Annotated in this window: 50 protein-coding genes, 1 tRNA gene and 1 riboswitch (2 of these 52 running past the window's edge); of the genes, 28 read left to right on the top strand and 23 right to left on the bottom strand. The window is 62.4% G+C overall.

Annotated elements, in window-relative coordinates:
- Nucleotides 1–336, bottom strand: partial view of a DUF7507 domain-containing protein gene (locus JYP46_RS18280; protein ID WP_206548905.1) — the start only. Its footprint begins 5,229 nt before the window's first position; 336 of the gene's 5,565 nt are visible here — the first part of the coding sequence; it begins with the start codon at nt 334–336; its stop codon lies off the left edge, out of view.
- A 367-nt stretch (nt 337–703) separates the two neighbouring features.
- On the opposite strand from JYP46_RS18280, the gene rpmG reads away from it, so the two are divergent.
- Entirely contained in the window at nt 704–871 is a 168-nt protein-coding gene (rpmG, locus tag JYP46_RS18275; RefSeq protein WP_007008183.1) for a 50S ribosomal protein L33, read from the top strand.
- A 575-nt stretch (nt 872–1,446) separates the two neighbouring features.
- On the opposite strand, the gene JYP46_RS18270 is transcribed toward rpmG, so the two are convergent.
- The 3 genes from JYP46_RS18270 to JYP46_RS18260 all read right to left on the bottom strand — a co-directional run bounded on the left by JYP46_RS18270 (nt 1,447) and on the right by JYP46_RS18260 (nt 5,673).
- Complete coding sequence (locus JYP46_RS18270) at nt 1,447–3,522, bottom strand: TonB-dependent receptor domain-containing protein (protein ID WP_206548904.1); 2,076 nt, start codon at nt 3,520–3,522, stop codon at nt 1,447–1,449.
- A gap of 372 nt (nt 3,523–3,894) precedes the next feature.
- The gene (locus JYP46_RS18265; RefSeq protein ID WP_206548903.1) at nt 3,895–5,259 is read right to left on the bottom strand and encodes a PleD family two-component system response regulator; all 1,365 of its coding nucleotides are present in this window, start codon (nt 5,257–5,259) and stop codon (nt 3,895–3,897) included.
- Nucleotides 5,260–5,301: 42 nt separating this feature from the next.
- A complete protein-coding gene (locus tag JYP46_RS18260; RefSeq protein WP_113155424.1) occupies nt 5,302–5,673 on the bottom strand; it encodes a response regulator in 372 nt (123 codons plus the stop codon).
- Between the two features lie 225 nt (nt 5,674–5,898).
- Here JYP46_RS18260 and JYP46_RS18255 point away from each other — a divergent pair, with 225 nt between their 5' ends.
- The gene (locus JYP46_RS18255) at nt 5,899–6,183 is read left to right on the top strand and encodes a DUF3572 domain-containing protein (RefSeq protein WP_113155425.1); all 285 of its coding nucleotides are present in this window, start codon (nt 5,899–5,901) and stop codon (nt 6,181–6,183) included.
- A 21-nt stretch (nt 6,184–6,204) separates the two neighbouring features.
- Nucleotides 6,205–6,858 (top strand): hypothetical protein, encoded by a 654-nt coding sequence (locus JYP46_RS18250; protein ID WP_206548902.1) that lies wholly within the window; start codon nt 6,205–6,207, stop codon nt 6,856–6,858.
- 184 nt (nt 6,859–7,042) lie between these two features.
- On the opposite strand, the gene JYP46_RS18245 is transcribed toward JYP46_RS18250, so the two are convergent.
- The gene (locus tag JYP46_RS18245) at nt 7,043–7,618 is read right to left on the bottom strand and encodes a GNAT family N-acetyltransferase (RefSeq protein ID WP_206548916.1); all 576 of its coding nucleotides are present in this window, start codon (nt 7,616–7,618) and stop codon (nt 7,043–7,045) included.
- 112 nt (nt 7,619–7,730) lie between these two features.
- On the opposite strand from JYP46_RS18245, the gene JYP46_RS18240 reads away from it, so the two are divergent.
- Nucleotides 7,731–9,041: a DNA polymerase IV gene (locus JYP46_RS18240; protein WP_206548901.1), complete on the top strand. Its 1,311-nt coding sequence runs from the start codon at nt 7,731–7,733 to the stop codon at nt 9,039–9,041.
- Between the two features lie 21 nt (nt 9,042–9,062).
- Here JYP46_RS18240 and JYP46_RS18235 read toward each other — a convergent pair whose 3' ends face one another.
- From JYP46_RS18235 to JYP46_RS18215, 5 genes are all read right to left on the bottom strand, one after another.
- Nucleotides 9,063–10,085, bottom strand: coding sequence for a M48 family metallopeptidase (locus JYP46_RS18235; RefSeq protein ID WP_206548900.1), 1,023 nt, complete (start codon nt 10,083–10,085; stop codon nt 9,063–9,065).
- Between the two features lie 57 nt (nt 10,086–10,142).
- On the bottom strand, nt 10,143–11,246 hold the full coding sequence (locus JYP46_RS18230; RefSeq protein ID WP_206548899.1) for a YjgN family protein: 1,104 nt from the start codon (nt 11,244–11,246) through the stop codon (nt 10,143–10,145).
- A 100-nt stretch (nt 11,247–11,346) separates the two neighbouring features.
- Nucleotides 11,347–14,871 carry a DNA polymerase III subunit alpha gene (dnaE, locus tag JYP46_RS18225; protein ID WP_222474237.1) on the bottom strand — a complete coding sequence of 1,175 codons (3,525 nt, stop codon included), beginning with the start codon at nt 14,869–14,871 and terminating at the stop codon, nt 11,347–11,349.
- 103 nt (nt 14,872–14,974) lie between these two features.
- Nucleotides 14,975–15,658, bottom strand: a complete 684-nt coding sequence (locus JYP46_RS18220; RefSeq protein ID WP_206546337.1) for an HAD hydrolase-like protein — start codon at nt 15,656–15,658, stop codon at nt 14,975–14,977.
- A 13-nt stretch (nt 15,659–15,671) separates the two neighbouring features.
- Complete coding sequence (locus JYP46_RS18215) at nt 15,672–17,684, bottom strand: acetyl-CoA carboxylase biotin carboxylase subunit (RefSeq protein WP_206548898.1); 2,013 nt, start codon at nt 17,682–17,684, stop codon at nt 15,672–15,674.
- A gap of 196 nt (nt 17,685–17,880) precedes the next feature.
- On the opposite strand from JYP46_RS18215, the gene JYP46_RS18210 reads away from it, so the two are divergent.
- The 8 genes from JYP46_RS18210 (at nt 17,881) to parE (ending at nt 27,855) form a co-directional block, all read left to right on the top strand.
- Nucleotides 17,881–19,008 (top strand): S-(hydroxymethyl)glutathione dehydrogenase/class III alcohol dehydrogenase, encoded by a 1,128-nt coding sequence (locus tag JYP46_RS18210; RefSeq protein WP_113155433.1) that lies wholly within the window; start codon nt 17,881–17,883, stop codon nt 19,006–19,008.
- Nucleotides 19,009–19,012: 4 nt separating this feature from the next.
- A complete protein-coding gene (locus JYP46_RS18205) occupies nt 19,013–19,477 on the top strand; it encodes a YaiI/YqxD family protein (RefSeq protein ID WP_204360909.1) in 465 nt (154 codons plus the stop codon).
- A gap of 4 nt (nt 19,478–19,481) precedes the next feature.
- Nucleotides 19,482–20,321, top strand: a complete 840-nt coding sequence (gene fghA / locus JYP46_RS18200; protein ID WP_206548897.1) for an S-formylglutathione hydrolase — start codon at nt 19,482–19,484, stop codon at nt 20,319–20,321.
- A 221-nt stretch (nt 20,322–20,542) separates the two neighbouring features.
- Complete coding sequence (locus tag JYP46_RS18195) at nt 20,543–20,926, top strand: helix-turn-helix domain-containing protein (protein ID WP_206548896.1); 384 nt, start codon at nt 20,543–20,545, stop codon at nt 20,924–20,926.
- A 125-nt stretch (nt 20,927–21,051) separates the two neighbouring features.
- A riboswitch (glycine riboswitch) is annotated at nt 21,052–21,150 on the top strand.
- 148 nt (nt 21,151–21,298) lie between these two features.
- Nucleotides 21,299–22,402: a glycine cleavage system aminomethyltransferase GcvT gene (gene gcvT / locus JYP46_RS18190; RefSeq protein WP_206548895.1), complete on the top strand. Its 1,104-nt coding sequence runs from the start codon at nt 21,299–21,301 to the stop codon at nt 22,400–22,402.
- 7 nt (nt 22,403–22,409) lie between these two features.
- Nucleotides 22,410–22,778: a glycine cleavage system protein GcvH gene (gene gcvH, locus JYP46_RS18185; protein ID WP_113155437.1), complete on the top strand. Its 369-nt coding sequence runs from the start codon at nt 22,410–22,412 to the stop codon at nt 22,776–22,778.
- Nucleotides 22,779–22,787: 9 nt separating this feature from the next.
- On the top strand, nt 22,788–25,589 hold the full coding sequence (gene gcvP / locus JYP46_RS18180; protein WP_206548894.1) for an aminomethyl-transferring glycine dehydrogenase: 2,802 nt from the start codon (nt 22,788–22,790) through the stop codon (nt 25,587–25,589).
- 193 nt (nt 25,590–25,782) lie between these two features.
- Nucleotides 25,783–27,855: a DNA topoisomerase IV subunit B gene (gene parE / locus JYP46_RS18175; protein WP_206546342.1), complete on the top strand. Its 2,073-nt coding sequence runs from the start codon at nt 25,783–25,785 to the stop codon at nt 27,853–27,855.
- Nucleotides 27,856–27,899: 44 nt separating this feature from the next.
- Here the strand turns inward: parE and JYP46_RS18170 are convergent, their stop codons facing one another.
- A complete protein-coding gene (locus tag JYP46_RS18170; RefSeq protein WP_206548893.1) occupies nt 27,900–29,015 on the bottom strand; it encodes a DUF2336 domain-containing protein in 1,116 nt (371 codons plus the stop codon).
- Between the two features lie 177 nt (nt 29,016–29,192).
- Between JYP46_RS18170 and JYP46_RS18165 the strand changes: the two genes are divergently transcribed.
- The gene (locus JYP46_RS18165; RefSeq protein WP_113155440.1) at nt 29,193–29,648 is read left to right on the top strand and encodes a MaoC family dehydratase; all 456 of its coding nucleotides are present in this window, start codon (nt 29,193–29,195) and stop codon (nt 29,646–29,648) included.
- Nucleotides 29,649–29,650: 2 nt separating this feature from the next.
- On the top strand, nt 29,651–30,529 hold the full coding sequence (locus JYP46_RS18160; RefSeq protein WP_206548892.1) for an HpcH/HpaI aldolase/citrate lyase family protein: 879 nt from the start codon (nt 29,651–29,653) through the stop codon (nt 30,527–30,529).
- A gap of 58 nt (nt 30,530–30,587) precedes the next feature.
- Here JYP46_RS18160 and JYP46_RS18155 read toward each other — a convergent pair whose 3' ends face one another.
- Nucleotides 30,588–31,196 (bottom strand): flavin reductase family protein, encoded by a 609-nt coding sequence (locus JYP46_RS18155; protein WP_206548891.1) that lies wholly within the window; start codon nt 31,194–31,196, stop codon nt 30,588–30,590.
- The gene (locus tag JYP46_RS18150; RefSeq protein WP_210343945.1) at nt 31,196–31,756 is read right to left on the bottom strand and encodes a nitroreductase family protein; all 561 of its coding nucleotides are present in this window, start codon (nt 31,754–31,756) and stop codon (nt 31,196–31,198) included. The genes JYP46_RS18155 and JYP46_RS18150 overlap by 1 nt, the downstream gene beginning before the upstream one ends.
- A gap of 222 nt (nt 31,757–31,978) precedes the next feature.
- Between JYP46_RS18150 and JYP46_RS18145 the strand changes: the two genes are divergently transcribed.
- Complete coding sequence (locus JYP46_RS18145; RefSeq protein ID WP_113155444.1) at nt 31,979–32,872, top strand: hypothetical protein; 894 nt, start codon at nt 31,979–31,981, stop codon at nt 32,870–32,872.
- A gap of 77 nt (nt 32,873–32,949) precedes the next feature.
- Here JYP46_RS18145 and thrS read toward each other — a convergent pair whose 3' ends face one another.
- From thrS to JYP46_RS18125, 4 genes are all read right to left on the bottom strand, one after another.
- On the bottom strand, nt 32,950–34,926 hold the full coding sequence (gene thrS, locus JYP46_RS18140) for a threonine--tRNA ligase (RefSeq protein WP_206546344.1): 1,977 nt from the start codon (nt 34,924–34,926) through the stop codon (nt 32,950–32,952).
- A gap of 124 nt (nt 34,927–35,050) precedes the next feature.
- The gene (locus JYP46_RS18135) at nt 35,051–35,470 is read right to left on the bottom strand and encodes a DUF2267 domain-containing protein (protein WP_113155446.1); all 420 of its coding nucleotides are present in this window, start codon (nt 35,468–35,470) and stop codon (nt 35,051–35,053) included.
- Complete coding sequence (gene yidD, locus JYP46_RS18130; RefSeq protein WP_113155447.1) at nt 35,467–35,808, bottom strand: membrane protein insertion efficiency factor YidD; 342 nt, start codon at nt 35,806–35,808, stop codon at nt 35,467–35,469. The genes JYP46_RS18135 and yidD overlap by 4 nt, the downstream gene beginning before the upstream one ends.
- Nucleotides 35,809–35,810: 2 nt before the next feature.
- Nucleotides 35,811–36,257, bottom strand: coding sequence for an iron-sulfur cluster assembly scaffold protein (locus JYP46_RS18125; protein ID WP_113155448.1), 447 nt, complete (start codon nt 36,255–36,257; stop codon nt 35,811–35,813).
- Nucleotides 36,258–36,500: 243 nt separating this feature from the next.
- On the opposite strand from JYP46_RS18125, the gene folE reads away from it, so the two are divergent.
- The 3 genes from folE to JYP46_RS18110 all read left to right on the top strand — a co-directional run bounded on the left by folE (nt 36,501) and on the right by JYP46_RS18110 (nt 38,784).
- Nucleotides 36,501–37,166, top strand: a complete 666-nt coding sequence (gene folE, locus JYP46_RS18120; RefSeq protein WP_113155449.1) for a GTP cyclohydrolase I FolE — start codon at nt 36,501–36,503, stop codon at nt 37,164–37,166.
- Nucleotides 37,166–37,612 carry a phosphoribosyl-AMP cyclohydrolase gene (hisI, locus tag JYP46_RS18115; protein WP_113155450.1) on the top strand — a complete coding sequence of 149 codons (447 nt, stop codon included), beginning with the start codon at nt 37,166–37,168 and terminating at the stop codon, nt 37,610–37,612. Before folE ends, hisI begins: the two co-directional genes overlap by 1 nt.
- Before the next feature lie 188 nt (nt 37,613–37,800).
- The gene (locus tag JYP46_RS18110) at nt 37,801–38,784 is read left to right on the top strand and encodes a patatin-like phospholipase family protein (protein ID WP_371685904.1); all 984 of its coding nucleotides are present in this window, start codon (nt 37,801–37,803) and stop codon (nt 38,782–38,784) included.
- A 9-nt stretch (nt 38,785–38,793) separates the two neighbouring features.
- Here the strand turns inward: JYP46_RS18110 and recJ are convergent, their stop codons facing one another.
- The 5 genes from recJ to JYP46_RS18085 all read right to left on the bottom strand — a co-directional run bounded on the left by recJ (nt 38,794) and on the right by JYP46_RS18085 (nt 44,969).
- Nucleotides 38,794–40,575: a single-stranded-DNA-specific exonuclease RecJ gene (gene recJ, locus JYP46_RS18105; protein WP_206548890.1), complete on the bottom strand. Its 1,782-nt coding sequence runs from the start codon at nt 40,573–40,575 to the stop codon at nt 38,794–38,796.
- 260 nt (nt 40,576–40,835) lie between these two features.
- Entirely contained in the window at nt 40,836–41,813 is a 978-nt protein-coding gene (gene glpX, locus JYP46_RS18100) for a class II fructose-bisphosphatase (RefSeq protein ID WP_113155452.1), read from the bottom strand.
- A 140-nt stretch (nt 41,814–41,953) separates the two neighbouring features.
- Entirely contained in the window at nt 41,954–43,267 is a 1,314-nt protein-coding gene (locus tag JYP46_RS18095) for a homoserine dehydrogenase (protein WP_113155453.1), read from the bottom strand.
- Between the two features lie 40 nt (nt 43,268–43,307).
- Nucleotides 43,308–44,528 carry an LL-diaminopimelate aminotransferase gene (locus JYP46_RS18090; protein ID WP_206546348.1) on the bottom strand — a complete coding sequence of 407 codons (1,221 nt, stop codon included), beginning with the start codon at nt 44,526–44,528 and terminating at the stop codon, nt 43,308–43,310.
- Nucleotides 44,529–44,612: 84 nt separating this feature from the next.
- Nucleotides 44,613–44,969: a hypothetical protein gene (locus tag JYP46_RS18085; RefSeq protein WP_206548889.1), complete on the bottom strand. Its 357-nt coding sequence runs from the start codon at nt 44,967–44,969 to the stop codon at nt 44,613–44,615.
- Between the two features lie 200 nt (nt 44,970–45,169).
- On the opposite strand from JYP46_RS18085, the gene JYP46_RS18080 reads away from it, so the two are divergent.
- The 10 genes from JYP46_RS18080 to JYP46_RS18035 all read left to right on the top strand — a co-directional run bounded on the left by JYP46_RS18080 (nt 45,170) and on the right by JYP46_RS18035 (nt 57,526).
- Complete coding sequence (locus tag JYP46_RS18080; protein ID WP_206546350.1) at nt 45,170–46,999, top strand: PHA/PHB synthase family protein; 1,830 nt, start codon at nt 45,170–45,172, stop codon at nt 46,997–46,999.
- A 280-nt stretch (nt 47,000–47,279) separates the two neighbouring features.
- The gene (locus tag JYP46_RS18075) at nt 47,280–48,428 is read left to right on the top strand and encodes a YcbK family protein (protein WP_206548888.1); all 1,149 of its coding nucleotides are present in this window, start codon (nt 47,280–47,282) and stop codon (nt 48,426–48,428) included.
- 81 nt (nt 48,429–48,509) lie between these two features.
- Nucleotides 48,510–48,585: transfer RNA gene (locus JYP46_RS18070), tRNA-Glu, on the top strand.
- 148 nt (nt 48,586–48,733) lie between these two features.
- Entirely contained in the window at nt 48,734–49,708 is a 975-nt protein-coding gene (locus JYP46_RS18065) for a hypothetical protein (RefSeq protein ID WP_210346632.1), read from the top strand.
- Between the two features lie 61 nt (nt 49,709–49,769).
- Complete coding sequence (gene sfsA / locus JYP46_RS18060) at nt 49,770–50,471, top strand: DNA/RNA nuclease SfsA (RefSeq protein ID WP_206548887.1); 702 nt, start codon at nt 49,770–49,772, stop codon at nt 50,469–50,471.
- A 57-nt stretch (nt 50,472–50,528) separates the two neighbouring features.
- Nucleotides 50,529–51,356: a type I methionyl aminopeptidase gene (map, locus tag JYP46_RS18055; RefSeq protein WP_113155458.1), complete on the top strand. Its 828-nt coding sequence runs from the start codon at nt 50,529–50,531 to the stop codon at nt 51,354–51,356.
- Nucleotides 51,357–51,426: 70 nt separating this feature from the next.
- On the top strand, nt 51,427–52,182 hold the full coding sequence (radC, locus tag JYP46_RS18050; protein ID WP_206546353.1) for a RadC family protein: 756 nt from the start codon (nt 51,427–51,429) through the stop codon (nt 52,180–52,182).
- A gap of 347 nt (nt 52,183–52,529) precedes the next feature.
- A complete protein-coding gene (gene dsrO / locus JYP46_RS18045) occupies nt 52,530–53,309 on the top strand; it encodes a sulfate reduction electron transfer complex DsrMKJOP subunit DsrO (protein WP_113155460.1) in 780 nt (259 codons plus the stop codon).
- Nucleotides 53,290–54,447, top strand: a complete 1,158-nt coding sequence (nrfD, locus tag JYP46_RS18040; RefSeq protein ID WP_206548886.1) for an NrfD/PsrC family molybdoenzyme membrane anchor subunit — start codon at nt 53,290–53,292, stop codon at nt 54,445–54,447. The genes dsrO and nrfD overlap by 20 nt, the downstream gene beginning before the upstream one ends.
- Nucleotides 54,440–57,526, top strand: coding sequence for a molybdopterin dinucleotide binding domain-containing protein (locus JYP46_RS18035; RefSeq protein WP_206548885.1), 3,087 nt, complete (start codon nt 54,440–54,442; stop codon nt 57,524–57,526). Before nrfD ends, JYP46_RS18035 begins: the two co-directional genes overlap by 8 nt.
- Nucleotides 57,527–57,658: 132 nt before the next feature.
- Here JYP46_RS18035 and JYP46_RS18030 read toward each other — a convergent pair whose 3' ends face one another.
- Nucleotides 57,659–57,671, bottom strand: the final stretch of a protein-coding gene (locus tag JYP46_RS18030; protein WP_206546356.1) for a GNAT family N-acetyltransferase. 485 nt of this gene lie beyond the right edge of the window; only the last 13 of its 498 coding nucleotides appear in the window; its start codon lies off the right edge, out of view; its stop codon occupies nt 57,659–57,661.

Raw genomic sequence — 57,671 nt, 5'->3', positions numbered from 1 at the left:
TGTAGAAAATGTCTCATCGCCAGTCGGAAGCGCTGGAAGGGGGCCATCAATCCACCGATTCCCCCAGCCCCACTTTTCAAGGTTGGAACAGTCCGGTGACCCTGCCGCCTTAAACCAACCAGCCGGCGTCGTGTCCTCCCCAAAGACGCAGGGTGCCGTGGGCGGAATGTGCTGCGCATAGCCCGGCAAGGAAAATGAACTGCCCCCCGCCACAACGAGAAGGAAGAGCAACAGGAGAGACAGCCCTCCCTCACGACTGGCCAGCCGCAACCAAAACCGGCCTGCCACAGCAAAAGAAGCAGCAAACCTTTGCACATTCATCAGCAGCACGTTCATTGAGGTCACCTGGAATGGCGCAGCGTTCATGTACCCCTAAAAAGACCTGAAACTCGCGACTATCGAAACAAGGCCGAACACTGCGAAAGCGGGATTGAGAGTTAGTCCCGCGCACTCTAGTGAGGATCGCGCCGCGACATGAGTTGCCGTGCCGTATCTTTACGGTTTCAGCGCCGGCCGCACCGGCCCCACGCCACCGGCTTTCCGGCATCGGCAAAGCAACGGATCGCGGCTTACCGGCACCCCGCCAGCAAGACCGGCTTGACATTCCGCGCGTACCCTTTATGTGTCCGCCAGACTCTTTAAGCGCCTGGTGGAGAGATTCTGCTGATGCGCGACCAACAAACATCAGGAACGGACGACAGCTATGGCGAAGGCCACGACCATCAAGATCAAGCTCCAGTCGACGGCCGACACGGGCTTCTTCTACGTCACGAAGAAGAACAGCCGGACGATGACCGACAAGATGACCAAGCGGAAATACGACCCCATCGCGAAGAAGCATGTGGAGTTCAAGGAAACGAAGATCAAATAGATCCCGTTTTAGCCGTACAAAAACGCCGCCCCGAGCGGCGTTTTTTTATGCGCGCATGAAACGGCCTGACCGTCACGCTTCTATGCCTGGCGGAGCCCACGAACTTCTATGCGCGTTAAAGGAAATGGGGGTCGGTCGGCAAACTGGCAGCGGTACGAGGAGGCCACTAAAGACCAGCGCCGACCGACCGACCCCACGGACCCAGGAGATGCGGCGGACCTGAGCATCATGGGGTATTTGGGGCATGGCGCGTCAGAGCCATATCGGCCCGACCATGCAACTGCCCTTATCGGTCGAGAGATTTGCGCAGGGCAGTAAGAAAATCAACACTTACTTAACCATTGCCGCCAACTCCCTGACGTTAGGGTAAATATGGCGCGCGACCGGCTTTGCGTCAGCCCCCAATAGGGTGAGACCGTCATCACTCTTTCGTGCCTGACAGATGACCGGCCTACCACACCCGAAACAAAGCCACCCACCCACAACCGAAAACGCCGCACATCCGGGAGGATATGCGGCGCTCTTGACGGCAGGAATGCCGTGCGACCGAAACCGCACGGCGAAGGGATGGCGACCTAGAATTTCGCAGTCGCTCCCAGAATGAAGGTCCGGCCCCTGCCTCTTTTTGAATTCATCGATTCCGGCCCGGACGCGGCCACCGCGTAGCTCTTGTCGAACAGATTTTCGACCGTGAAGGACACGTTGAAATCCTCGCGGATCTCATAGCTGCCATAGGCATCGTAGAGCGTGTAGGCCTCAAGGTCCTCCGGCTCCATCATGCCGTTTGCCTGCCGGCTTGGGCCGACATAACGCATCTGTGCGCCAAGATTCAGCCGCTGCTCGAGAAGACGCACGCCCACATCCACCGTGGCGTAGGTCTCGGGCAGGAAGCCGGCATCACCATTGCCCCAGCCCGTGCCGAAGCCGACCGGCTGATCGGTATCCGCATTGGTGTAGGACGCATTCACGTAGAAGGCTCCCGCATCATAGCTGCCCTGCACTTCCCAGCCGGACATGCGGGTGGTGCCGGGCGCATTCACCCATTTGGCGACCTGCCACGGAATTCCCGTCACATCCGCCAGATCGTTGACGATGTAGTTTTCGATGTCGTGACTGTAATAGCCGACCTTCAGGCGCAGGCGGTCGTCGGGCAGCAGGACACCATCCCTGTGCAGATTGACGCCCACATCCCAGCCTCTGCGAACCTCCGGCTCAAGCCCCAGATTGTTCGCATAGGCCGAGCCGATGCCATCACCAAACGGGATCATCGTCCACAGCATCTCCTGAACGGTGGGCGGACGCGCCGTGTGCGCATAGGTGGCGTAAAGCTGCATCCAGTCGAGCGGATCGGCGGCCAGTGTCACCCTGGGCAGGAATTCACCACCGGAGCGCGAGACCTTCCGGTTGCCGCAGTCCGGCCCGCCGGGCGGACAGTCACCCGTACCCGCACTGTATGCGGTCTGCTGCCCGGACATGTTCCAGTAATCATAGCGCAGCCCGGCCGCCAGCGAGAAGATGTTCCAGTCCAGCGTGACATCGGAGAAGGCGCTCGCCTTCTGCATCCTGCCCGGCGGGTTCGCGCCACGGCGACGCAGCACCTCGAAATCCGTGGAACCGTAGGAAAGCCCGTAATACCAGGAAAGGTCCACGCCCTCGCCCACCACGAAGCGTGACGTGTTGGCGAGGCTCGCACCGAAGGAACGATCCCGGGATTCACGACCGCGATAGCCGCCGCCAAACTCGGAATCGTAGGTCATCTCCGTTTCGTTGTAGTAGACATTGGCCGCAAGATCGATCAGCGCCGACCCCGGATCATATGTGTAATCGAGCGTGTAGGTCTGGTTCTTCAGGCTTTGCTCGTAATTGCTGCTGGTGAAGCGGTTGTCATACCAGCGCCCGCCAAGCTTGAGCCGATGCTCGCCATTGGGTTCGAAATCGAGCTTGACCAGTCCACCCGCAGGCGCATTGGCAACCCTGTCGTAATCGGGAAACACCACGCCATCCGCCGTTTCATAATCGTGAAAATCGGAATAGGCGAGCGCGCCGACAATGCTCACATCGCCAGTCTGACCGGGGAACATCTTGCCCCGCGCGCCGCTAGCGAGCAGACCTGACCAGCGATAACCATTGGTGCCGGCCTTGAAGCGGGTGAGCGCACCGATGTCAGCGCCCGGCTTCAGAACGTCATCCACCTCAAGCGTGCGGAAATTGGCAGCGCCGGCCAGCGTTCCCGCACCGGCCGCGCCCGAAACCGCGCCGCGCGCCACATCCACACCGGCCAGAAGCTCGGGATGTACGTAAAGCAGATTGCCGCCTGACGAACCATGCCCGCCCACATTCCGGAAGGTCTGCGGCACGCCGTCGATCATGGCATTGACGCGGCCATAGCCGGTCAGTCCGCGAATGTTGACCTCAATCGCCGGATTGGTGCTCGGCGAATAGGTAAAGGCGCCCGGAACTGAACGCACCGCCGTTCGCACATCGCCGCCGAAGCGCTCCTGCAGTGCCTGCTCATCAAGTGAGCCGACCGCCGCAGGCGTGGTGTAGACTGCTTCGCCCGAGGGCAGAAGCGTCTGGTCATCAACCACCACCAGCCGTTTCAGCCGATGGGTCCTGCCCTCACCCACGTCACCCGAAACAGCTTGCTCCACCTCCTCCTCTGCCGGTGATGCCTGCTCCTGGGCAAAGGCTGCATGCGCACATAAGAAAGAACAAGCGAAGACACTTCCCGCAAACAACCTGCGGGAATCATCGATGATCAAAGCCAACGAAACCTCCTGTCGGACTAAAGCAGAATTTCGGGCTGGCTGAACATTTGCTTGCTGGAATGTACTTTTGCTTAGCCTCGCGGCATCAGCACGTCAAACGGGCTCCCAAAACCACTGGGCAATGCCTCAGACCGCGGCAAACCGTTATCCGCCACGGAAAAAACATGATTATTACAGTCAAGTTTAAGTGCACGAGCGCTCAAACTGCGACAGTTTTACACAATAAATTTTATCAAAAGATCGCAGCACGCCACCTCACGCGGCGGGAGCCACCACGCAATTGCGCCCTGCATTCTTGGCATCATACAGGGCCAGGTCGACACGTTTGAGCAGAGTGGCCGGGTCGTCATGCGCGCCGGCGGTGGCCACAACGCCCACACTGGTCGTCACCGCAATCGCATTCTTGCCACCATCGACCGTGAACGGGTCGCTGGCAATGGCGACACGAAGACGCTCGGCCACGGTCTCTGCAACATCGAGCGGGGTATCCGGCATCACCACCACGAATTCCTCACCGCCAAAACGGCAGATGAGATCAATGCCACGAATGTTCTGGCGAAGCCGGTCGGCGAATTCGCGCAGCACATCGTCGCCGCCCTGATGCCCCCAGCTGTCATTGATGGCCTTGAAGCAGTCGATATCGGCCATCATCACCGAGAGAGGCCGCCCGCGCGCGGCGGCACGGGCAAGCAGCCTCGGCAGATGCGTGTCCAGATAGCGTCGGTTGTGAAGCCCCGTCAGCGGGTCGGTTACGGCCATCTGGAAGCTCTCGCTCACGCTGGAGCGCAGACGGTCATTGTAGCGTTTGCGGCGCAGCTGCGTGCGCAGGCGCGCCATGAGTTCCTGTTGATCCACCGGGCGCACGATATAGTCGTTCACGCCGAGTTCGAGAGCCCGCGCGATCATCGCATCGTCGCCCCTGTCGGCCACCAGCATGACCGGCAGAAGCCGCGTACGATCCAGCGCCCGCAATTGTGCGCACAACCGCAGCGGATCGTAAGTCGTGTAAGCAGATGTGACGAGAATGCACTCGTAGCTGCCATCGGCGGCGCGGAACAGACCGGCCTGCGGGTCATCCTCGACATCAACCCTGTAGCCATCACGCAGCATGTTGGCGATGGTTGCAGAAGACTGCGCGTCTTCATCGATCAACAGAATGGAGGGCGCAGCACGACGCTCCTCTTCAATTCCATCGTCAAAACCGGCGTTGCGCGCCGTCACGGTGCGCAGGCGCAATTCGTCCGTCAGCATTTTCAGCCGCACCAGACTTTTCACCCGCGTCACAAGCTGCAGATCATTGACCGGCTTCGAGAGAAAATCATCCGCACCGGCTTCAAGCCCCCTGATGCGATCCGCCGTCTCTTCAAGGGAGGTGACCATGATGACGGGAATGTGCTGCGTAGCCGGATCGGCCTTCAGCCGGCGGCACACCTCGAACCCATCGAGCTCCGGCATCATCACGTCCAAAAGCACGACATCCACCTTGCCGTCCGCGCAGATCTTCAGCGCCTCTGCGCCACTATGCGCGCAGACCACCTCGAAATACTCGGCCAGAAGCCGGCTTTCGAGCAGCTTCACATTGGAAGGGACATCATCGACGACAAGGATGCGCGCGGTCATGGTCGGCTCCTCAGATGAATACTGGAGAGGCCGGGTGCAGCATCAGGCGTCTCCGAGATAGGATTTGATCGTTTCGATGAAGCTCGGCACGGAGATCGGCTTGGAAATGTAAGCCTCGCATCCGCCCTGGCGGATCCGCTCCTCATCGCCCTTCATCGCAAAGGCCGTGACCGCGATGACCGGGATGGTGTGCAGATCGTCATCCTGCTTGAGCCATTTGGTGACTTCCAGACCAGAAACCTCCGGCAGCTGGATGTCCATCAGGATGAGGTCAGGCCGATGCTCACGCGCAAGATCAAGCGCATGCAGCCCGTCGCGCGTACGCACTGTCTCATAACCGCTTGCCTCGATGAGATCGCGAAAGAGCTTCATGTTGAGCTCATTGTCTTCGACGATCATGACTTTCTTCGACATCAAACCCCGTCCCACTCAACTCCGCCGTAACAGCAGACCGCCGGTTGCCGACCGCGATGTGCGATACACCGAAATTTCAGACGCCACCCTTGCACGATTTGATTTATGAATCGGTAATGGACGCCTGCGAATCGTAGTCTTCCAGCATAACGGCCCTGGTTTTGCGCGCAATTCACGTGTTGAAAATGCAGCAGCGGGCCAAACACCCTATATTGAGGATGAACCATGCAACGCGAGGAAGCCGAAACCATTGCCGTGTCCGCCCTGGCCTTCATTGCGGCAGACGGCGAACTTCTGCCGCGCTTCCTGTCGCTGACCGGCATCGAGGCCCACCAGATCCGCGCTGCCGCCGCCGAACCGGGTTTTCTGGCGGGTGTTCTGCAGTTCGTGCTGGCGCATGAGCCGACAGTGCTGCGCTTTTGCGAAGAAAGCGGCATCGCGCCCGAGCGGGTTGCGCGCGCGCCAGCCGCCCTGCCCCATGGCAACACATCTTACGACATTCAGCCCTGACACGATTTGGACGGCACAAACATGATGATCGATCCGGAAACCTCCCGGCAAATTGACGAATTATCGCTCAGCAGCGATCCCCTGCTGGTGCTCGATGTGGACGACGTGATCCTGGAATTCATCCGGCCGTTTCCGGAATATCTGCGCACGCGCGGCTTCGAGCTGAAGCTCGAAAGCTTCGGCCTCAACGGGAACGTCACCGACCTCGCCTCCGGAGACCGCGTGAGCAATGAAACCGTGGCGCAGCTCGTCGATGCGTTTTTCGAGGTCCAGCATGACTGGCAGGCGCTGGCCGAAGACGCCTCCGAAACCATTGCACGGCTTTCGAAAGCAAGCCAGGTGGTGCTCCTGACCGCCATGCCCCACCGCTACCGGCAGACGCGCCGCACCCTGCTCGACCAGCTGGAAATGCACTATCCGCTGCTCACGACCGAGCGCGCCAAGGGCCCGGCAATCCAGCGCCTGCGGGGCGAGCATCAGCGTCCCGTCGCCTTCGTCGACGACATGTATTACAACCTCGTCTCGGTGCGCGACACGGTGGAGGACGCGCATCTCTTCCACCTGATGGCCGACAATTCCGTGCGCACGCTGATGCCGCCAATCCCCGAGGGCGTAACGGCGGTGGAACACTGGAAAGAGGCCGGCGAGAAGATCGCCCGCTCACTGCGGATCTAAAGCGATTGCAGCAAAAGCGGAAACCGGTTTTGCTGCCAAAATTTCGCAAAATCAATGAGATAGCGCAATACCGGTGAACCTTTTCTCGTCAGCAACGCTCTAAACAGTTACACCGCACCTGCCGGGCCTGGCAAAGACAACGCCGCGCCCGGCCAGAACCACAGCGCATCCCGGCATCACACAGTCAAAGCGTAAACCGCATCAGCGGCCGCCCCGCCTTGCGCTCGGCGACCGCCTGGAACCCGGCTTTTTCAAAGACCCGCGTCGAGCCCACGAACAGGCCGATGGAACGCTTGTCGTTCGACCGGGTGATCGGGCAGGCTTCCAGCAGGCGCGCGCCGTTTTGCCGGGCAAAATCGATCCCGCCGGCAACAAGCACGTGAGACAGCCCCTTTCGGCGCGCCGAGCTTCGCAGGAAGAAGCACGAGATCGCCCAGATATCCACCTCACGCTCCTCGCCCTCTCCCAGCGGCGCAGAGACACGCCCCTTGTTGTTCCATTCGGGAATGTCGGCACGCGGCCCGATCTGCATCCAGCCATCCGCCTTTGCGCCATCCATGAGCAAGATCCCCGGAGGCGGGCCGGCTGCAATTCGCGCCTTGATGTGAACCCTGTTGCTCTCGCGGTCGTTTTGTCGCCGCACCGCCGGTGGCAAACGAAAATGCGTGCACCAGCAACCGTAACAGGCGCCCTGCCTGCCAAACAGATCCTCGAATGCCGGCCACAAATCCGGCGTCAGGGGCGCAATCCGATAGTCCACCCTGACCTGTTGCAACCCGGCTTCTGGCAACCCGCCTCCTCCAGACCGCAGCTTGTGCCATGGCGGTGTTTCAAGTAAGATGCATGTTCACTTTATGTTCACATGATCGATCATGCCTGTCAACGCCCTCACGCATGGCATTTGCCGCGATTGCCTGACCCCGGCGAACACCGCATCGCGGCGTTGCCGGTCATGCGGGAGCCCGCGCATGCTCGCCCATGCCGAGCTTGACCGCCTGTCTCTCGCCCATGTCGACTGTGATGCCTTCTACGCCTCGGTCGAGAAGCGGGACAATCCGGCCCTGCGCGACAGGCCGGTCATCATTGGTGGCGGCAAACGCGGTGTCGTCTCCACCGCCTGCTACATCGCCCGCATCCACGGCGTTCGCTCTGCCATGCCCATGTTCAAGGCGCTCGAAGCATGCCCCGAGGCCGTCGTGGTCAAGCCGGACATGGAGAAATATTCAAGGGTCGGCCGTCAGGTGCGCTCAATGATGGAGGCGCTCACCCCCATGGTCGAGCCGCTGTCCATCGACGAAGCCTTTCTCGATCTCGCCGGCACGGAGAAACTGCATGGTGCGCCCGCCGCCCTGGTGCTCGCCCGCTTCGCGCGGCAGGTGGAAGAGGAAGTCGGCATCACCGTTTCGGTCGGCCTCTCCTACTGCAAATTCTTGGCCAAGGTGGCTTCAGACCTGGACAAGCCGCGCGGCTTTTCCGTGATCGGCCAGGAAGAGGCCGTCAGCTTTCTTCAGAAACAGCCCGTCACGCTCATCTGGGGCGTCGGCAAGGCCTTTGCCGCCACACTCGGCAAGGATGGCATCCGCACCATCGGCCAGCTTCAGACCATGGAGCGCAACGAGCTGATGCGGCGTTACGGCACGATGGGCGACCGGCTCTATCACCTTTCGCGCGGCATGGATGAACGCGGCGTGAAACCGCGCAGTGAAGCAAAAAGCGTTTCGTCTGAAACCACGTTCAACACGGATCTGTCCCGGATGGAGGATCTGGTGCCGGTGCTGCGCGCGCTTTCCGAGCGGGTTTCCGCCCGGCTTAAGGAGGCCGACATTGCCGGTCGAACCGTCGTTCTGAAACTCAAGACCGCCGAGTTCCGGCTGCGCACACGCAACCGGCAGCTGGGAGACCCGACACGGCTCGCCGACCGCATCTTTCACACGGGGCTGGAACTCCTGAAACGGGAGGTGGATGGCACGCGCTTTCGCCTTCTGGGCATCGGTGTCAGCGACCTGACCGACGCCGGCAGGGCCGATCCGCAAGACCTTGTCGACGGGCTTTCCCACAAGCGCGCACTCGCCGAGGGCGCCATCGACAGCCTGCGCGAAAAATTCGGCAAACAGGCCGTCGAGACCGGCTATACGTTCGGGCGCTCCAAAGTCGCGCGCCCACAGCGTGACGGCGACGATTGAGCCAGCTGCTTGAGGCCTGCCCTACTGGCCGCGAAGTTCCTCAACACGCTGCCGAACCGCCTCACGCCGATCCTTCGTGCCGGGATGCGTGGAGAACCAGCCTGTCTCATCGGAACCGCCAGCGTCCTCAACCACACGGTCCAGAAGCCCCACAAAAGCCAACGGATCGCGGCCCGCCTTCGCCATCAGTCCGACACTGTAGAGATCGGCATGGGTCTCGAACTCACGCGAATAGACAAGGGTCTGCAGAGCGCTTGCCTGCACGATCACATCATCGACCAGTTGGCTCGCATCACCACCGATCAGCCCCACCATGAAACCAATGCCCAGAACGCGATAGATCTGCTGCAGCGAGTGCCGCTCGCGCACGTGTCCGATCTCATGGGCGATGACGCCGGCAATCTCGTCGTCAGACCGGGCAAGCCCGACCAGTTCGTCCGTAACAATGATGGTGCCGCCCGGCAGCGCCAGCGCATTCGCGCCTATCATGCCGCCCTGCCGGAGTTCAAGCCTGAGCGCGGGACCACCACCGCCGGCAATCTGCGCCAGTTCACCGAACATGTCGCGCAGCGCCTTCTGGCGCTCTTCGGCAAGTTCCGTGGGGGAGAACACGGTGCGATCCACCGTCTCAAGCGTTCCCCGGTCCATCGCGACGATGATGGGCTGCGGCGTCACCAGCGCCGCACCCGACGCCAGAAGCGGGACACCGAACCGGTAGACGACGAAGATCAGCCCCATCGTCACCACGGCGGCCGCCGCCACGAAGCCCAGATGCCCCTCAAGGCGCATCAGCCGGGCGAAGAAGCTGCCACCCGTCTTCAGGAAGCCGTCCACATCGGCACCAAGCGGGGCTTCGAAAACACCGCCATCGGCAAAGGTGATCTTGCGCGGAACGCCGGCAACCGGGTCGGAGACGGAAGCGATTACCGGCTCCAGCGCCTCCGTTTCGTCGGCAAGACGCAGCACCAGCCGTTCCGGAACGCCGGAAAGGCTGGCCGCCACGACACGCGAGGAACCGGGTGGGAAATAACGTCCCTCAATCATGGCCTATCCCTGTTTCGACGCAATCGACCATGCTGGTCTGGAGAATGGCGCAAGCCCTCAAAGTCCGAAATCGATGCCTTCGATATCGAAGAACTCGGCCGCGCCGACATTGCCCTCCGGTGCGGCTTCATCGACGAAATCGTCAAGCGGGCCGACCGCAAACACACCAGTGCTGACCACCAGATAGCGCCAGCTGCGCACTGCGGCCCACGGCCGCAAGAGGCCAAGCGTCAAAATGGTGGCGAACAGGTTTGAGACCAGAATCCAGACATAACGAAGCCGCCCCACGCGGGAGTTGAAGCGGTGCTGGCCATCAAGCACGGTGTGATTGTAGGCGATGTTGCGCACACCGGCCTCATAGAAGAGATAGGCAAGCGCCAGCGCAATATAGGCACCTATGGAAGCGCCAGTCAGGATGCCGGCCATCGATCCATAATTGAAGACATCGAATAGCTCATCCGGACCAAACTGAAGCCCGCCTCCCGACGAAACCAGTCCGGCCCCGATCAGAAAGCCCCCTCCGACGAAAACCACCAGGACAAGCCCTATGAAAATAACCGTGACGCCCAGATTTGCGTAAAGCGCTGTGAGCGGCGCCTGGGTCTCAAAACGCGTCGATCCATAGCCCAGATGGCGGCCGAGATAGTTGCGCGCCAATTTCGAAGCCACCGGAGCAAGAAGCCCTGCGGATACAAGGGCGACCACCGGCATGATCACGAAGGCGAAAAACGCGCCCCAATAGGTCCCGCGGAAATTCAGCCGCACATTGCGATAGCTGGTCATCCGTGCGTTGAACGCCATCGACTTGTTCAGAAGCCACGGAAAGGCAATCAGATAAGGGATGATGAGCAACCCGAAGAATGGCGAAACACTGATCAGCACATTGTAGGCAAGCAGAAAGGCCACCACGATGATGCGCCCGATCAGGATCCTGGTGGGCCGCGCGTGGTATTCGAAATTGTGCCCGTCGAGCCAGCTGTTTCCATAAAAGTAGCGCAACCGGCGCACCTTCGCCCAGGCCGTGTAGATGCCGAGCGTGATGATCGACAGGAACAGATTGACGATCCAGATGCCGAAATACTCAGAAGCGCGCCCGGTGAAGGAAAACGGCAGATGTACAGGCGTTTGGCGGCTTTCCGCCGCCGTCTCAACGTAATTCATGAAAAACAGGCCCCAAAACTAAAAAATAATGAAAAATCCCTGATCGCGGAAATTTGCAAAAACGACCAGAAGTTGCTGCGCTCACCTTGTGGCGCAACGCCTAAACAAGTTCAACCTCTACAACGCCAGGCACGGCCCGCATTGCGGCCGCAACCTGCGGTGAGATCCGGTAGCGGTTGGGTAACCCGACCTCGATCTCGCCCTGCCCGCCTTCCTTGATGACGACGAGGCTCACCTGCGCATCACCGCGCTGGGTGAGCTGCGAGGAGATGGCCGCCAGCGGCTTGGGGTCGCGCAGATAGATGCGCAGCGCCTTCTGCATCCGGCAGGCTTCTTCCTCAAGCGACTGCACGCCCTGAATGCGCAGATTGACGCCTTCGGGCCGGTTTTCAGCCCCCACCATGATGACCACGGAGGAACCCGCTTCCAGAAGATCGCGATATTGCGCGAGCGCCTCGGAAAACAGGACGGCCTCATACTGTCCGGTGGCGTCGGACAACTGGATGATGCCCATCTTGTTGCCGGTGCGCGTGCGCCGCTCCTGCTTGGAGGTGACGGTGCCGGCAAGCCGCCCGGCGGTCGCCCCGCGCTTCACTGCAGCCTGGAATGTGCCCCAGTTCTGCACGCGCATCTTTTCCAGGATCTCGGCATACTCATCCAGCGGATGCGCCGAGAGATAGCAGCCGACCACCTGGAACTCGCGATGCAGCTTGTCGGCGGCGGACCATGGCTCGACCACCGGCAGATGGAGCTTCTGCGGCTCGCCGCCGCCCGACATGCCGAAAATGTCGCCCTGCCCCATGGCCGCGTCTTCGGCCGCGCGCGCCGCCATGCCCATAAGCCGGTCGATGCCGCCGAACAGGGCCGCGCGGTCGAGACCGAAACAGTCGAATGCGCCGGCCTGAATCAGGCTTTCCAAAACCCGTTTGCCGACGATCTTGGGATCGATGCGGGCGCAGAAATCCTCAAGGCTCTCGAACTGCTTCTCGTTGCGCTTCTCGACGATGTGCTCCACCGCCGCGTCGCCCACGCCCTTGATGGCGGCGAGCGAGTAGAAAATCTTGTTCTCACCCACTTCGAACGGACGATGCGAGGTCAGAACCGATGGCGACACGACTTCAATGTCGAGCCGCATGGCGTCGCGGCGGAAGTCGTTCAGCTTGTCGGAGTTGGCCATATCGTAGGTCATCGACGCGGCGAGGAACTCGACCGGGTAATGCGCCTTCAGATAGGCCGTCTGATAGGAGACGATGGCGTAGGCAGCGGCGTGCGACTTGTTGAAGCCGTAGTCGGCGAACTTGGCGAGCAGGTCGAAGATGAAGTTTGCCTGCTGCTTGGAAACGCCGCGCTCGGTCGCGCCATCCACGAAGATGCCGCGCTGCTTCTCCATCTCCGCACGGATCTTCTTGCCCATGGCGCGGCGCAGAAGGTCAGCCTGTCCGAGCGTGTAGCCGGCCAGCTCCTGCGCGATCTGCATCACCTGCTCCTGGTAAACGATAACGCCCTGCGTCTCCTTCACCAGATGGTCGATCTTGGGGTGGATCGAGGCGATTTCCTCGTCACCATGCTTGCGCGCATTGTAGGTGGGGATGTTCTCCATCGGACCGGGACGATAGAGCGCGACCAGCGCGATAATGTCCTCGATGCGGTCGGGCTTCATGCCGATCAGCGCCTTGCGCATGCCGGCCGATTCCACCTGGAACACGCCGACCGTCTCGCCGCGCGAGAGCATCGCGTAGGTTTCCGGATCGTCGAGCGGGATATGCGCCAGATCGATCTCGATGCCCCGGCGGCGGATGAGCTTCACCGCCGTTTCCAGAACGGTCAGCGTCTTCAGGCCGAGAAAGTCGAACTTCACCAGCCCCGCCTGCTCGACCCATTTCATGTTGAACTGGGTGACCGGCATGTCGGAGCGCGGGTCTCGATACATCGGCACCAGCTCGGAGAGCGGCCGGTCGCCGATCACGATGCCGGCGGCGTGCGTCGAGGCGTGGCGGTAGAGGCCTTCTAGCTTCTGGGCATAATCGAGAAGCGTGCCGACAATCGGCTCCTTCTCCACTTCTTCGGCGAAGCGCGGCTCATCCTCGATGGCCTTGGGCAGCGGCGTGGGATTGGCCGGGTTCGACGGCACCATCTTGCAGAGCCGGTCGACCTGGCCATAGGGCATCTGCAGCACGCGCCCCACATCGCGCAGAACGGCGCGGGCCTGCAGCGTACCGAAGGTGATGATCTGGCCCACCTGATCGCGGCCGTATTTGCGCTGCACGTAGCGGATCACCTCTTCGCGGCGATCCTGACAGAAGTCGATATCAAAGTCGGGCATCGACACGCGGTCGGGGTTCAGGAAGCGCTCGAACAGAAGCGAGAAGCGCAGCGGGTCCACATCGGTAATGGTGAGCGCGTAGGCGACGAGCGAGCCAGCACCCGAACCACGCCCCGGCCCCACAGGGATATCCTGAGCCTTCGCCCATTTGATGAAGTCCGACACGATCAGGAAGTAGCCCGGGAACTTCATCCGCTCGATAATGCCGAGCTCATAATCAAGGCGCTCGGCATATTGCTCGCGCGTATAGCCTTCGGCCAGACCCTGTGAATTGAGGCGGTGGTCGAGACCTTCGCGGGCCTGACGCCGCAATTCGTCAGCCTCGGCCTGAAGCGCCGCCTCGGCGTCGGCCGCATCCGCGCCCGTAAAGCGCGGCAGGATCGGCGGATGCGTCTGCGTGAAATAGGAACAGCGCCGGGCGATCTCGATCGTGTTGTCGATGGCCTCGGGCAGATCGGAAAAGAGCCGCGCCATCTCGGCCTGGCTCTTGAGATAATTGTCCGGCGTGAGCTGGCGGCGGTCGTCCATGGCGATCACCGCGCCCTCGGCGATGGCGATCAGCGCGTCATGGGCCTCGTAATCCTCGCGGGCGGGAAAAAACGCCTCATTGGTCGCAACCAGCGGCAGTTCGAGCTTGTAGGCGAGATCGACGGTTGCCGCCTCGACAACCCGGTCGTACCCCTCGAAACGCTCCAGTTCCACATAGAGCCGGTTGCCAAAGCATTCCTTGAGGAAAAGCAACCGCTCCTCGGCAACCTCGGGCCGGTCGGCCTTCAATGCGGCGCCGATCGGCCCGCGCGGACCGCCGCTCAGGCAGATGATGCCGTCGGCCAGCTCGGTCAGCCATTCCGTGGTGATATGGGTCGCCTCACCCGGCTCATTGTCGAGATAGGCGCGGCTGACGAGCCGCACGAGATTGGCGTAACCTGCCTCGGTCGAAGCGATCAGAACCAGCGGTTCATACTGCGCGCCCCCACCCTTGCGGCCATTGCCGCGGCGGCTTTCCGCCAGCGCGTCCTCAAACGCGCAGTCAAGCTGGCAGCCGACGATGGGTTGCAGCCCCTCCTTGGAGGCTTTCTGGGAAAACTCCAGCGCGCCGAACAGATTGTTGGTGTCCGTGATGGCGATGGCCGGCGCTTCATCCTTCAGCGCATGGCCAATGACCTTTCCAAGAGGCAGCGCGCCTTCCAGCAGCGAATAGGGCGAATGCACCCGCAGGTGAATGAAGGGCCGTTCGGGCCGGTTTCTTTCACGCTCCGCCGCTGCGAAAATCGGATCGCGCAAACGCCTGTCGCTCGCCATGAATTGCTGCCAACTGCTTCTTGAAGACTCAAAGCACATTGTCCCGCATCGGGCACCGGGGGTAAAGGCCCGTCACCCGGCAGCACACGGCTTTCTGAACGCGTCAGACCGTCTCTGCAGCCAGAACCCGGTCGATTTCGACGGCCAGCTCTGCCGGCTCTTCCACGATACCGACCGCGCCCGCCTCCGCCAGCTCGGCCCGATCGCCAAATCCCCAGAGAACGCCAATGGCCGGCACGCCATTCGCCTTGCCGCCGGCAACATCGTGAAGCCGGTCGCCGATCATCACCGTGTTTTCGGGCTCGATCCCTTCACTGGCGATGATGTGCCGGATCAGGTCCGCCTTGTTGGCATTGGTCCCATCGGGGGCAGAGCCGTGCACTGCATCGAAGAAGCGCGCGAGATCGAAATGCGCAATGATATCCTTGCTGTAGGCTTCCATCTTCGAGGTCGCCACGGAGAGGAAATGCCCTGCATCGACACAATGGGAAAGCGTCTCCCTGATGCCGGGAATGAGCTCATTCTCGAACTTTCCGACGTCCTGATAACGTTCGCGATAGTGCCCGACGGCCTCCCAGATGCGCCCTTCGTCGCTGGTTTCCAGAAACGTGGCGAAGGTGACCTGCAGGGGTGGCCCGATATGGGAGCGAATGGTGGCGTCATCCGGGGCCGTGCGCCCCATCTTCTCCATTGCATGGCGGATGCAGCTGGAAATGCCGACAAACGGGTTCGTCAGCGTGCCGTCGAGATCGAACAGCACCGCTGCCCGCTTTTCCATCTGCGCCATTTTCGGAAAGCTCCTATTCGAATTCCATGATGACCGCATCCACGGCGAGGCTGTCACCGGGCGCGGCATTGATCTTTGCCACCATCCCGTCGCGCTCGGCGCGCAGGACATTCTCCATCTTCATCGCCTCGACAACGGCGAGTATTTCGCCCGCCTTGACCTCCTGCCCGGTGGTGACCGCGATGGACACGACCAGACCCGGCATCGGGCAAAGCAGCATTTTCGACGTATCGGGCGCTTCGCGCACGGGCATCAGGCGGTCAAGCTCGGCAATGCGTGGCAGCATCACGCGCGCATTCGCAGCCACGCCCTGCCAGGCGACCTGAACGCCGTTGAGGATCTGACGCACCTGAACGGCGACAGTGCGGCCATTGACATCGCCTTCCCAGACCGGCTCCCCCGGACGCCAGGAAGAGCGCACGGTCACCGGATCGGCATCGCCAATGCGAATGTCCATTTCCAGCGGGATCGAGATCATGCCTTCGACAAGGCTGACGGACAGATAATCGTCATCGAGCCGCACCACCCAGTCGCGCTTCAGTTCGCCCGAATGCGGTGCAAGACGGCCGGTCAGCCGGTCGAGACGGTCACGCCGCAGAAGCTCCACGGCCAGCGCCACCGCAGCCAGCACCGTGCGCTCGCCCGCCATGGGCGATGGCGGCGCAAACCCGTCAGGAAACTCCTCCGCGATGAAGCCGGTCGACAGACGCCCTTCGCGCCAGCGCGGATGGCTCATCAGAGCCGCGAGGAATGGAATGTTGTGCTCGATCCCGTCGATCACGAAACGGTCCAGCGCCTCGCTCATCGCGTTGATCGCATCAAGTCGCTCGGGCGCCCAGGTGCAGAGCTTGGCGATCATCGGGTCGTAGAACATCGAGATTTCCGACCCTTCCGCCACGCCCGTATCGTTGCGCAGGACGGCATCGCCCAAACGCCCCTCCTGCGGCGGACGGTAACGGGTGAGCCTGCCGATGGACGGCAGAAAGTTACGCACCGGATCTTCGGCATAGATACGGCTTTCAATGGCCCAGCCATTGAGCTTCACATCGGCCTGGCCGAAGGACAGCGGCTCGCCTGCCGCCACCCGCAGCATCTGCTCCACCAGGTCAATGCCGGTGACAAGCTCGGTCACCGGATGCTCCACCTGAAGGCGCGTGTTCATCTCCAGAAAATAGAAATTCCGGTTCTTGTCGACGATGAACTCGACCGTGCCGGCGCTTTGATAATCAACGGCTTTTGCGAGCGCCACAGACTGTGCGCCCATGGCCGCGCGCGTCTCGGCGTCCAGAAAGGGCGACGGAGCCTCCTCCACCACCTTCTGATTGCGGCGCTGGATGGAGCACTCGCGCTCGCCCAGATGCAGGCACGCGCCATGCGCGTCCGCCAGAACCTGTATCTCGATATGGCGCGGCTCCTCGATGAATTTCTCGATGAAGATGCGATCATCGCCGAAAGAGGACGCAGCTTCCGATTTTGAGCGCTCGAACCCTTCGCGCGCCTCGTCATCGTTCCAGGCAATCCGCATGCCCTTGCCGCCGCCGCCCGCCGATGCCTTGATCATCACCGGGTAACCGATTTCACCCGCGATGCGCACCGCATGTTCGGCATCATCGATCAGTCCCATGAAACCGGGAACGGTCGAGACTCCGGCCTCGGCGGCAATTTTCTTGGAGGTGATCTTGTCGCCCATGGCCTTGATGGCCTTCGGCTTGGGGCCGATGAAAACGATGCCCTCGGCTTCCAGTCGCTCGCAGAACCCTGCATTCTCGGAAAGGAAGCCATAGCCCGGATGCACGGCCTCTGCGCCGGTCTCCTTGCAGGCGGCGATGATCCTGTCTGCGACCAGATAGCTCTGACTGGCGGCGGGCGGTCCGATGTGAACGGCCTCGTCGGCCATGTCCACATGCACCGCGTCGGCATCGGCGTCGGAATAGACCGCGACGGTGGCGATGCCCATCCTCCTCGCTGTCTTCATGACCCGGCAGGCGATTTCACCGCGATTGGCGACGAGGATCTTCTTGAACATGAACGGTGTTTCCCCCCAACGAGCGACGTCGTTTCTGTTTTATGGCTTTGCTTGCCCCCGCTCAAGCGTTTCACACAATTGTCGCATGAGAAGCGGGTTTGTCAGATTGCGTCATCCTATGGCCGGAACGGGCTTGCGGGACATAACAATTCCTGAAACTTTCGGCTTAGATTCCGGACTTGCAGGAGAATTGTCCATGAAAACCCGCGCCGCTGTTGCCGTTCAGGCAGGAAAACCACTTGAAATCATGGAGGTAGACCTCGATGGCCCGCGCGAAGGCGAAGTGCTGATCGAGGTGAAAGCGACCGGCATCTGCCATACGGATGAGTTCACCCTCTCCGGTGCAGATCCGGAAGGCATCTTCCCGGCGATTCTTGGCCATGAAGGCGCTGGCGTCGTCGTTGATGTCGGTCCCGGCGTGACGAGCCTCAAGAAGGGCGATCACGTGATCCCGCTCTACACGCCCGAGTGCCGTGCGTGCCCGTCCTGCCTGTCGCAGAAAACCAATCTGTGCACCGCCATCCGCTCCACCCAGGGCCAGGGCCTGATGCCGGACGGCACGAGCCGTTTCTCCCTCAACGGCGAGAAGCTGCATCACTATATGGGCTGCTCGACCTTCTCGAACTTCACCGTTCTGCCCGAAATCGCGGTCGCCAAGGTCAACCCCGACGCGCCCTTCGACAAGATCTGCTACATCGGCTGCGGCGTGACCACGGGCGTCGGCGCGGTCATCAACACCGCCAAGGTCGAGATCGGCTCGACGGCCATCGTGTTCGGCCTCGGCGGCATCGGCCTCAACGTGATCCAGGGCCTCCGGCTTGCCGGCGCCGACATGATCATCGGCGTGGACCTGAACAACGACAAGAAGGAATGGGGCGAGAAATTCGGCATGACGCATTTCGTCAATCCGAAGGAAGCCGGCGAAGACCTCGTCCCCTATCTCGTCAACATGACCAAGCGCGGCGCAGACCAGATCGGCGGCGCGGACTACACGTTCGACTGCACCGGCAATGTTCATGTGATGCGTCAGGCGCTGGAAAGCGCGCATCGCGGCTGGGGCGAGTCCATCATCATCGGCGTGGCCGGTGCGGGTCAGGAAATCTCCACCCGCCCCTTCCAGCTGGTCACCGGACGCACCTGGAAAGGCACCGCCTTTGGCGGCGCACGCGGCCGCACGGATGTGCCCAAGATCGTCGACTGGTACATGGAGGGCAAGATCGACATCGACCCGATGATCACGCACACCCTGTCGCTGGACGAGATCAACAAGGGCTTCGACCTCATGCATGCGGGCGAATCCATCCGCTCCGTGGTGGTCTACTGAGGCCATCACCTTGTCGACCATCTATGTGGATGCAGACGCCTGTCCGGTGAAACCGGAAGCAGCCCGTGTCGCCGAGCGGCACGGGCTTGTCATCGTCTATGTCTCCAATGGCGGGCTGCGCCCCTCACGCGATCCCATGGTGCGGCATGTGGTGGTGCCCGGCACCGCCGACGCCGCCGATGACTGGATCGTGGAGAATGCCGTGGCCGGAGACATCGCCATCACGGCGGACGTGCCGCTGGCCGCGCGCCTGGTGGAGATGGACGTGCATGTGCTCGGCCCCACCGGCCGCCCGTTCACGCCCGAAACCATCGGCATGGCGGTCGCCATGCGCAACCTCAAACAGGATCTGCGCGAATCCGGTGAGATCAAGGGATACAATCCCGGTTTCACCGCACGCGACCGCTCCGACTTCCTGCAGGCGCTCGACCGCACCGTGCGCCGCGCTTTGAAAGAAAACAGGGACTGACCTCATGAAGACCGTCTCCACCGCCCGCTCCCATGGCGGCGTCCAGGGCGTTTACAGCCACACCTCTAAAACCTGCCAGTGCGACATGACTTTCGCCGTGTTCGTGCCGCCGCAGGCAGCTGATGGCCCCTGCCCGGTCCTGTGGTATCTGTCAGGCCTCACCTGCACGCACGCCAATGTGATGGACAAGGGCGAATACCGCCGCATGGCCGCCGAACTCGGCATGATCGTGGTCTGCCCGGACACGAGCCCGCGCGGCGACGACGTGCCGGACGAGGCGGACAACTGGCAGTTCGGCAAGGGCGCAGGCTTCTATGTGGACGCCACGCAGGAGCCCTTCGCCAAGAACTACCGCATGTATTCCTACATCATAGAGGAACTGCCGGCGCTGATCGCCGAAAATTTTCCGGCGGACATGGATCGCCAGGGCATTTTCGGACACTCCATGGGTGGCCACGGGGCGCTGACCATCGCGCTTAAAAATCCCGACCGCTTCAAAAGCTGCTCCGCCTTCGCCCCCATCGTCGAACCCTCGACTGCGGGCTGGTCGAAACCGGCGCTGGAGAAATTTCTGGGAGCGGACAAAGCCACGTGGCGCGGACACGACGCCTGCGCGCTGGTAGCCGACGGCGCTCGCTTTCCCGAATTCCTGATCGATCAGGGCGCGGCTGACGGCTTCCTGGACGAGGGCCTCAGGCCATGGCTATTCGAAGCGGCCTGCGAAAAGGCCGGCATTCCGCTCACGCTCAACATGCGTGAGGGCTATGACCACTCCTACTTCTTCATCTCGACCTTCATGGACGACCACCTTGCCTGGCACGCAAAGCGCCTCGCAGCCAGCTGACCTGAATCAACACATGAAGCCGATGAATCATCTCCTCATGTTCTTCGGCTAACATTCTGCCAGCAAACGGCTTTTCACCTCCACGACGATTGACGCGCCGGCGCAAACTTGTGCCGGCGCGTCGCATCCGGCATGCTTTCGGGAGCAAACCCGCCCTAAAATGCGGGATCATTGAGCTCAGAATGCCACCCAATGATGATCGAAAACGGAGGTGCTGCCCGGTGCAGGACACAGCACATATTTATTCAGACACACCCGACCGCGACACGATGGGCGGCCGCCTCTCCCGGGCGCGCGACGCCGTCGGCCTCTCGGTTGCCGAACTCGCCCGTCGCCTCGACGTGAAGGCGGCCACGATACAGGCCTGGGAAAGCGACCGCTCGCAGCCGCGCGCAAACCGGCTGGCCATGCTCGCCGGCGTTCTCAATGTCAGCCTCTCCTGGCTGCTGCACGGCGTGGGCGTTTCGCCCGCCGACGAAAGCCGCTCGGAACTGGTCAACGCCGTCGCAGCCAACCTGAAGCGCATCCGCAGGCTCCAGGAAGAAACCAACCGCATTGTCGCGCAGATCGAAACCGACCTTGCGCGCGCTGAAGGCGCTGGCTGACGCGCGGATTTCTTCTGATGCGACATTGTGCACAGAAAGCGTGATGCCACGACCGCGACCGGCGTTATGACAGGTGACAAACGCAGCGGCCTGCGCTAGTTTCCAGCCGTCGAGGGCAGCAGCCCTACCTGTTTGCGGGAGAGAGCCAAACCGGGAAAAACCGGGGCGGACGCCGAAGGGGAAATCGCCCGAAATCTCTCAGGCAAAAGAACCGTAGACAGGTCAAGACACTCTGGAAAGTCGGGGAGCGATCCCCGCGCCGAAGGTGTAAGCGTGGTCGACAGAGTTCCGGCTGCGCGAGTCTCTCAGGCTTCCGACAGAGGGGCACGAACATGTCGCTTCCCGCGGCATGCGTGCGATTCTGGAGGAATGATGAGCAACACCGAATCCCTGAAACATCTGCCGCTGGAAGCGCTGCATGAAGATGCCGGCGCACGTTTTGGCGCATTCGCCGGCTGGCGCATGCCCCTGACCTATCCCGCCGGCGTGATGAAAGAACACATCCACACGCGCGAAAGCGCCGGACTGTTCGACATCTCTCACATGCAGCTCTTCGAGGTTGAAGGCGCAGACGCAGCAGCCTTCCTGTCGCGCGCCTGCCCGCTCGATGCGACGGCGCTCAGGGAAGGCCAGTCGAAATACACCGTCCTTCTCAACGAGAATGCCGGCATCATCGACGACCTGATCGTCACCCGGCTCGGCGAAAACCGCTACATGATCGTGGCGAATGCCGGCAATGCCGCGAAGGATGAAGTGCATCTCCGCGCCATCGCCGCAGATTTCGACATCTCCTTCACTGCGCTCGAGCGCGTCCTCCTCGCCCTTCAGGGCCCCGACGCAGAAGCCATCCTGATCGCCGCCGGCCTCGACCTCAGCGATCTCGTCTTCATGACCGGCACGGAGCCGCATGAGGGCTGGTTCGCCACCCGTTCGGGCTACACCGGCGAAGACGGTTTCGAGGTGGCGCTGCCGGTCGATCAGGCGGAGCGCTTTGCCCGCAAACTGCTCGACGACGAGCGCGTCCAGTGGGTTGGCCTTGCCGCCCGCGACAGCCTCAGGCTCGAAGCCGGGCTCTGCCTGCATGGTCAGGATCTCGACGAGACGACCGATCCGGCCAATGCCGCCATCCTTTGGGCCGTGCCGAAGGCGCTGCGCTCCGAAGGCCGGTTCATCGGCGCTGAGGCCCTGCAGAAGATCATTGCCGATGGCGCGAAGGAAAAGCGCGTCGGCCTGAAGCCGGAAGGCCGCCAGCCGGTGCGCGCCGGCGCACCGCTCATCAACGAAGCCGGCGAAAAGGTCGGCCGCGTCACATCGGGCGGTTTCGGCCCCTCCGCCGGTCATCCGGTGGCGATGGGCTATGTCGCCAAGGCGCTTTCCGAACCCGGCACCCGTCTTTTCACCGAAGTGCGCGGCAACCGCATCGCACTTGATGTCCATACCCTGCCCTTCACGCCGCAGCGCTACAAAAAAGGATAACAGCCAGATGAGCCAGACCTATTTCACCGAAGACCACGAGTGGATCAAAGTCGAGAACGGCGTCGCAACCGTCGGCATCACCGATCACGCTCAGGAACAGCTCGGCGATCTGGTGTTCGTGGAACTGCCCGAAACCGGCGCAACGCTCTCCAAGGGCGACACCGCCGTCGTGGTTGAATCCGTGAAGGCCGCTTCCGATGTGTACGCGCCTGCCGATGGCGAGATCTCCGAGGTCAACGAAGCGCTTGCAAGCGACCCGGCCCTCGTGAACTCCGCCCCCACCGGCGATGGCTGGCTGTGGAAGATGAAGCTCTCCGATGAAAGCCAGCTCGAAGGCTTGATGGACGAAGCCGCCTACAAGGCGTCGATTGCCTGAGGAAACACCATGTCCGCCAACACACTCCCTTTCGCCGCCCGCCATATCGGCCCGCGCGGTGAAGAAACCAAGGCCATGCTGGCCACGCTCGGCGTTCCGTCGCTCGAGACGCTGATCACGCAGGCCGTGCCGAATTCGATCCGCCTCGACCGTCCGCTCGACCTGCCGCCGGCAGCCAGTGAGACCGAGGCGCTCGAAGAGCTCGGCGCAGCCATGCGCCAGAACAAGGTGCTCAAGAGCTTCATCGGCGCCGGCTATCACGGCGTGAAGGTTCCGCCGGTCATCCAGCGCAACCTGTTTGAAAACCCTGCCTGGTACACGGCCTACACGCCCTACCAGTCGGAAATCAGCCAGGGCCGCCTTGAGCTTCTGTTCCACTTCCAGACGCTGGTGACGGAACTGACCGGCCTGCCGGTCGCCTCCGCCTCGCTGCTGGACGAAGGTTCGGCCGTGGCCGAAGCCGTGGGCATTGCCTGGCGTCATCATCGCTCCAAGCGCAGCAAGCTGGCGATTGCCGGCGAACTGCACCCGCAGACCCGTGACGTGGTGGTCACCCGCGCGGAGCCGCTGGGCATCGAGGTCGATGGCGACACGATCGACGACAACACCTTCGCCCTTATCGTTCCGTGGACCGACACCTACGGTGTTCATGGTGACCACGGCGCGCTGATCGCCGAGGCAAAGGACAAAGGCGCCATCGTCATCATGGTCGCCGACCCGCTCGGCCTGTTGTTGAGCGAAACGCCGGCAGCGCTCGGCGCGGAAATCGCCGTTGGCTCGATGCAGCGTTATGGCGTGCCAATGGGCTTTGGCGGTCCGCACGCGGCCTATTGCGCCGTATCGGACAAGCTGACGCGCCTCATGCCCGGCCGTCTCGTCGGCCAGTCGGTCGATGCGCATGGCCGTCCGGGCTACCGTCTGGCGCTGCAGACCCGCGAGCAGCACATCCGCCGTGACAAGGCGACCTCCAACATCTGCACCGCGCAGGCGCTGCTTGCCAACATGGCCGCAGCCTTTGCCATCTGGCATGGCCCGGAAGGGCTCGCTGCAATTGCCGAGCAGGTGCATGAGCGCGCAGCCCGCTTCCATGCGGGCCTCAAGGTTGCCGGCCTTTCGCTTGCAGGCGATGTCATCTTCGACACGGTCACCGTCACCGTTCCCGGCAAGGCGCAGGAGATCGCGGCCGGAGCCGAGGCCGAGGGCCGGCTTGTGCGCGTTCTCGACGCGGACCGCGTCAGCGTCGCCTTTGACGAGACGACGACCGAAGACGATCTGGCCGCACTGGCAGCCCTGTTCGGCGCCACCGTGCCGGAAAGCGCACCGCGCCTTGCCCCGGCCGCAGCGCGCGGCGAAGGCTTCCTCACGCAGCCGGATTTCCACTCGCACCGCTCGGAAACGGAAATGATGCGCTTCCTGCGCAGGCTCGCCGACAAGGATCTTGCGCTCGACCGCGCCATGATCCCGCTTGGCTCCTGCACCATGAAGCTCAACGCCGCTGCCGAGATGATGCCCGTAAGCTGGCCGGAAGTGGGTGGCCTTCACCCCTTCGCTCCGCCGGAGCACACGGTGGGTTATCGTCGCATGATCGACGATCTGGACCGCTGGCTCTCGGAAATCACCGGCTTCGACGCAGTTTCGCTGCAGCCCAATGCCGGTAGCCAGGGCGAATATGCCGGTCTCCTGGCCATCCGCCGCTATCACGCCGAGCGCGGCGAAGGTGACCGCGATATCTGCCTCATCCCCTCCTCCGCCCATGGCACCAACCCGGCGTCCGCCTCCATGGCCGGCATGCGGGTGGTGGTCGTGCGCTGCACGGAAGATGGCAATATCGATCAGGACGACCTGAAGGCGAAGGCGGAAGAGCACGCCGACAAGCTGGCGGCGCTGATGCTGACCTACCCGTCGACCCACGGCGTGTTCGAGGAAGGCGTGCGCGACATGTGCGCGGTGATCCACGAACACGGCGGCCAGGTCTATTTCGACGGCGCCAATCTCAACGCCATGGTCGGGCTTGCCCGTCCGGGCGATCTGGGAGCGGATGTCTGCCACCTGAACCTGCACAAGACCTTCTGCATTCCCCATGGCGGCGGCGGACCGGGCGTTGGCCCGATCGGCGTCAAGGCGCATCTGAAGCCGTTCGTGCCGGGACATGTGGCGCTCGGCAGCAGCCATGCGGTGGCCGCAGCCCCCTATGGCAGCGCGTCGATCCTGCCGATCACATGGATGTATATCCGCATGATGGGCGGCGACGGCCTCAAGCGGGCGACGGAAATGGCAATCCTCAACGCCAATTACATCGCCCACAGCCTGAAGGAACACTACCCGGTGCTCTACAAGGGCCGCAACGACCGTGTTGCGCATGAGTGCATTCTCGACACGCGGGTGTTCAAGGATCGCGCCGGCATCACCGTCGACGACATCGCCAAGCGACTCATCGACTATGGCTTCCACGCCCCGACCATGAGCTTCCCCGTTGCGGGCACGCTGATGGTGGAGCCGACGGAGTCGGAGCCGAAGAGCGAAGTCGACCGCTTCTGCCAGGCGATGATCTCCATCGCCGAAGAAGCTGCGCGGGTGGAAAAGGGCGAATGGCCGAAGGATGACAATCCGCTCGCCAACGCGCCGCACACCGCGATGGAGCTGATGGGTGACGACTGGACGCATCCCTATAGCCGCAGCGAAGCCGCCTTCCCCGAAGGTTCGCTCGAGGCAGCGTCCAAATACTGGCCGCCCGTCTCGCGCGTCGACAATGTCGGTGGCGACCGCAATCTGGTCTGCGCCTGCCCGCCCATTGAAGCGCTGGCAAGCTGACCACGATGAAACGGATCATCTCCCCAAGCTGGGGAGATGATCGCCTCAATTGCCGCGCACCTCTTGGCGCGCGCCCTCGCTTTCTGGTAAAGCGTCGTCCACACACTCCGAACGGAACCGGAACAGGCTTCGCTTTGCCTTGCAAACCATGGCAAACTGCGGGCTGATTCGCGGACAGGAAACAACACGCTTCATGGACGACAACAACGACCTCTTCGCCGGAATGCCTGCCGCCGGGACGCCTGCCAATGTGGAACGTGCGAAAACGCCCGAGCCGGCAGCGCCTCAGCGCAAGCCCGCTGCGCGTCCCGCGCCATCTGCATCGCCCGCCCCGTCGGGCGACGGCTACAGTGCGGCCGACATTGAGGTTCTGGAAGGTCTGGAGCCCGTTCGTCGCCGTCCCGGCATGTATATCGGCGGCACCGACGACAAGGCGCTGCACCACCTGTTCGCCGAAGTCATCGACAACTCCATGGATGAGGCGGTGGCCGGCCACGCCACCTTCATCGAAGTGGAACTCGACGAGGAAGGCTATCTCTCCGTCACCGATAACGGCCGCGGCATTCCGGTCGATCCGCACCCCAAGTTCAAGGACAAGTCGGCGCTCGAAGTCATCATGACGACGCTGCATGCCGGCGGTAAGTTCGATTCCAAGGTCTACGAGACCTCCGGCGGCCTGCACGGCGTTGGCGTGTCCGTGGTCAACGCCCTGTCCGAACTCCTTCAGGTGGAGGTTGCCCGCAATCGCCAGCTCTTCCGCCAGACTTTTTCGCGCGGCCTGCCGCAGGGCGGACTGGAGAAGCTCGGCGACGTGCACAACCGGCGCGGCACCAAGGTGCGCTTCAAGCCGGACGAAGAAATCTTTGGCAAGGGCGCGAAGTTCGAGCCCGCGCGGCTCTACAAGATGGCCCGCTCCAAGGCCTATCTGTTCGGCGGCGTGGAAATCCGCTGGATTTGCGCCCCTTCCCTGATCGGCGAGAAGGACGAGACGCCCGAAAAGGCGACCTTCCACTTCCCCGGTGGTCTCAAGGACTATCTGGCCGCTTCGCTCGACGGGCAGTTCCAGGTCACCAAGGAGATTTTCTCCGGCCGCAGCGAAAAGACCACCGGTCATGGCGCCGTGGAATGGGCGATCACCTGGTATGGCGGCGACGCCATGCTCAACTCCTATTGTAACACCGTGCCGACGCCCGAGGGCGGAACCCACGAAAGCGGTTTCCGCAACGCGCTCCTGCGCGGCCTGCGCGGCTATGCGGAGCTGACCGGCAACAAGCGCGCGTCCATCATCACCTCCGAAGACGTGATGATCTCGGCCGCCGGCATGCTTTCCGTGTTCGTGCGCGAACCGGAGTTCGTTGGCCAGACCAAGGACAAGCTGGCGACGGCTGCGGCCACCCGCATCGTCGAAAACGCGATCCGCGATCCGTTCGACCACTGGCTTGCAGAAAACCCGCAGGAAGCCTCCAAACTGCTCGAATGGGTGGTGGCGCGCGCCGATGAGCGCCTTCGCCGCCGTCAGGAGCGCGAGGTCAGCCGCAAGAGCGCCGTGCGCAAGCTGCGCCTGCCCGGAAAGCTCGCCGACTGCACCATGGGCGCGGCAGCGGGTGCTGAAATCTTCATCGTCGAGGGCGACTCGGCTGGCGGCTCCGCCAAGCAGGCGCGCAACCGCGCCAGTCAGGCCGTTCTGCCGCTGCGCGGCAAGATCCTCAACGTCGCCAGCGCCGGCTCCAACAAGCTCGCCGCCAACCAGCAGATTTCCGACATCACACAGGCGCTCGGCTGCGGCACGCGCTCGAAATACCGTGAAGACGATCTGCGTTACGACCGCGTCATCATCATGACGGATGCCGACGTCGACGGTGCGCACATTGCCTCGCTGCTCATCACATTCTTCTATCAGGAGATGCCGCAGCTCATCGAGAATGGCCATCTCTACATGGCTGTTCCCCCGCTCTACCGCCTCAGCCAGGGCGGCAAGACCATGTATGCGCGCGACGACGCCCACAAGGACGAGCTTCTGGAAACGGAGTTCACGGGGCGCGGCAAGATCGATATCGGCCGCTTCAAGGGTCTGGGCGAGATGATGGCGAGCCAGCTCAAGGAAACGACCATGGACCCGGCCAAGCGCACGCTGCTGCGCGTCACCGTGCTCGACGGTCAGGAAGCCACCAAGGGCGCCATCGACAGCCTGATGGGAACCAAACCCGAAGCGCGCTTCCGCTTCATTCAGGACAATGCCGAGTTCGCTGAAGAACTGGATATCTGACGCGCAAAGCCGGCATTGATGCCGGCGACGCGGACGCCCTTCTGTCAGGCGGCGGCGATCGCCTGCGCCTGAAGGCGTGCGTTCTCACGCAGGGCATCAAGGTGGATTGAGCGCAGCAGGCCTGCAAGCTCCGCAGATTCCGCTGCCGGACCGGACTGACCGGGCGTCGCGCCAATGCTCTCCATCATCAGCCAGGAAACCTCCTGCGCACCGGCCACCCGCCGCCCCTGCGCCACGTCACGCCAGACCGACAGCGCGCGGACCAGGGGGCGGTGAAACGGCTTTGCAAGCCCCGCCTTCTGCAAAAGCGCCGATACGGCCAGATCGCGTCCGTTCACGAGCAGGCCGCGAATGCGCGTGTGCGACTGCCCGGTGAGCGCCATCATCACATGGCCGAAGAAATCGATCTTGCCATGCGCCACCATGCGCACGATGAAACCTGCCGTCAGATCACCACGCATGCGCAGATGCTCCACCAGCGCTTCGTGCTCATCCGGGTCAATCGTCTCGATCAGCGTGAGCGAGGCGCGCACGCATGCATCACGCGTCAGCTTCTCGGCCCGCGCCGCACCCACCAGCGCCTTAACCAGCGGCGCTTCGCGCAGGGCTTCGCCAAGCTGCACGAGAAGCGTGTGCCTGCAATCGGAGGGAAGACGCTGATCGGCCGCCAGCGCCACGCGCATGCGCGGCTCATGGCCATGACGCTCAATCATGCGGCGAAAGCTCACTGCGGCGATCTCCGCGCTCGGATTGTCGACCATCGCCAGACAGGCTTCGAGCGACCCCACCTCTGCAATGGCGGCCGAAACCCCCATGGCAAGCTGCGGACGCTGTGCAACAAGCCGCTGCGTCCCTTCGCGGCCGTCGCCCACGCGGTCGATAAGGTCGGAATCGGAAAGCATCGGCGAGCGCGCCAGGATCGGCGCAGCCACGTCCGGCTGGTCGGCGGCAAGAGCGGCGATCACCTGCATGGGCGCATGCCGGCTCATGGAGAGCGCTTCGGCCAGTGCGGCGCGCACTTTGGATGAGGGATCGTCGAGCAGCGCCGTCAGCGCGGCCTCGGCCGCGTAGCGGTCCTCAAACGGCAGTTCCCGGTCGAGATAGGCTCTGGCGAGAGCTGTGGCAGCCCCTGCTCTGTCAACCACTCTGGCAGTCTCCATCCATTTAAGAAAATGCTGAACCACTTGCACTGAAGTCACGCTCCCGCCCTGTCTGGAATGACCCTAGCGCGAATTCGTATAGGAAACGTTTACCATAAGTGCCCGCTTGCGAGGGGCCGGCAGCCCGCCTATCAAGAAAGGGAGGATGCATTGGTCAAACGGGATGCGGAGGACACGATGGCCGGTCTTTACCTAGAGGAATTCCAGCCGGGACAGGTGTTCCAGCACACCCTGCGCAAGAGCGTGACCGAAAGCGACAACATGCTGTTTTCGACCATGACGCTGAACCCGCAGCCGCTCCACATCGATTTCGCCTTTGCCGAGAAGACCGAATGGGGCAAGCCGCTCGTCAACTCGCTCTTCACGCTGGGGCTGATGATCGGCATTTCCGTTCACGATACGACGCTTGGCACGACGGTCGCCAATCTGGGCATGACGGAGACGGGCTTCCCTCACCCGGTCTTCCACGGCGACACGATCCGGGTTGAAACAGAAGTCAAATCGGTGCGCGAATCCAAATCCAAGCCCGACCGCGGCATCGTCGAGTTCGAGCACCGCGCCTACAATCAGAATGACAGGCTGGTGGCGCGCTGCCTGCGTCAGGCCATGATCCTCAAGAAGAAAGACGCCTGATCATGCGTTCGCTTCTATTCGTGCCCGGGGATTCCGAGCGCAAGCTTGAAAAGGCGCTCGGTTCCGCAAGCGATGTGCTGATCATCGATCTGGAAGATTCGGTCAGCCCCGACCGCAAGGCCGAAGGCCGGCGCATCACCACCGCTTTCCTGGAGGACGCGCGCGGCCGTACGGGCGCGCAGCTCTATGTACGGGTCAACGATCTGTCGAGCGGCCTGACGGAAGACGACCTCGCCGGCGTCATGCAGGCGGGTCCCGATGGCGTGATGCTGCCCAAGGCCGAGGGCGGCGCAGATGTGGCGCGCCTTGCCGCCGCATTGCGCGTGCACGAAGCAGAAAACGGCATTGAAGACGGAAGCACACGCATCCTGCCGATCATCACGGAAACGGCGCTGGGCGTCCTCAACGCCGCCAGCTACCGGGATTCGAGCGACCGGTTGGCCGGGCTGACCTGGGGCGCGGAAGACCTGTCAGCCCATATCGGCGCGCTCGCCGCGCGCCATGAAGACGGAAGCTATACGCCGCTCTTTCAGCTCGCCCGCAGCATGACGCTGCTGGCGGCTGCGGCGGCAGGCGTTCCGGCCATCGACACGGTATTCCCGAACTTTTCGGATACAGAGGCTTTTGCAAGGGATTGCCAATTGGCGGCGCGCGATGGCTTCGTCGCCAAGATGGCCATTCACCCGGCGCAGGTCGCACCGATCAACGCCACCTTTACCCCCTCCGCCAAGGAGGTGGAGAAGGCCCGCGCCGTGGTGAAGGCCTTCTCTGCCGCCGGAAACGCCGGCGTGGTCAATATTGGCGGGCGGATGTATGACCGCCCGCACCTGGCGCTTGCCGAACGCGTGCTTGCACGCGCAGCCGACGCGTCGTCAGACTAGAGTGGGGAGAAGCATCGGATTAACCCGAAAACCGGGCTACTCCGATTGCCCTGGCGCGTCAGTCACCCTTCCACTGGGGGCGCGTCATCTGGAAGACCTCGGTCACAGCCGAATAGTCACGATATCCAAGACGCGCGAGATTGCCGGCAGCAACGGCATCGAACATGCCGTCCTTCAAAACGGCATCGCTGATGTGAACGCCGACCACCTCACCGGTCACCACGATGACGCCTGCCCACGCGCCATCGAGGCCGAGCGGACGACGCACTTCGGTCACCTTGCATTCAAGCGCGGCGTGGCATTCGGCCACGCGCGGCGGCGCAACCAGCGTCGATGGGGCTTCCGTAAGTCCGGCAAAGGCAAACTCGCTGACACCGCGCGGCGCATCGACCGAGCTCGCATTCAGTTGCTCGGCCAGATCATGGCTTGCAAGATTGACGACGAACTCGCCGGTCTCTTCCGCATGGGTGGCGCTGTCCTTCGCCCCTTCCGAGGAGAAAAACACCAGATGCGGATTGGACGAGATCGCATTGAAGAAGGAGTAAGGCGCAAGGTTTGCCGTTCCGTCCTTCGACAGGGTCGAAATCCAGCCGATCGGGCGCGGCGAGACGATCGCCTTGAACGGATCATGCGGCAGGCCGTGCCCCTTGGAGGGTTCGAAAAACATCATGCTTCCCACGGGCCGGAGTAATCGGAAACAATGGCGTCCAGCGCAGGGCGCGGCCGCTCGACCAGTTCCACATCATAGGAACCGATATGCACGAAGCCGACCACGCGCTCCTGCGGCGCCAGCCCCAGAATGCGGCGGCCTTCCGCATCGTCGGAATACCAGTTGGTGATGAGATTGGTGCCATAGCCGAGCGCATTGGCTGCAATCATAAGGTTCATGGCCGCCATGCCGCCGGACAGGAACATCTCCCATTCGGGAATGGTCGGGCTTTCCTTGGGCACGCAAACCACACCGATCACCAGCGGCGCGCGGGAAAAGCGGTTGCGCTCTTGCTCCAGACGCGTTTCCGGCAGCTCGCCCTCACGCTCGACGGCGCGTTTGGCCAGTGCCTCGCCAATCTCGGTGCGCGCATCGCCACGATAGAGAATAAAGCGCCAGGGTGTCAGTCGCCCGTGATCGGGCACGCGCGAGGCTGCGGTCAGGATGGTCTCGATTTCCTTGTCGGAAGGAGCTGGTTCCGCGAGGTCTTTCACCGGCGTGGAGCGGCGCGCGAGCATGAAATCAAGCACGGATGGATGCACTGTCTGTCTCCTGTGGGATCTGCATTGCCTGAAACAGGTTGTCTGGCTGGCAAAAGCTGGCTTTTCGCTGGAACCAGATCGCATAATCGCCTTGAAATTGCCACCGCCTTGGGCTTCATGTCAGCTATGCGCGGTTCACTTAAAACGACTCTGTCTCTTCTCGCCCTGTGCACGCTGTCCTTTCAGGCGTCGAACGTCATGGCGCAGGAGGATGCGGCGAAAGCCGTCGACGGCCTGCGCCTGCCCGGCCTCAACAATTATGCCCCCGCCTCCGTGGATGATGCGCTCGCCATTGCCGACACCGGCGAGGTAACACTGGTCGCGCATCTGAACGAAGGCGGCGACGAAATCCCGAACGGTCTCGTCTGGCGTATTTTCGGCACGCAGCCCGGCCCCGATGACAAACTGCCGCTCGTCGCAACCGCGCGCGGCGGCAACAGCGTCTTCGAACTCGCCCCCGGCAGCTATCTCGTCCATGCCGCCTATGGACGCGCAGGCGTGACAAAGCGCATCACGGTCAGCCGCGAGCCCATGCGCGAAGACCTGTTCCTCGATGCCGGCGGTCTCAAGCTCAACGCGATCCTGCCCGGCGGCGTGCGCATTCCGCAGAACCAGCTGCGCTTTGCCATCTATGAGGCGACGGAAGACAATATCGGCGACGGTGCGCTGATCCTGCCCAAGGTCGAGCCCGGCAGCATCGTCCGGCTCAATTCCGGCACCTATCACGTGGTCTCCAATTACGGAGACATCAACGCAGCGATCCGCTCCGACATCCGCGTGGAAGCCGGCAAGCTGACGGAAGCGACGGTGGAGCACCGCGCCGCCGACCTTACCATGAAGCTTGTGCGCGAACGCGGCGGCGAAGCCATTGCCGATACCGCCTGGTCGGTTCTGACCGACACGGGCGAAATCGTCTACGAAACGGTCAGCGCCTACGCCTCCATGGTTCTTGCCGAAGGCAATTACACGATTGTCGCCAAGAACCGCGACCGCATCTACCAGCGCGATTTTTCGGTCGTGCCCGGCCGCAATCAGGATGTGGAACTGCTGCCGACCGATCTGCTCGACACGCGCAATCAGTTTCCCGACTGAAAACCGGAACACATCGCAGAAATGAAAAAGCCCCGCTGCATCCAGCGGGGCTTTCTTCGTTTTGAGCGCCTTACAGCTCAGGCCTTTGCGGCCTTGCGCTTCAGGTCCGGCGGCGTTGCCTCTTCGACCAGCATGGCGGTCACATCGGCCAGCGACATGGACGCCTGATCGCGGCTTCCCAGCCGGCGAATGTTCACCGTGCCTTCTTCCGCTTCGCGCTTGCCGCAGACGAGGATCACCGGAACCTTGGCCAGCGAGTGCTCGCGGACCTTGTAGTTGATCTTCTCGTTACGCAGATCCACCTCGGCCAGAAGTCCGGCCTCCTTCAGCGTCTCCGTCACTTTCAGTGCATATTCGTCGGCATCGGACGTGATCGTCGCCACCACCACCTGCACCGGTGCGAACCAGAGCGGGAAGTGACCGGCAAAGTTCTCGATCAGAATGCCGAGGAAACGCTCCATCGAGCCGCAGATCGCCCGGTGCACCATGACCGGCTGCTTCTTCTCCGAATCCTGATCGATGTAGAACGCACCGAAACGCTCCGGCAGGTTGAAGTCGATCTGCGTCGTGCCGCACTGCCATTCGCGGCCGATGGCGTCCTTCAGAACATAATCGAACTTCGGCCCGTAGAACGCGCCATCGCCCGGATTGATCGCCGTCTTGATGCGGCTGTCCGAGGCGGCGATCTTTTCGAGAACGCCAGTCATGATCTCCTCGGCGTGATCCCACAGCGCATCCGATCCGACGCGCTTTTCAGGCCGCGTGGAGAAGAAGACCGTGATCTCCTTGAAGCCGAAATCGGCATAGGTGGAGAGGATCAGGTCGTTGATCTTCAGGCATTCAGCCGCAAGCTGGTCTTCCGTGCAGAAGATGTGCGCGTCGTCCTGCGTGAAGCCGCGCACACGCATCAGGCCGTGCAGCGCGCCCGAAGGCTCGTAGCGATGCACATTGCCGAACTCGGCCATCCGGATCGGCAGGTCGCGGTAGGACTTCAGGCCATGCTTGAAGATCTGCACGTGACCGGGACAGTTCATCGGCTTCAGTGCGAAGGTGCGGGTGTCTTCCGCCTCGTCGTCCGCGCACTCGACCTTGAACATGTTCTCCTTGTACCAGCCCCAGTGACCGGAGGTCTCCCACAGGCTCTTGTCGAGCACCTGCGGAGCGTTGACCTCATCATAGCCATCGGTTGCGAGCCTGCGGCGCATGTAGCTCACAAGGTTCTGGAACATGCGCCAGCCCTTGGAGTGCCAGAACACGACGCCCGGGCCTTCTTCCTGGAAATGGAACAGGTCCATCTCGCGGCCAAGGCGACGGTGGTCGCGCTTCTCGGCCTCTTCCAGCATGTGGAGATACTGGTCGAGCTCTTCCTGCGTGTGCCAGGCCGTGCCGTAGATGCGGGTCAGCATCGGATTGTTGGAATCGCCGCGCCAATAGGCGCCGGCCACCTTCATCAGCTTGAAAGCCTTGCCGACCTGACCGGTGGAAGCCATGTGCGGGCCACGGCAGAGGTCGAACCAGTCGCCCTGCGCGTAGATCTTGACGTCCTGATCCTCGGGGATCGCGTCGATCAGCTCGACCTTGTAGCTCTCGCCCTTTTCAGCGAACACTTCCTTGGCCTTGTCGCGCGACCAGACTTCCCTGGTGAAAGGCTTGTTGCGCGCAATGATCTCCGCCATCTTCTTCTCGATGACCGGCAGGTCTTCGGGCGTGAAGGGCTCATTGCGGGCGAAGTCGTAATAGAAGCCGTTCTCGATCACCGGACCGATGGTGACCTGGGTGCCGGGCCACAGTTCCTGCACGGCTTCGGCGAGCACATGCGCGGCATCGTGACGGATCAGTTCCAGCGCGCGCGGGTCGTCACGGGTGACGATCTCGATATCGCCGGACGTGCCGACAGGCTCCGACAGATCGCGCACCGTGCCATCAAGCGCATAGGCGACGGACTTCTTGGCGAGCGACTTGGAGATGCCGGCTGCAATGTCAGCGCCGGTCGTCGCCGCGTCATACTCGCGAACGGAGCCATCGGGAAATTTTAGGGAAACGGCCTCGGCCATAAGTCTTCTCCTTATCCAGTCCCGCCAACGAGCGCGGGTGGTTTGGGCATTCTGGGTTTGCGGGCCCGAAATAAGCATTTCGCCAGCGAAGGTAAAGGGCAAACCGGCGGCAGTAGTGTCGCGGCTATTTCAGCCAGTAGTCTTCCGCCCCTATCGGCATGGCGCCAAGCACCCGCCGCAGCCGCTCCTCGCCAACCTCCGCACGCAGGACAGCGGCGACATCTCCAATGGCGGTTTCAGGCGCAGTGTTGTGCGGTTCCCGCACGGCCTTCATCTCCCGGTGCAGCGTTTCACGATCGGGAAACGGAGTGACTTCCGCCTCAACATCCCAGCCTTCAATGAAGATCACCCGCAAGAGCGGTGGCAGGACTTCCGCAAAGGCCAGCGCGTCCTTCACCGGCACGTGGCTGCGAAACACGTGCAGCACGGCGCGCGTCATCGCATAGCTCTGATTATGCGAACCGCGCATGGACTGCTTTTTCACCGCATCGAGAAAACGCCGGAAATCGCGGCTGGCGTAAAGATAGTCCATCGGCACCGTCATGAATGCTCGCCTTTCTGCCGCGCCACCCGCCAGAAGCGCCACGGCGTCCACCATTTCAGGTCTTGTTCCAGCACATCGGGCACCGGATCGATCCCATGCGTGCCGCCCGGCCCGCACCGCACCACGCGGAAAAGTCCCATCCAGCCGCCCGACCACAGCCCATGCCGGGCAATCGCCTCATAGGTGTATTCCGAGCAGGTTGGGAAATGCCGGCAGGAATTGCCGATGAAGCCCGACAGGGTGAGCTGGTAGAGGCGCACGAAAGCCGTTCCGAACAGGCGACCGGGCGTCTTCGGCCAGGGGCCCTGCCAGTTGCGGCTGCGAATGGGTTGAGCCATGATCAGGCGGCAGCGCCAGCGCGCGCCTTTTCGATCTGGTCGATGGCATCCACCACCGCATCGAAGGTGAGAAGCGTTGAAGCATGACGCGCCTTGTAGCCGCGCACCGGCTCCAGATATTTCAGGTCCTCGAAGCGGCCGGCCGGCGGCGGGCCTTCTTCCTTGAGCATGGCGTACATCGCATCACGCACATGGCGCAGCTCATCCGCCTTCGCCCCCACCACATGGGCAGCCATGATCGAGGACGATGCCTGACCGAGCGCACAGGCCTTCACCTCATGCGCGAAGTCTGTGACCGTGTCGCCATCCATCTTGAGATCGACAATGACGGTGGAGCCGCAAAGCTTTGAGTGCGCCTTTGCCGTGGCGTCGGGATTATCCAGCCGTCCAACCCGCTGAATATTGCCGGCAAAGCCAAGAATTTTTGCGTTATAGACATCGTCCAGCATGGTTTTCCCGCTCTGCCGCAGCCGAAACAAATCAAAGTCGTTTCGGCATCTTTCCTTCTGCTTCAAGGCACTTATATAATGATCGCTATGGGCCCGCGACAAGGCATGATGCCGCTGCGGGTTCCAGTTTCGCGCACGCCACTGTCGGGCCGGGCTGAGAATTTTTCTCCAATACCCGCTGGATAAGGCCGTGAACCGTTCAACTCGTTCCTGCTGAGACAGGAACTACGGGAGACGCCTTCTATGGACGCCATTATCAAGAACTTTCCGCCTCATGCCGATAAGGGTGAAGCCACTGCGGAGAAGAATTCCTATATGGACAAAGCAGTTACTGATCGCCCCTCTCAGGAAGAGGTCGAAAACGCCGTTCGCACGCTGCTGCGCTGGACAGGCGACGACATCAACCGTGAGGGCCTGATCGAGACGCCCAAGCGCGTCGCCAAGGCATATCGCGAAATGTTCTCCGGCTACGACCAGTGTCCCGCCGAAGAACTCGGCCGCACCTTCGAGGAGGTGCAGGGCTATAACGACATGGTCCTCATCAAGGACATCTCGTTCCATTCCCATTGCGAACACCACATGGTGCCGATCATCGGCAAGGCGCATGTCGCCTATCTGCCGGACGGCAAGGTGGTCGGATTATCCAAGATCGCCCGCGTGGTCGACATCTTCGCCCGCCGCCTGCAGACGCAGGAGGCCATGACGGCGCAGATTGCCCATGTGATTCAGGACGTTCTGAAGCCGCGCGGCGTTGCCGTTCTCGTGGAAGCCGAGCACATGTGCATGGCCATGCGCGGCATCCGCAAACAGGGTTCGGTCACGCTGACGACGACCTTCACCGGCGCCTATCGCGAAGACCTTCAGGAACAGGCGCGCTTCATGACCATGCTGCGCGACAAACACGGCTGATGACCACACTCACGTTTCCCCCTGCCCCATCCGACAAGGCCGCGCTCGAAGAGGGCGCGGCTTTTTCTCCGCGCTTCGATGCCAATGGCCTCATCACGGCCGTGGTGACGGACGCCGACACCAATGCACTTCTGATGGTGGCGCACATGAACGCCACGTCTCTCGCCATGACGCTTGAAACCGGCATCGCCCACTACTGGTCGCGCTCGCGCGGCAAATTGTGGAAGAAGGGCGAGACCTCCGGCAATGTCCAGCACATCGTCTCCATCGCCACCGACTGCGATCAGGATGCGGTGCATCTGAGCGTACGCGTCGCCGGCGATGGCGCAACCTGCCACACCGGTCGCCGCACCTGCTTCTACCGCAATGTGAGCATTCGCGACGGCAAACCGGTTCTGGTCGACCTCGGCATGAAGCCTTTGGACGACAAAGACGGACATGCTTGACCGAAAGTCGGTCTCGATTTCTTGAACGCCCGAAGCGTAGACTTTCTCCTCGGGAGCGCCCATCTACTGGGAAGGGGTAGTAGCCGCGTTCCTCGGTGAGGCAGCGTTGAACCATTCGGTTCGCCACAGCGACGCATATTCACCAATTCGATACAGTCCTCGGGCATGATGCTTCCGGGGACGAGGAGATGAACATGCTCGATTGGGCATCTCTACGCAGGAAACAGGAAAACCGGGAAATCGACGTGATTTCGCCGGAACCGCCCCCGCTTGATCCAGCGCCCGCGCCTGAAAAAGGCGGCATTGCCCTGGCTCTTGGCGGCGGCGCGGCCCGCGGCTGGGCGCATATCGGCGTCCTCCGCGCCCTTGATGAAGCCCAGATCCCCGTCGGCATGATTGCCGGAACCTCCATCGGTGCACTGGTCGGCGGCTGCTATCTGGCCGGCAAGCTTGATGAGCTGGAAGAATTCGCACGGTCCCTCACCAAACGCCGCATCTTCGGCCTGCTCGACATCAATTTTGGCGGCAGCGGCCTGTTCGGCGGCATGAAGCTGACGGCCCGCATGCAGGAGCACCTTCAGGACGTCACCTTCGATGACCTCGCCAAACCCTTCGTCTGTGTGGCGGCGGAAATCCGCACCGGTCATGAAATCTGGCTGTCGAAAGGATCGCTGATCACCGCCATGCGTGCGTCCTATGCGCTGCCCGGCGTTTTCGAACCCGTCACCTGCAATGGCCGCGTTCTGGTGGACGGCGCGCTGGTCAATCCGGTTCCCGTTTCCGCCTGCCGCGCCTATGAGCAGCCTCTGGTCATGGCGGTGAACCTGCATTACGACCTGTTTGGCCGCGCCGCCGTCATCAAGCATTCCGCCGACATGCCGCAGGAAAGCGAGGAAGGCGAGACTGCGTCTCTGGTGGTCGACAAGGGGCCGCAGCAGCGCGATCAGCGCCTTGGCATCACCGGCGTCATGGTCGAGGCGTTCAACATCATTCAGGATCGCATTTCACGGGCGCGCATGGCCGGCGACCCGCCCGACCTGTCGCTTCAGCCCAAGCTCGGCCATATCGGCCTGACGGAATTTCACCGCGCCGACGAGGCGATCACCATCGGTTACGAAACCACGCAGGCCCGGCTTACCGAACTCGAACGCCTGCTCACGGTCCTTGGATAGGCGCAGCCCTCAGGCGCTGGCCGCATCCTGCAGCCGCAACTGGATACGCTTGTTTCCATTCCAGTGATTGGCCGTCAGCGTGCCCGCCACGTGAATGGTCGCACCGCGATTGCCAAACAGGAAATTGCCGAGATCCGTTTCCGCCGCACGGAAAGCAATCGCCTCCATGCGCGCGCCGGTCTGTGAGCGCAGTTCTGCGCGGATATGGCCATTGCCCACCACACGCGCATCCGCCAGACGGTGGCGCGGCAGCGCCAGAACCGGCGTCGAATGCCCGGACCCGAAAGGCCCGGCCGTCTCCAGTGCATCGAGCAGCGCAAGGTTCGCGCCATCGGCAGAAAGCGCTGCATCGATCTTGAGGCTCTCGGTGTCGCGCAGCCGCTTCACTGCACTCGCCGCCCGCTCCTCGAAGAAGGCGCGCAGCGGCCCAAGCTTCTCGCGCTCAACCGTGATGCCGGCAGCCATCGCATGCCCGCCGCCCTTGACCAGAATGCCCTCGGCCACCGCCTCGCGCACGATCTTGCCGAGATCGAAACCGGGAATGGAGCGGCCGGAGCCCGTGCCCTTGCCATTCGGACCGAAGGCGATGGCGAAGGTCGGTCGCCTTGCGTGATCCTTGAGACGGGAGGCGAGCAGCCCGACAATGCCCGGATGCCAGCGGTCACTTGCCGTTACCAGAACCGCAGGCCCCTCGCCCGAAATCAGTTCTGCATCGGCCTCCGCCTTCGCCTCGGCCAGCATCACCGTTTCCATTTCCTGCCGCTCGGTGTTCAACCGGTCGAGCGTCTCGGCGATCTTGGCAGCCTCGGCCGGATCGTCGCTGGCGAGCAGATTGCTGCCCAGCGCCGCATTGCCGATGCGCCCGCCCGCATTGATGCGCGGGCCGATCATGAAGCCCAGATGGTAGGGGTTGAGCGGTTCGCCGATGCGCGACACCCGCGCCAGCGCAGCCAGTCCCGGCGTGTTCATCTGGCGCGCGGCCACAAGCCCTTTCACCACGAAAGCGCGGTTGACGCCAACGAGCGGCACCACATCGCAGACCGTGCCCAGCGCCACCAGATCAAGAAGGCCGAGCAGGTTCGGCGGCGGCTTGGAGACACCGCCCTGACGCAGATGCTTCGCGGTCTGGACAAGCGCCAGAAACACGACGCCCGCAGCGCACAGGAACCCCTGGCCGGAAAGATCGTCCTCGCGATTGGGGTTCACCACAGCAACCGCATCCGGCAGATCGCCGCCCACCTGGTGGTGATCGAGCACGACCACATCCGCACCCGCCTCATTGGCGGCGGCGATGGCGGCGGCGCTGTTGACGCCGCAATCGACGGTGACGATGAGGCTCGCACGCCCCGCAAGGTCGCGCATCGCGTCGGGATTTGGGCCGTAGCCCTCGAAAATGCGGTCGGGAATATAGATCTCGGCGTCGATGCCGTAATGCCCGAGAAAGCGCTTCATCATGGCCGAGGAAACAGCGCCATCGACGTCGTAATCGCCGAAGATCGCCACCTTCTCGCCGCGCCGCACCGCATGCGCGAGCCGCTCGGCAGCCTTGTCCATGTCGGTCAGCGTTGCCGGATCCGGCAAGAGATCGCGAATGGTGGGATCGAGGAAGCGCTCTGCATCGTCGATATCCACCCCGCGACCGGCCAGAACCCGCGCCACGATTTCGGGAATGCCATGGGTCTGCGCCATGGCCAGCGCAGCGTTCTCGCCGCGCAGGTCAAGCCGATGCTCCCACGCAAGACCGCGTGCGGAGTGCCGGACATCAAGGAAATACCGTTTTTCGCCAGTCATTACCGCCTACGTTTCACAGCGGCCGAACAAAGGCAAGCGGGCCGTAACCCGCTTGGATATTTGTGCGTCCTCTCGGACGCACAAAGGACGATCTAAACCTATTGATCAAGCGTCGGAGCGCCCCGAAAGCCGCCCCTCCACTTTTCGGTCCGATGCATTAGATCGCCGTGCGTCCATCAGGACGCACAAAGGACGATCTAAATCATTGATGGAGCATCGGAATGACCCGAAAACCGGATCCCACTTTTCGGTCCGATGCTCTAAAACTTGTCCAGATCCTGGTGGCGGGCGATGATCTCGCGCACCGTCTGCGAAGAAGAGCGCATGACGATGGTGTGGGTGGAGATCTGGTCACGGCCAAACTTCACGCCCGAAAGCAGGTTGCCGTCCGTCACGCCGGTCGCAGCGAACAGAACGTCGCCCTTGGCCATCTCGTCCATGCGGTAGACCTTGGCGGGATCGGAAATGCCCATCTTGGCCGCGCGCGCCACCTTTTCCTCGGTGTTGAGCTGCAGACGTCCCTGCATCTGGCCGCCGATGCAGCGCAGGGCGGCAGCCGCCAGAACGCCTTCCGGCGCGCCACCGATGCCCAGATAGATGTCGATGCCGGTTTCGTCCGGGTCGGTCGTGTGGATCACGCCGGCCACGTCGCCATCGCCGATAAGGCGAATTGCAGCGCCGGTGCCGCGCACTTCCTCGATCAGGCGCGCATGGCGCGGACGATCGAGAATGCAGGCCGTGATCTCATTGACCGGAACGCCCTTGGCCTTGGCCAGCGCTTCGATGTTCTCCACGGCTGGCGCATCGAGATCAACAACGCCCTCGGGATAGCCCGGGCCGACGGCAATCTTTTCCATGTAGACGTCGGGCGCATAAAGCAGGCTGCCGCGCTCTGCGATGGCGATCACCGCCAGCGAGTTCGGCAGGTTCTTGGCGCAGATCGTGGTGCCTTCCAGCGGGTCGAGCGCGATGTCGACTTCCGGGCCTTCGCCCACGCCCACTTCCTCACCGATGTAAAGCATCGGCGCTTCGTCGCGTTCGCCTTCGCCGATCACCACCGTGCCCTGAATGGGCAGGCGGTTGAGTTCGGAGCGCATCGCGTCGACGGCCACCTGATCGGCGGCCTTCTCGTCACCACGTCCGCGCAGCCGCGCTGCAGCCACAGCCGCGCGCTCCGTCACACGAACGAGTTCCAGCGTGAGAATGCGGTCGAGACCCGCCTGCGAGGCTTTCAACATTGACTCAAATCCTGATGTTCTTCCGCTCCCCATGAGCGGGCCGGCTTCTTGTGACAAAGACGGCGCGGGACGGCAAGTCCCTCACCGCCCCGTCAAAAACATGAATCGATTGAATAAATGTGACAGACGCCAAACCTGCGTCAGGCTGCCCGCTCGATGCGGATAACCTGGGGCTTGTCGACCATGTGACCGTCCGCAATCACACCATCCACCGCCTTGCGCACGGCTTCCTCGGTGGTCTCATGGGTCACGAGAATCACGTTCTTCTGATCCTCCGGCAGACCGCCATCGGCGTGCTGAACGATGGATTCCAGCGAAATCTCGTTGTCGGCCATACGCTTGGCAATGGCTGCGAACACGCCGGCGCGGTCATGCACGGTCATGCGGATGAAGTAGCCGCCCTCATGCGCACGCATGCGCGCACGCTGGTAAGGCTTCAGCTTCGCGGCCGGACGCCCGAAGACCGGGCCATGCTGGAAGCCGGGCCGGCTCTTGGCGATATCCGCCATGTCGCCAATCACGGCAGAGGCCGTCGCATTGCCGCCGGCGCCGGGGCCGGAGAGCAGGAGCTCGCCCAGAACATCGGTCTCGATTGCCACTGCATTGGTGACGCCGTGCACCTGAGCGATCACGGACTGCGTGGGCACCATGGTCGGGTGCACGCGCTGCTCGATGCCGCTGTCGGTGCGCTGCGCGACGCCCAGAAGCTTGATGCGGTAGCCGAGTTCGCTGGCGGCGCGAATATCGGCCTGGCTGATGTTGGAAATGCCTTCCATGTAGATGTCGTCAGCCGAAATCTGGCAGCCGAAGGCAAGGCTCGTGAGGATCGAGAGCTTGTGCGCCGTGTCGTGTCCCTCGATATCGAAGGTCGGATCGGCTTCGGCATAACCAAGACGCTGAGCCTCTGCGAGGCAGTCCTCAAAGGAAAGCCCCTCTTCTTCCATCCGCGTCAGAATGTAGTTGGCCGTTCCGTTCATGATGCCGAACACGCGGCTCACATCATTGCCGGCCAGCGCTTCGCGCATGGTCTTGATGACCGGAATGCCGCCAGCGACCGCCGCCTCATAGTTGAGGAGAACGCCCTTTTCCTCGGCAATCGTCGCGAGCGCCACGCCATGTTTGGACAGAAGCGCCTTGTTGGCGGTCACCACGTGATGGCCGGCCTCAAGCGCTGCCTTCACCGCGTCATAGGCGGGGCCGCTGTCGCCGCCGATCAGTTCGACGAACACGTCGATATCAGAGGAACGGGCGAGCTCCACCGGATCATCGAACCACTTTGCATTGCCGAGATCGACGCCACGGTCACGGGTTCGGTCGCGCGCCGAGACAGCCGTGAGCGTCATCATGCGTCCGCATTGCCTGGTCAGTTCCGCTTCCTTCTCCGTCATGCAGCGCACGACAGAAGCTCCTACGGTTCCCAAACCCGCAATTCCAATACGCAACGCTTCGGACATGATGCGGCGTGCTCCTTCTTGAACAGTCTGTAAGTGGGACTCAGCGACGGGCGCCGAGCGGGATGACGTTGTCGGTGTTTTCGGGCGCCGTTGCAAGGAAGCGCTTGATGCTGCGCGCCGCCTGGCGAATCCGGTGCTCGTTCTCCACCAGTGCAATGCGCACATGCTGATCGCCAAACTCGCCGAAACCGATGCCCGGCGCGACCGCCACCTCCGCCTTCTCGACCAGCAGCTTGGAAAACTCAAGCGAGCCAAGCGCGCGATAGGCTTCGGGGATCGGCACCCAGGCAAACATGGTGGCCGGCGGAGGCGGAACCTCCCAGCCTGCGCGACCAAAAGACTCGACGAGCACATCGCGGCGGCGGTGATAGACCTCGCGCACCTCTTCGATCTCGGAGCCATCGGAATTGAGCGCGGCGGCAGCAGCCACCTGGATCGGCGTGAACGCGCCATAGTCCAGATAGGACTTCACCCGCGAGAGCGCTGCGATCAGACGCTCATTGCCGACCGCAAACCCCATGCGCCAGCCGGGCATGGAGAAGGTCTTCGACATGGAGGTGAACTCCACCGTCACATCCATTGCCCCCGGAACCTCGAGAACGGAGGGCGGCGGGTTGCCGTCGAAATAGATTTCCGAATAGGCGAGATCCGACAGAATGATGAGGTCATTCTTGCGGGCGAACGCAACGACGTCCCTGTAGAAATCGAGCGACGCCATACAGGCCGTCGGATTTGACGGATAGTTGAGGATCAGCGCCAGCGGCTTTGGCGTCGAATAGCGCACCGCGCGTTCAAGCGCGGGAATGAAATTCTCATCCGGCTCGGCGGGAATGGCGCGCACGACGCCGCCCGACATGATGAAGCCGAATGTATGGATCGGATAGGTCGGGTTCGGACAAAGAACCACATCGCCCGGCGCGGTGATCGCCTGGGCCATGTTGGCAAAACCTTCCTTCGAGCCAAGCGTCGCGACAATCTGGGTCTCGGGATCAAGCTTCACACCAAAGCGGCGCTCATAATAAGCCGCCTGCGCACGGCGCAATCCCGGAATGCCCCGCGAAGAAGAATAGCGATGCGTGCGCGGATCGCGCACCACGTCGCACAGCTTGTCGACAATGGCCTGCGGCGTCGGCAGGTCGGGATTGCCCATTCCGAGATCGATGATGTCCGCGCCGCGCGCTCGCGCGCTGGCTTTCAGGCGGTTTACCTGTTCGAAAACATAAGGCGGAAGCCGGCGGATCTTATGGAATTCTTCCATCATCGTACCTCAAAACGGGATGCGCGATGCCGCGCCCGGTCCTCATATACCCAATCCCGTCAACGGTCGAGAGCAGGAACCCCGTCCCTACTCGGTCTTTTCGATTTCCTGAAGCTGCCGCTCGGCATGGGTTTTCGCCAGATTGCGCAGACGGCGCGCCTCGGTATCCGCATTATTTGCCGGCGCACTGTTCTCCAGCCTTTGCCGCGTCGCTGTCAGGTCGCGCATCAGCGCATCCTTTTCCGAAGGCGCGATGGGCGCTGTCGCCGAGGCCGGCGGCACATTCAGGTCAGGATAAGCGCCGGTCACATTTGCACCCGGTGTGGGCGCACCTGGTGTCGGCTTCTGCGACGGCGTTGCCGCCGTGCGCGGGGCGGGTTGTGGAACCACTGGCGGCGTGCGGAGGGCGGCGGCGGGCGCTGCATCCTCCAGGCTTGCGCTCATGCACCCCCCCAGAATCGGCGGCAACGCAACCACCGGAGCGAGAAGCGCGACTGCGCGAAAAAAACCGCCGTGAGATTTGATTTTCATATTCTCTTCCGATTCAAGCCACTACCATGCATGATGGCAGAGGGGGAGCCTCCCGTCAGATTATGTTAACACCGCGCCCGTTGAAAGGCGCGTTTAGGTTGTAGGCGCAGAACATGGCTCATGAAAAGCAGACCAATGGCGCAGAAAACCAAGCAGACAGCACGGTAGAGCAGTATTTCGCAAAAGATCCGCAGCGTTTTGCGCAGAATCTGGCGCAGGCGCTCGAAGAGCTCGGCAAGGCGGCCGCCTCCTGGAGGCAGGCCCGCGAAAGTGGCGAATCGACCGACATTTCCGCAGCGCCCCTCGCCGACATGGTCAAAACGTTCTCCCGCGTCAGTGAATACTGGCTGAGCGATCCGGCGCGCGCACTGGAGGCGCAGACGCGGCTCTTTGGCGAGTTCATGGGCATCTGGGCGAATGCGATCCGCCGCATGAGCGAAGACAATATCGCCGACTATGCGCCGGCATCCGACAGGGACAAGCGGTTTCAGGACCCCGAATGGGGCCGCAACGCCTTTTTCAGCTTCCTGAAACAGGCCTATCTGGTTACCGCGCGCTGGGCGGCCGACCTGGTTGATGGAGCCGACAATCTGGATGAGGCGACGCGCCACAAGGCTCGCTTCTATGTCGAGCAGATGAGCCAGGCCCTCTCGCCGTCAAACTTCCTGCTCACCAATCCCGAGCTTTACCGTGAAACCATGGCGAGCGACGGCGAAAATCTCGTGCGCGGCATGCGCATGCTCGCCGAGGACATCGCCGCTGGCAAGGGCGACCTGAAACTGCGCCAGTCCGACGCCTCCAAGTTCAAGGTGGGCGAGAACATCGCCACCACGCCGGGCAAGGTCATCGCCCGCAACCGGCTTGTGGAAGTGCTGCAATACGAGCCGACCACCAAGAAAGCGTTCAAGCGGCCCTTGCTCATCGTGCCGCCATGGATCAACAAGTTCTACATTCTCGACCTCAACCCCAAGCGCTCCTTCATCCGCTGGGCGGTGGAACAGGGCCACACGGTGTTTGTCATCTCGTGGATCAACCCGGATGAGCGCCACGCCTGTCTGGACTGGGGTGATTACATTGATGAGGGCATTCGCTTCGCGCTCGACACGATCGAACAGGCAACGGGCGAGAAGCAGGTCAACGCAATGGGCTATTGCGTGGGCGGCACGCTGCTTGCCGCAGGCCTCGCGCTGATGGCGGCAGAGGGTGAGCAACGCATCGCGTCTGCAACCTTCCTGACGACGCAGGTGGACTTCACCTTTGCCGGCGATCTCAAGGTCTTTGTCGATGAAGAGCAGATAAAGGCTCTGGACGCGGCAATGCGTGAACGCGGCTTTCTGGACGCCACACGCATGGCCACCGCCTTCAACATGCTGCGCGCGGGCGACCTGATCTGGCCCTATGTGGTTAACAACTACCTGCGCGGTCAGGCGCCCCTGCCCTTTGACCTTCTCTACTGGAACTCCGATTCCACCCGGCTCGCAGCGGCGAACCACTCCTATTACCTGCGCAACTGCTATCTGGAGAACAATCTCTCGCAGGGTCGCGCGGTGCTGCGCGGCAGGACGCTGCATCTGGAAGATGTCGACATACCGATCTTCAACCTCGCCACCCGCGAGGATCACATCGCGCCTGCGAAATCCGTCTTTTTGGGAAGCCGTTTCTTCGGCGGACCGGTGGAGTTCGTGCTCGCGGGGTCCGGCCACATCGCCGGCGTGATCAACCCGCCCGAGATGAAGAAATACCAGTTCTGGAGCGGACCGAAGCCTGAAGGCGAACTGGACGACTGGATGGCGCAGGCGAAGGAGAACGCGGGCTCCTGGTGGCCCAGATGGCACGAATGGATCACCGGCCTCGACAATGAAGAGGTAAAGGCGCGCAAACCCGCAAAAGGCAAGAAAGCTCTGGCCGACGCCCCCGGAGATTATGTTCGCACCCGCGCCTGATCACGCCCTTGGATCAGGACCAAAACCTTGATCACGCGTTGTAACCGAACGAAAGAAGCTTTTACGCACCGAGCCGGGTCTCTGGCCTATGCTTAAAAGCTAACATGTTGTTGCCTTAATTGTTTTCTAACGCCTATGATAGTTATCCACATGGGGACCAAGATTCGTTAGCAGACAAACGGTGGCTGCATGCCCGTAACCGGGCATGGGTTGTTTGGTTCGTGAATTCATATGAGGGGGCAGACTTCTGTTGCTGGGGGACGAGAGCGGAAAGCGCTGTATGAAGTTGATGAGTTGCGGGCGTGCGAGCCTTGCCAGCGTTCTTTGCGCTCTTTTTCTTGCTTCATGCTCCACCACATCAGATCCGGTAACGCAGTTCGGCCTGACACCGACAGATTTGCAGGCGAGCGCCGGCGAAGACGGGTTTGAGGCCAGCGACAGCGACCTTATTGCCGCTGCACCTGGCGAAGAGAATGCCGCTGAAGGCAGCAGTGTTCCACTCCCGGCAGCGCGCCCCGGCTCAGAAACGGCAGCAGCCTCTACCCCGGGACCCCAGACACAGACCGCTCAGACGAATGAGCAGCCCCCTGCCGGCGAGACAGCGCCGGTAGAGACCGCAGCGCAACAGGCTGCCGAAACCACGACACAGACAGCCGCCGCAGAGGTTCCCCAGCCTGCAGCGCGCCCGGCGGAAACAGAAACTGCGGAGGCAGAAGCCGTCGCAGCAGCCGAGGCGGAAGCATCCGCCAAGAAACAGACTTTCCTTGCCGCCTTCTTCTCGGCTCGCGAACCGAAGGCCGCCCAGGCTGCGGAAAGAGCGGCCCGCCCTCTCATCGACCCGAAGAAGACGCAAAAGAAGGCCGAAGAGAAACCCAAAGTGGTTCTCGCCGCCACCTCCGAGAGCCGGCCCGTAACGGCATCCCTCGGCACCGGCGCGGCCCTTCCCGGCGTGCGCCAGGGTGACAGCCTGTTCGAATTCTCGAGCAAGTCCGGCGCGGACGATGATGCAGATGCAGATATCTACGAAGAAGAGCCTGCCTATCAGGTCGCCTCTGCGGCCGGCATGGCGCGCCTTGCGCCCAATGGCCTCCTCAAGCAGCGCGAAAGCGTCGACACTGCCTGCCTGAAGCCAGCGCTCGTTGGCATGCTCAAGGCCATTGAGCGCCACTATGGCAAGCGAATCGTCGTCACCTCCGGCTATCGCAGCCCCAACTACAACCGTCGCGTCCGCGGCGCCCGCAAGTCGCTGCATATGTATTGCGCGGCAGCCGACATCCAGATTTCCGGCGTCAGCAAATGGGAGCTGGCCAAGTTCGTTCGCTCCATGCCGGGCCGTGGTGGTGTAGGCACCTATTGCCACACGAAATCCGTGCATGTGGACGTCGGTCCGGAGCGCGATTGGAACTGGCGCTGCCGCCGCAGAAAATAATTTTGAAAAAAATGCATGTTCCATCAATTGATGGGTTGCCCCATGCAGCGAAGCTTACTATAAGCCGTCTCGTTCTCGAGCGCGCCCATCGTCTAGCGGTCTAGGACGCCGCCCTTTCACGGCGGAAACACGGGTTCGAGTCCCGTTGGGCGTGCCAGTTTCTTTCCCGAAATTGCACATAGTAAAACGTCAGCCGAATGCTTCGGTTTGACCCGCTCTCGCAGTCCGCGTACTTGTCGGATGCAGATGTCTTCGACACATGGCCAGTCGCCTACCGTCGAGACCTTGGGAGAAAGGCGGGGAGAATGCAGGGCGTACTGACCGCCATTTCGAATACGCTCGGCTTTGCAGCCTCGCATGCGCGATTCTTTCTGATAGCCGGGCTTGTGGCGGGAATCGCTTCTCCGGCAGCAGCACACGCCGCAAAGCCATGGATTGCGGAAATGATCGCCGGCCTGCTCTTTCTTGCAGCGCTGCGCGTCGGCCCCAGAGCCCTCATCGGCGCATTGAGCGACCTGCGGCAGTCCCTCGTCGCCACGCTCGCCTTTCAGCTGGCGCTTCCGCTCGTTTTCGCCCTCCTCTTCCTCGCCATCGGCTGGACCGGCGTCCTGCCCACCGCTCTGGTGCTCATGGCCGCAGCCGCGCCCGTTTCCGGCAGCCCGCATCTGGCGATCATGACGGGAAACGATCCTGCACCGGTCATGCGGGTCATGACGCTCGGCACCGCGCTCCTGCCGCTCACCGTTCTGCCCGTATTCTGGCTCACACCCGCGCTGGGGAGCGCTGACGTGATTCTGGCGGCCGCAGGCCGTCTGCTGGCCGTTATCGCGCTGGCGGTCTCTGCTGCCTTCCTGCTGCGCCGATTCGCGTTACGCAGTCCCGGCCCCGGCGCCATACGCTCGATCGACGGTCTTTCCGCGATTCTCATGGGTGTGGTCGTTGTGGGGCTCATGTCCGCCGTTGGCGAAACCCTGCTGATCGACCCCGCTCTTGTAGGCCTCAACCTCGCCATTGCCTTCGCGGCGAACTTTCTTCTCCAGCTCGCCGTGACCACGCTGCTGGAACGCTCCGGCTCCAAAGCCATTGCAGCGCCTCTGGGCATTGCCGCCGGCAACCGCAATATCGGCCTCTTCCTCACTGCGCTTCCTGCGAGCGTCACCGATTCACTTCTGCTCTTTATCGGCTGCTATCAGATCCCCATGTATCTGACGCCGCTCGTGCTCGGCCGTTATTACCGCAAGCGCGCAGCGATCAGTGCCCACGGCCAGCCGTCCACCTGAATCAGCGCTTGCAGAAGCCCACGCAACCCGCTGAAAAGACTCTCCCTTCGGAAAGACCGCAATGCAGTTTCCAGAGCCCCTGATAGAAGCCCGGCTGATCCGCCGCTACAAGCGTTTCCTGGCCGATGTCATCCTAGAGGACGGGACACAGATAACGGTTTCGGTGCCCAACACCGGCTCCATGCTGGGCCTGACCGCTGAAGGGTCACGCGTCTTTCTCTCCCGCTCCGACGACCCCAAGCGCAAATACGCCCATCGCCTGGAGATCGTGGAGGCGGACGACACGCTGGTCGGAATCAACACCGGCCTGCCCAACAGGCTCGCCGAAGAAGCAATCCACGCCGGCCTCGTTTCCGATCTTGCCGCCTACCCCGTCCTGAAGCGCGAGCAACGCTACGGAGAGCGCTCGCGCATCGACATGCTTCTGGAGGCCGCAGACCGCGCCTGCGCCTATGTGGAGGTCAAGAACGTCCACTTCATGCGCGAGCCGGGGCTGGCCGAGTTCCCCGACACGGTCACGGAGCGCGGCGCGCGGCACCTGCATGAGCTCATCGGCATGCGCGCCGCCGGCCACCGCGCAATCATGATCTATCTGGTGCAGCGCGGCGACTGCGACCGCTTCCGCCTCTGTGGCGATCTGGACCCCGCCTATGCTGCGGCTTTTGCGCAGGCCAGCGCCGCCGGGGTTGAAGCTTACGCCATCAAATGCCAAATCACTCCTGAAGCCATCCGCCCGGATCGTCTGATAGACATCGTGCGATAAAAGCCGCAAAATCCGGCACAACGATTATTGAACAAAGCGCAAGCGAACCAAAGCCCCATGGTCACCTATCTCGAAGCAGACTCCGCCCCCATGCGTAATACCGGCCAGATCCGCCTTTACGGCGAAGAGGGCTTTGAAGGCATGCGCAAGGCCTGCAACCTCACGGCGCGCTGCCTTGATGAGCTGGCGGATCGCGTCGCGCCGGGCGTGACGACCAACGAGATCGACCGTTTCGTCTTCGAGTTCGGCATGGACCATGGCGCCATTCCCGCGACGCTCAACTATCGCGGCTACACAAAGTCCACCTGCACCTCGATCAACCATGTGGTCTGCCACGGCATTCCAGACAACAAGCCGCTGCGCGAAGGCGACATCGTGAACATCGACGTCACCTACATTCTCGACGGCTGGCACGGTGATTCGAGCCGCATGTATCCGGTCGGCACGATCAAGCGCGCGGCCGAACGGCTACTCGAAGTCACGCATGAATGCCTCATGCGCGGCATCGCCGCCGTAAAGCCTGGCGCACGCACCGGCGCAATCGGCGCCGCCATCCAGTCCTATGCGGAAGGCGAGCGCTGCTCCGTGGTGCGCGATTTCTGCGGCCATGGCCTCGGACAGCTGTTCCACGACGCGCCGAACATTCTGCACTATGGCACTCCGAGCGAAGGCGTCGAGATGCGGCCGGGCATGATCTTCACCATCGAGCCGATGATCAATCTGGGTCGTCCGCATGTGAAGGTGCTCTCGGATGGCTGGACGGCTGTGACGCGCGACCGCTCACTTTCGGCTCAGTATGAGCACTCGATCGGCGTCACCGAAACCGGTTGTGAAATCTTCACCCTTTCGCCTGCAGGGCTCGACCGCCCCGGCCTCTCCGCCTAAACTGCTCTACCGGTGCGTGCAGTCCGTTGCGGACTCACGCCTGTTTGAGCGGTGCAAGGGGGAGGCACTTATGGGCAGGCAGGACGAGCACACATTCTTTGCTGAAGGGCCAGTCGGACCGACTACAAAGATAGAACGCGCAAAGCCAGCGCGAAAACCGCACTATCATGGCCATCGAGACAGGTTACGGCAGCGCTTCGCCGACAATGGAAGCGAAGCGCTTCTGGATTACGAGCTTCTCGAACTCTTCCTCTTCCGCTCCATTCCCCGCGCAGACACCAAGGGGCCGGCAAAGGCCCTTCTGGAGCGCTTCGGCTCGCTTCCCGAAGTGCTCGGCGCGCCAGAGCGCCTTCTGCAGGAAGTGGAAGGCATTGGCGAGGCTGCCGCGCGCGATCTCAAGATTGCCGCCACCCTCGCCCGACGCATGCTGAAAGCCGAACTGCGCGGCCGCCACCTGCTGACCTCCTGGTCACAGGTCATCGACTATTGCATGGCCTCCATGGCGCATGAGCAGATAGAACAGTTTCGCGTCCTGTTCCTCGACAAGAAGAATCAGCTCATTGCCGACGAAGTGCAGCAGACCGGCACGGTCGATCACACGCCGGTTTATCCGCGCGAACTCGTTCGGCGCGCGCTGGAACTGTCGGCGAGCGCCGTGGTGCTGGTGCACAACCACCCATCGGGCGACCCGACGCCGTCACGCGCCGATATCGAGATGACCAAAACCATCGTGCAAACCGCGACGCCGCTCGGCATCGCCGTGCATGATCACATCATCATCGGCAAGAACGGCCATGTGAGCTTCAAGGGGTTGCAGCTCTTCTAAAGCGCCGTGCATTCGGATGCACAAAGGACGCTCTAACCTATTGAATCTGCGCATCGTGCTTTCCGAAAATCGATTCCGATTTTCAGGCCGATGCTCTAACCTGCGCGCTCCGGCACGCGCGAAACGGGAAGCCCCGCCGGACAGCAATGGCAGGGCAGCGCTGCTACGCGGCTCCCATTGCCGGCAAGGCATGCAGAAATGCATCGCACCCATGCTAAAAAGCATAACTCATTGATATTTTTGGAATTTTGACTCTGGTCAAATTCCACCTCGCACCTCCGGGCTACGACTTTCGTAGCAATGCCTGCCTGCAGATTCGCGGGCTAGCCAAACTCATTGGAGGTCACATGGATCTTGCAAGACGGATGTTCATGGGGCAGCTCGCGCGGCTTGCCGCGGGCGCCAGCCTCGTGCCACTGGCCACGGTGGCGGAAGCCGCCATCAACGACCAGCCGCCGCGTCGCGGCGGTGATCCCACAAAGCGCTACGCCATGCTGATCGACCTGCGCCGCTGCATCGGTTGCCAGGCCTGCACGGTCTCGTGCCATCTGGAAAACGATGCGCCGCTGGGCAAGTTCCGCACCATCGTGTCTCAATATGAGGTCGACGATCCGGAGACGGGCGACATGTCGACCTTCTTCCTGCCACGGCTGTGCAATCACTGCGACAACCCGCCCTGCGTGCCGGTCTGCCCGGTGCAGGCCACCTATCAGCAGGAAGACGGCATCGTCGTCGTCGATGCGGAACGCTGCGTCGGCTGCGCCTATTGCGTACAGGCCTGCCCCTATGATGCGCGCTTCATCAACGACAAGACGCAGACCGCCGACAAGTGCACATTCTGCACCCACCGGCTGGAAGCCGGTCTTCTGCCGGCCTGTGTTGAAAGCTGCGTCGGCGGCGCGCGCATCATCGGCGATCTGAACGATCCCGAAAGCACCATTGCCCGCATGATCGCCGAGCACCGGGACGAATTGCAGGTTCTGCAGCCCGAAAAGGGAACGCTGCCGCACGTCTTCTATCTCGGCATGGATGAACGCTTCGTCGACCGCCCCGAGGCCTTCGCCTCGATCTGGGAAATCCGTGGCACGGACAATGAGGAGTTGCACTATGAATTCAGCGGTCATTGAGATCCTCGCGCCACGCTACCAGATCGCCTGGTACCCATGGGCCGTGCAGTACTTTTTCATGATTGCGCTGGCCTATGCCTCGCTCTGGCTGGCCCTACCGGGTCTTCTCGGCGCACGCCGCTGGAAGGCGACGGCGCGCTATGCGCTCCTTGGCGCGATGACAACCGCCATCGTTGCCCCAATCGCGCTTCTGGCCGATCTGCATCAGCCGCTGCGGTTCTGGCATTTTTATGCCTACTTCACGCCGTGGTCGTGGATGTCCATCGGCAGCCTCATGCTGCCGCCCTTCGTCTTCGCGATCATAGCGCTCGCCTGGCTTGTCTGGCGCGAGCCCATGCTGGCCTGGCGCACGCGTGACGACATGACCGGCCTCATCGCCCGCATCGCCACGCTTGGCGGCTGGCAGACCCCGCGCTTCGCAGTCGTTGCACTTGCGCTGTTCGCCGCCGTGATGTCGTTCGCCATTGCCATTTATACCGGCAGCGAAGTCGCCATCCTCAAAGGTCGTCCGCTGTGGAACACGCAATGGCTCCTGCCCTTCTTCGCAGCCACCGGCTTCATCGGCGCTGCCGGTCTGGTGCTCGTTCTCAACCGTTTCACCGGCGCGCGCGACGCCGACACCGACCGCAACATGCTGATGGTGGTTGTCGCCGCTGCGGTGGTGACGGCGCTTGTGGCCCTTGCCTGGGCGCTTGAGGGAATCTTCGTGGAAGACAGCTCCGTCGCAGCCGCCATCCAGTCGGTGCGCCACAGCGCCGAATGGCGATCCACGGCCATCTGGAGCCTCTCCATCGGCGCATCCATGACGCTTGTCAGCTTCCTGCTCGTATGGCGCAACGGCGCGCGCATCTGGGGCTGGATCATCGGGCTGGTGGCGCTGCATCTCGCCTGGATGGCCCGCTGGAACGTGCTGATGGACGTGCAGACGGTGCAAAAGCAGACCGCCGGCTATCTCGAATATGTGGTTGGCTGGGGGTCCAGCGGCTGGCTCGGCGTGATCGGAACCTTCGGGCTCTGGATCGCCCTCCTGCTCGTCATCGACATGTTCGTACCGTGGAAACAGGCGCTCGACGGCCCCGCCGATGCGCCCGCAGAAAAGACCGACATCTCCGCCAAGGGAGTTCCCAGCCATGGATAAGAACCGCCGCAACCTGCTCAAGGGTGGCGTTGCCGCCGCCGGCGCAGCCACTTTCGTCGCCGGCTATTCCGAGCCGCTGACCCGAATGGCCAAGGGCCTGACCGGCAGCTCGGGCGAAAAACCCCGCCACCCCGTCTACGGCAATGCGCTCGATCCCGAATACAGGGTCGATCTTGAAACCGGCGCGATGGAGCTCAATCCCGACCAGCGCGTCGCCTTCACCGTCTGCTATGGCTGCACCACCAAATGCGGCGTGCGGGTGCGCATCGACAACAACACCGAGGAGGTGCTGCGCTCGATCGGCAACCCGTTCAACCCGCTGTCCTCGGAGGTGCACACCGACGAGACCATGCCGGTCAAGGATGCGCTCCTGCGCACCACCGCCTATGCCGATCAGGGCTGGGCCAACCGCTCCACCACCTGCGCGCGCGGCAATGCCATGATCGCACAGATGACCAGCCCGCAGCGCGTCACCGCGTGTCTGAAGCGCAGCGGCAAGCGCGGCGAAGGAAAGTGGGAGACGATCAGCTTCGAGCAGCTCATCGAGGAAATCGTCGAGGGCGGCGATCTGTTCGGCGAAGGCCAGGTGGACGGACTTGCCGCGATCAACGACTATGAGACGCCGCTCGACCCGGAAAACCCCGAATACGGCCCCATGACCAACCAGCTTCTGGTCATGGAAGCCACCGACTATGGACGTTCAGCCCTTCTGCGCCGTTTCTCCGACAAGGCGTTCGGCACCCGCAATTATGGCCATCACGGCTCCTATTGCGGCCTCGCCTTCCGCATGGGTGCGGGCGCAATGATGAACGATCTCGCCAAGAACGCCCATGTGAAACCCGACTATGAAAAGGCCACGTTCGGCCTGTTCGTCGGCACCGCGCCATCGCAGGCAGGCAACCCGTTCAAGCGGCAGGGACGGCTTCTGTCCAAGGCGCGTGTCGACGGTTCGCTCGAATACATGGTCGTGGATCCGGCGCTGAACGCCTCGGTCGCGCGCGCCGCCGGCAAACGCGCCAACTGGGTGCCGGTCAAGCCGGGCACCGATGCCGCGCTCGGCATGGCGCTCATCAAGCTCCTGTTCGACAATGAAGGCTATGCGGCCGACTATCTGGCGATCCCCAACCCGGATGCCGCCAGAGCCGCCGGTGAGCCTTCCAACAGCAATGCGACGCATCTGGTTATCATCGACGAGAACCATCCGCGCGCCGGCGCTTTCCTGCGCGAGTCCGATCTCGGCCTCAAGGAAGCCGGTAGCGAGGACGATGCGCCCATGGTCGTGGATGCCAATGGCCAGATCGTGCCGGCCAACGCCGTCGATCAGGCAGCGCTCTTTGCCGCTGAGACCGTCACGCTGGCGGATGGCAACACCATTGAGGTGCGCACCGGCCTGCGTCTGCTTCGTGACGAGGCAGAAGCGCACACGCTGGACGAAATGTCCGAGACCTGCGGCATCCCCGTCGCGCGCATGCAGGAGATGGCCGACAAGCTGGCCGAGCATGGCCGCACCGCCGTGGTCGACTGCCATGGCGGCATGATGTCGGGTGCCGGTTTCTATGCAGCCTTCTCGCTGCAATTGCTCAACGTGCTTCTCGGCAACATCAACCACACCGGCGGCAACGCCCATGGCGGCGGCAATTTCAACGGCACTGCCGGAGGCCCCCGCTATGACCTCGCGGGCTTCGAAGGCGCGCGCAAGCCAAAGGGCGTGTTCCTGTCGCGCTCGCGCTTCCCCTATGAGAAGACGAGCGAGTTCAAGCGTCTCAAGGCCGAGGGCAAGAACCCCTACCCGGCCCGTGCGCCCTGGCGTCGGCTGGCGCCGCCGGTCCTGACCGACCACATCACCGCAGCCGTGGAAGGATATCCCTACCCGATCAAGGCGATGATCGGCGTCATGTGTAATCCGATGTACGGCCAGGCCGGTCTCAAGGCCGTGCTGCGCGACAAGCTTGCCGATCCCAAAGTGCTGCCGCTCTATGTGGCCGTGGATGGTTTCATCAACGAGACCAACACCTATGCCGACTACATCGTGCCGGATTCGGTCATGTATGAAGTCTGGGGCTTCACGGGCGCTTGGTCGGGCAATTTGACCAAGATGACCACGGCCTGCTGGCCCATCGTCGAGCCACGTCAGGCGAAGACGCAGGACGGCGAGCCCGTGAGCATGGACAGTTTCTTCATCGCACTGTCCAAGCGTCTCGGCCTCAAGGGCTTTGGCGATGCAGCCATCACCGACGCCAATGGCGGCAAGCATCCGCTCAACCGGGCGGAAGACTTCTACCTGCGTGCGGCGGCCAACATCGCCTTCACCGGCGAGACGCTTCCCGACGCCAGCGAAGAAGACATCCGCTTCTCGGGCCTAGAACGCCTTCTGCCGGCCATCGAGGCCACCCTGCCGGCAGAAGAGCGCGGCCCCGTGGCGCATCTTTATTCGCGTGGCGGCCGGTTCCAGACTTTCGCCGACGCGCGCAAGGGGGATACGCTCGGCAATCTGTGGAAGCGCCAGCTCTGCGTCTGGAACGAGGATGTGGGCACCTGCGTCGACAGCATGACCGGCAAGCGCCTGTTCGGCACGGCAAAGCTGCAGCCTCCGGTCATGGCCGATGGTTCCCCCATGCGCGATCACTTCACCGAGGAGGAATGGCCGATGCTCGCCTTCTCCTACAAGTCGAACGTGATGAACAGCTATGCCATCGGGCTTGAGCGGCTGCGCATGATCAAGCCCTACAACCCCATGCTCGTGAACAGCGAGGATGCGGCGGCGCTCGGCGTCGCCCATGGTGACGAGATCGTGGTGGAAAGCCCCGGTGGCGCCATTCGCGGACTGGCGATCGTCACCAATGGCGTGATGCCCGGCACGATCGGCATCGAGCACAGTTTCGGCCATACGGAGCTGGGCGCGCGCGATCATCTGATCGACGACAGGACCATGGCCGGCAATCCGTGGATTGCGGCCGGCGTCAACATCAACGATCTGGGCTTTGCCGACCCGACACGGCAGACGCTGGGCACCTGGCTGGAGCCCGTATCAGGCGCATCCGTGCGCCAGGGCCTGCCGATCCGGGTCCGCGCTGCCTGATCAAAGCCCGACGACGGTCTCAAGCCCTCGCGCCATGCGCGGGGGCTTTCTCTTGAAAACGCGGCATGCGCCCTGATTTGAGCGATGGAAGCAGTCGCGCTCGGCGACGGGGCGGCTCTGTCGGCTCAGCTGTCAGGCAAAGTCG

It is taken from the genome of Nitratireductor aquimarinus (genome assembly GCF_017255295.1).
In the GTDB taxonomy this organism is placed as follows: Bacteria; Pseudomonadota; Alphaproteobacteria; order Rhizobiales; family Rhizobiaceae; genus Nitratireductor; species Nitratireductor aquimarinus.
Note: the sequence above shows the minus strand (reverse complement) of the source record. Positions and strands in the feature narration are given on the sequence as shown.

Excerpts from the sequence above, each read along its gene's own strand:
- rpmG (WP_007008183.1), top strand. The coding sequence starts at position 704 with ATGGCGAAGGCCACGACCATCAAGATCAAGCTCCAGTCGACGGCCGAC.
- JYP46_RS18265 (WP_206548903.1), bottom strand. The coding sequence starts at position 5,259 with ATGACCGCGCGCATCCTTGTCGTCGATGATGTCCCTTCCAATGTGAAG.
- JYP46_RS18260 (WP_113155424.1), bottom strand. The coding sequence starts at position 5,673 with ATGTCGAAGAAAGTCATGATCGTCGAAGACAATGAGCTCAACATGAAG.
- JYP46_RS18255 (WP_113155425.1), top strand. The coding sequence starts at position 5,899 with ATGCAACGCGAGGAAGCCGAAACCATTGCCGTGTCCGCCCTGGCCTTC.
- JYP46_RS18250 (WP_206548902.1), top strand. The coding sequence starts at position 6,205 with ATGATGATCGATCCGGAAACCTCCCGGCAAATTGACGAATTATCGCTC.
- JYP46_RS18240 (WP_206548901.1), top strand. The coding sequence starts at position 7,731 with ATGCCTGTCAACGCCCTCACGCATGGCATTTGCCGCGATTGCCTGACC.
- JYP46_RS18235 (WP_206548900.1), bottom strand. The coding sequence starts at position 10,085 with ATGATTGAGGGACGTTATTTCCCACCCGGTTCCTCGCGTGTCGTGGCG.
- JYP46_RS18230 (WP_206548899.1), bottom strand. The coding sequence starts at position 11,246 with ATGAATTACGTTGAGACGGCGGCGGAAAGCCGCCAAACGCCTGTACAT.
- dnaE (WP_222474237.1), bottom strand. The coding sequence starts at position 14,871 with ATGGCGAGCGACAGGCGTTTGCGCGATCCGATTTTCGCAGCGGCGGAG.
- JYP46_RS18220 (WP_206546337.1), bottom strand. The coding sequence starts at position 15,658 with ATGGCGCAGATGGAAAAGCGGGCAGCGGTGCTGTTCGATCTCGACGGC.
- JYP46_RS18215 (WP_206548898.1), bottom strand. The coding sequence starts at position 17,684 with ATGTTCAAGAAGATCCTCGTCGCCAATCGCGGTGAAATCGCCTGCCGG.
- JYP46_RS18210 (WP_113155433.1), top strand. The coding sequence starts at position 17,881 with ATGAAAACCCGCGCCGCTGTTGCCGTTCAGGCAGGAAAACCACTTGAA.
- fghA (WP_206548897.1), top strand. The coding sequence starts at position 19,482 with ATGAAGACCGTCTCCACCGCCCGCTCCCATGGCGGCGTCCAGGGCGTT.
- gcvT (WP_206548895.1), top strand. The coding sequence starts at position 21,299 with ATGAGCAACACCGAATCCCTGAAACATCTGCCGCTGGAAGCGCTGCAT.
- gcvH (WP_113155437.1), top strand. The coding sequence starts at position 22,410 with ATGAGCCAGACCTATTTCACCGAAGACCACGAGTGGATCAAAGTCGAG.
- gcvP (WP_206548894.1), top strand. The coding sequence starts at position 22,788 with ATGTCCGCCAACACACTCCCTTTCGCCGCCCGCCATATCGGCCCGCGC.
- parE (WP_206546342.1), top strand. The coding sequence starts at position 25,783 with ATGGACGACAACAACGACCTCTTCGCCGGAATGCCTGCCGCCGGGACG.
- JYP46_RS18170 (WP_206548893.1), bottom strand. The coding sequence starts at position 29,015 with ATGGAGACTGCCAGAGTGGTTGACAGAGCAGGGGCTGCCACAGCTCTC.
- JYP46_RS18165 (WP_113155440.1), top strand. The coding sequence starts at position 29,193 with ATGGCCGGTCTTTACCTAGAGGAATTCCAGCCGGGACAGGTGTTCCAG.
- JYP46_RS18160 (WP_206548892.1), top strand. The coding sequence starts at position 29,651 with ATGCGTTCGCTTCTATTCGTGCCCGGGGATTCCGAGCGCAAGCTTGAA.
- JYP46_RS18155 (WP_206548891.1), bottom strand. The coding sequence starts at position 31,196 with ATGTTTTTCGAACCCTCCAAGGGGCACGGCCTGCCGCATGATCCGTTC.
- JYP46_RS18150 (WP_210343945.1), bottom strand. The coding sequence starts at position 31,756 with ATGCTCGCGCGCCGCTCCACGCCGGTGAAAGACCTCGCGGAACCAGCT.
- JYP46_RS18145 (WP_113155444.1), top strand. The coding sequence starts at position 31,979 with ATGGCGCAGGAGGATGCGGCGAAAGCCGTCGACGGCCTGCGCCTGCCC.
- thrS (WP_206546344.1), bottom strand. The coding sequence starts at position 34,926 with ATGGCCGAGGCCGTTTCCCTAAAATTTCCCGATGGCTCCGTTCGCGAG.
- JYP46_RS18135 (WP_113155446.1), bottom strand. The coding sequence starts at position 35,470 with ATGACGGTGCCGATGGACTATCTTTACGCCAGCCGCGATTTCCGGCGT.
- yidD (WP_113155447.1), bottom strand. The coding sequence starts at position 35,808 with ATGGCTCAACCCATTCGCAGCCGCAACTGGCAGGGCCCCTGGCCGAAG.
- JYP46_RS18125 (WP_113155448.1), bottom strand. The coding sequence starts at position 36,257 with ATGCTGGACGATGTCTATAACGCAAAAATTCTTGGCTTTGCCGGCAAT.
- folE (WP_113155449.1), top strand. The coding sequence starts at position 36,501 with ATGGACGCCATTATCAAGAACTTTCCGCCTCATGCCGATAAGGGTGAA.
- hisI (WP_113155450.1), top strand. The coding sequence starts at position 37,166 with ATGACCACACTCACGTTTCCCCCTGCCCCATCCGACAAGGCCGCGCTC.
- JYP46_RS18110 (WP_371685904.1), top strand. The coding sequence starts at position 37,801 with ATGAACATGCTCGATTGGGCATCTCTACGCAGGAAACAGGAAAACCGG.
- recJ (WP_206548890.1), bottom strand. The coding sequence starts at position 40,575 with ATGACTGGCGAAAAACGGTATTTCCTTGATGTCCGGCACTCCGCACGC.
- glpX (WP_113155452.1), bottom strand. The coding sequence starts at position 41,813 with ATGTTGAAAGCCTCGCAGGCGGGTCTCGACCGCATTCTCACGCTGGAA.
- JYP46_RS18095 (WP_113155453.1), bottom strand. The coding sequence starts at position 43,267 with ATGTCCGAAGCGTTGCGTATTGGAATTGCGGGTTTGGGAACCGTAGGA.
- JYP46_RS18090 (WP_206546348.1), bottom strand. The coding sequence starts at position 44,528 with ATGATGGAAGAATTCCATAAGATCCGCCGGCTTCCGCCTTATGTTTTC.
- JYP46_RS18085 (WP_206548889.1), bottom strand. The coding sequence starts at position 44,969 with ATGAGCGCAAGCCTGGAGGATGCAGCGCCCGCCGCCGCCCTCCGCACG.
- JYP46_RS18080 (WP_206546350.1), top strand. The coding sequence starts at position 45,170 with ATGGCTCATGAAAAGCAGACCAATGGCGCAGAAAACCAAGCAGACAGC.
- JYP46_RS18075 (WP_206548888.1), top strand. The coding sequence starts at position 47,280 with ATGAAGTTGATGAGTTGCGGGCGTGCGAGCCTTGCCAGCGTTCTTTGC.
- JYP46_RS18065 (WP_210346632.1), top strand. The coding sequence starts at position 48,734 with ATGCAGGGCGTACTGACCGCCATTTCGAATACGCTCGGCTTTGCAGCC.
- sfsA (WP_206548887.1), top strand. The coding sequence starts at position 49,770 with ATGCAGTTTCCAGAGCCCCTGATAGAAGCCCGGCTGATCCGCCGCTAC.
- map (WP_113155458.1), top strand. The coding sequence starts at position 50,529 with ATGGTCACCTATCTCGAAGCAGACTCCGCCCCCATGCGTAATACCGGC.
- radC (WP_206546353.1), top strand. The coding sequence starts at position 51,427 with ATGGGCAGGCAGGACGAGCACACATTCTTTGCTGAAGGGCCAGTCGGA.
- dsrO (WP_113155460.1), top strand. The coding sequence starts at position 52,530 with ATGGATCTTGCAAGACGGATGTTCATGGGGCAGCTCGCGCGGCTTGCC.
- nrfD (WP_206548886.1), top strand. The coding sequence starts at position 53,290 with ATGAATTCAGCGGTCATTGAGATCCTCGCGCCACGCTACCAGATCGCC.
- JYP46_RS18035 (WP_206548885.1), top strand. The coding sequence starts at position 54,440 with ATGGATAAGAACCGCCGCAACCTGCTCAAGGGTGGCGTTGCCGCCGCC.